Source organism: Methylocystis heyeri (genome assembly GCF_004802635.2).
Lineage (GTDB): Bacteria > Pseudomonadota > Alphaproteobacteria > Rhizobiales > Beijerinckiaceae > Methylocystis > Methylocystis heyeri.
This window is the reverse complement of sequence record NZ_CP046052.1, coordinates 3180842-3237265: the sequence shown is the minus strand read 5'-3', so window position 1 is coordinate 3237265 and position 56424 is coordinate 3180842. Positions and strand designations below refer to the sequence as shown.

The window sequence follows — 56424 nt, the reverse complement described above, 5'->3', positions numbered from 1 at the left end:
CCCTTGATTTCATAAGGCCTGTTTCTTGATCCTTTAGCGCTACGGAATTCACAGCGTCTCGGGTCTCGGTCGAGGTAGAGTCCATTCCGTTATCGCCTTTAGCCTTGGCCTATGCAGTTTTGTCGCGAAGCTGAATTATTTCATAGCCCCGGACCGCTCGCCTCCATTTGAGTCGCATCCCATAAGCTTGCCATCCCTCCAACGACAAGGCTAAAACCCCCGCCATGCCCGCAACCGCGCCTGCGGCCCTTTGCGTCAAGGGCCTTTCCAAATCCTATGACGGGAAAAGCGTCGTCGGGCCGCTCAGCTTTGCGCTCGCGCCCGGCTCGGTCACGGGCCTGCTCGGCGGCAACGGCGCGGGCAAGACCACCACCATCGGCATGATCATGGGGCTGATCGAGCCGACGACCGGAACCATTTGCGCGCTCGGCTGCGACATGGCGCGCGAGCGGGCCAAGGTGCTGGGCCGGATGAATTTCGAGAGCCCCTATGTGGATATGCCGCACAGGCTCACGGTGCGGCAGAATCTGAACGTCTTCGCCATGCTCTATGGCGTGCCCCGGCGCGACGAAAAAATCGCCCGCCTCGCAAAAGAATTCGCGCTCGAAGATTTCATCGACCGGCCCACCGGGCGCCTTTCCGCCGGCCAGAAGACCCGCGTCGCGCTCGCCAAGGCGCTGCTCAACGATCCCGCGCTGCTGCTGCTCGATGAGCCCACCGCCTCGCTCGATCCCGACACCGCCGATTGGGTGCGGGCGCGGATCGAGGATCATCGCCGCGCCCATAATTGCACCATATTGCTCGCCTCGCACAATATGAACGAGGTCGAGCGCCTGTGCGATCGGGTGATGATGCTGCGTCAGGGCGCGATCGTCGACGACGCTTCTCCCGCAGCATTGCTGGAACGTTACGGCCGCGCGACGCTCGAAGAGGTTTTTCTGGATGTGGCTCGGGGGCGCGCCACAGCGTCCAGCGGGGCGCAGGCATGAACGGATTCTCCTTCTCGCGCGTCGGCGCGATGATGCTGCGCTATACTTTTCTGCTGCGCTCCTCCTGGCCGCGGCTGATCGAAATGGTCTATTGGCCGACTGTGCAGATGCTGACCTGGGGCTTTCTCCAGAGCTACATTGCGCAGGCCAGCGGCGGCGCGAGCGTCTCCGGCAAATTCGCCGAAACGCTGATCGGCGCCGTGCTGCTATGGGATATTCTTTTGCGCGCGCAGCAGGGCTTCGCTTTCTCTTTTCTCGAAGAAATGTGGTCGCGCAATCTCGCCAATCTCTTGATGAGCCCGCTGACCACCGCCGAGTTTCTGGTGTCGCTGATGGGGATGAGTCTGGTGCGTCTCTTCATCGGCGTCGCGCCGGTGACGCTGCTGGCGATTCTGTTCTTCGGCTTTAATCTATGGTCGCTGGGCCTTGCTCTGGCGGGTTTTTTCGTGGTGCTTTCGCTGTTCGCCTGGAGCATGGGCCTCTTTGTGTGCGGCATGCTGCTGCGCTACGGCCTCGGCGCCGAGAACCTCGCCTGGTCGCTGATGTTCGCGGTGCAGCCGCTCGGCTGCGTCTATTATCCGGTCGCGGTTCTGCCGTCGTGGCTGCAATATGTCGCCTGGGCGCTGCCGCCGACTTACGTGTTCGAAGGTTTGCGCGCGGCGCTGATCGACCATGTCTTTCGCGTCGATCTGATGGCGATCGGATTTGGGATGGACATCGTCCTCTTCATCGGCGCAGTCTTCGCCTTTGTCCGCCTGCTCGCGGGCGCGCGCAGGGCGGGCAGCCTGCTGCAGACCGGGGAGTAGCAATGCCGCGCGCAGACCAGCTCCTCGCCGAGCGAGGATTCTTCGAAAGCCGCGCCAAGGCGCGCGAGGCCATCGAGGCGGGACTGGTTTCCGCCAACGGCCGCGTGGTCTCAAAACCAGCGGAGCAGATCGAGGAAACCGCCGAAATAATCGCCAGCGCGCCTTACCCGTGGGTGTCGCGCGGCGGCGTCAAGCTCGCTCATGCGCTCGAGCGTTTCGATGTCGATCCATCGGGCCGTTACTGCCTCGATATCGGCGCATCCACCGGGGGGTTCACCGACGTGCTTCTGTCTCGCGGCGCGCGCCGGGTCGTCGCCGTGGACGTTGGCCATGGCCAGCTGCATCCGCGCATCGCGGGCGATCCGCGGGTGACCTCTTTCGAGGGTCTCGACGCCCGTGCATTGAGGGCGGAACAGCTCGCCGAGCCGCCGAGCCTCGTCGTATGCGACGCCAGTTTCATCTCTCTCGTCCTGCTGCTGCCGAACATGCTCTCTCTTGCTGCGGCGGACGCCATCCTCGTGACGCTGGTGAAGCCGCAGTTCGAAGCCGGGCCGGGCGCGGTCAAGAAAGGCGTCGTGCGAGACGCCGGCGTTCACAGGCGCGTTTGCGACCGCATTGCGGCGGAAGTCGAGCGGCTCGGCTGGCGCGTCGTCGGCGTCTCCCCGTCGCCGATCGAGGGCGGCGACGGCAATCGCGAATTCCTGCTTTGCGCACGGCGGTCATGACAAAAGAAACAGTGGAATTGTTCATCGAGCGGCTGGGTCATCGCGGCGAGGGCGTGGCGCGGCTCGGCGAGCGGCTGGTCTTCGTTCCATTTGCGCTCGCGGGGGAAAAAATCCGCGCCGAGGTGGAGGGCGAACAGGGACGTCTGCTCGAAATCCTGGAGCCTTCCCCCCACCGCATCGAAGCCTCCTGTCCTTATTATGGCGTTTGCGGCGGCTGCGCCGTGCAGGCGCTCTCGAACGCCGCCTATGCGCAATGGAAGCGCGGATTGGTCGAGACGGCCCTGCGCAATGCGGGCGTTGCGGCGCAGGTCGCGCCGCTCGTCGACGCCCATGGTTCGGGAAGGCGGCGGGCGACGTTTCACGCGCGCGGGGCGCGCGTCGGATTCATGCAGGCGCGCTCCCATGAAATCGTGGAAATCGAGTCCTGCCCCTTGCTCGAGGCGGGGCTCGAGCCTGCGCTCGCAGCGGCGAAATCGATCGCAAAAAGCCTCGCGGCGAAGAACAAGCCGCTCGATATCGCTGCGACGCTGACGCTGGAGGGACTGGACATAGACATTCGCGGCTGCGGTGAGCTTTCCGAAAGCGAGACGACCTCGCTCGCCGGCGTCGCGGAAAGACACGATCTCGCGCGGCTCGCCAATCACGGCCGCATCGTGGCGCTGCGCCGCAAGCCCTATATCGCCGTCGGCAAGGCGCAGGTCTCGCCGCCTTCGGGAAGTTTCCTGCAGGCGACCGAGGCCGGCGAAGAGGAACTGGCGAGACTCGTCGCCGCTGCGGCGCAGGACTCGAAATGCGTCGCCGATCTTTTCTGCGGCGTCGGCGCCTTTGCGCTGCGATTGGCCGCGCAGCGTCGCGTATTCGCCTATGACAACGACGCGGGAGCCGTCGCAGCGCTGCTTGAGGCTGCGCGCGCGGTTCAGGGCCTGCGACTTGCTGACGCATATGCGCGCGATTTATTCCGCAAACCGCTTCAGGCCGGCGAACTCGCTTCTTTCGACGCCGTCGTTTTCGATCCGCCCCGGGCGGGGGCGCAGGCGCAGGCGCAGCAACTCGCCAAATCCGGGGTCGCCCGGATCGTCGCGGTTTCATGCAATCCCCAAAGCTTCGCGCGTGACGCGAAAACCCTCGTTTCCGGCGGTTATGCGCTCAGCGAGGTCATTCCGGTCGATCAGTTCCGTTTTTCGTCCCATGTCGAGCTGGTCGCGGCGTTTTCGCGCGAATTGCGCGCGCCGCGCAAACGCGCGCTGTTGTCGCGTTAGCCTGTCGCAATAAGTTTACAAATGCGGCTCTGCGCCGGCTTCAGGCGGCTTCGTCCAAGATTTGATTAATTTGCGAGTAAGTTTGCTGTGCCGACAATTGGCGTAATGCCTTGAGTCTAATGGCGACGGAACCTGCGCAATTTTTCTTGCCGCTTCAAAAAAACAGGCATAGCATTTGCGTCAGATATCCGTGTGGATGGGAGATTGTCGGTCTCCCCGGAATATGGAAGGAGATGTGGTCATGATGAGTGCGCTATTCGCTGCAGCATTATGCAGTATCGTCCTGGCCTGCGCCCCGGCCGCCAAGGCCGTTTACGTTTATGCCCGGCGCGATCAGAGATCGGGCCGCCGCCGTTATCGCTAAAGCGACGGGAGAGCGCAGGACAAGAGTGGTTTCGCCGGAAGTTTCCAATTGGACAGCGCGATGGACTTGCTTGCGCGCCTCGCGTCGGCGGTAGGCGAAAAAAACGTCCTCGCCGGACCGGATGAAATCGCAGCTTACGCGCAAGAGCCGCGCGGTCTGTTTCAGGGACGCGCTCTTGCGGTCGTCAAGCCTGCAAATGTCGCTCAAGTCTCGCAGGTTCTCGCTCTTTGCAACGAGAGCGGAACCGGCGTGGTTCCCCAGGGCGGCAACACGGGTCTGGTGGGCGGGCAAACGCCCGACGCCTCCGGCCTGCAGATCATACTCTCCCTGCTGAGGCTCGATCGCATTCGCGACGTAGATCCGCTTTGCGACGCCATGACGCTGGAGGCCGGCGTCACCTTGGCCAGGGCGCAGGAAGCGGCCGAATCGGTCGACAGATATTTTCCGCTTTCGCTGGCCTCGGAAGGCTCCTGCACGATCGGCGGCAATCTCGCGACCAACGCCGGCGGCGTGCATGTCGTTTCCTATGGATCGGCGCGGGCGCTGGCCTTGGGCGTCGAAGCGGTTCTGGCCGATGGCCGCATATTGTCCACTTTGTCGAAGCTCCGCAAAGACAATACAGGCTATGATCTCACTTCGCTGTTGATCGGGTCCGAGGGCACCCTCGGCGTCATCACCGCGGCGACGATGAAGCTGTTTCCGCGCCCGCGCGCGCGTATTTGCGTTTTTCTAGGCCTGTCGGAGCCGGCGCGGGCGCTGGCTTTGTTCGGTGAGTTCAAGTCCCGTCTCGGGCCGGAGCTGCAGGCTTTCGAACTCATGCCGCGCATCGGGCTCGACTTTGTGCTGCGCCACATCCCCGGCTCCCGCGATCCTTTGCCCGAGCAATATCCCTGGTATGCGCTGGCGGATTTCGCTTCGATGCAGGACGACGGGATCGAGGATCGCGTGATTGCGGCGCTCGCCGACACGGAGGCCGCCGGTCTTTCGGGCGCCGCCGCCATCGCCTCCAGCCTGGCGCAAGCGGAAGATTTCTGGCGGCTGCGCGAATCCATGTCCGAGGCGCAAAAATTTGAAGGCGGCTCGATCAAGCACGATGTCTCCGTGCCGATCGGAGATACCCCGGCCTTCATCGACGAGGCCAGTCGCGCCGTGACGGCTTTCATTCCCGGCGCGCGGCCCGTGCCTTTCGGCCACATGGGCGACGGCAATATTCATTTCAATGTTTCGCAGCCGCTCGGAATGGAGAAGAGCGACTTTCTGGCGCGCTGGGACGAGGTCAATGAAATCGTCCACGGGATCGTTGCGAAACTCGGAGGATCGGTTTCGGCAGAGCACGGCGTCGGCGTTTTGAAGCGAGACCTGTTGCGGCGCGTCAAAGCCCCCGTGGCGCTGGAAGCCATGCGGGCGATCAAGGCGAGCCTCGATCCCAAAGGCGTTCTCAATCCAGGCAAGTTGCTCTGATATGGCTTCCGCGAGATCGCTTCGCGATCCGCAGGACGAGTTTTGCGGCGAACGAATAAGAAATGCCGCTCCAATCAAACGGGTTTCGTATCAGGGCCACAGCATTTGATCGGCCCCAGTCGCCATCGCGAGCGAAAGCGGAGCGGGAAGCGATACAGCGCCGCGCCAGTTTCCCTGGATTGCCGCGTCGCTGCGCTCCTCGCAATGACAACGCCAAGGCATTCCGCCAGGAACAGTCACAGTGAGACAAGCCGATCGGCAAGAAATAGAGCCGGGTAGAACAAACAAGGCCCGGCGCAAGGCCGGGCCAGTCGTTTGGGGAGGGGGAAAACCGCGCGGCCTCAGGCCGGTTGCGCCGCGGCGCCGTCGACGCCGGGTTCGTTCTTTCCGGCGGCGGGAACCGTCGATCCGCGCGGAGGCTGGGGAGCGGCCGGCGGCTGGTCTTCGCGGACCGGCTGCTTGCCTTCGAGCAACCCCTTCAACTCGTCGCCGGAGAGGGTTTCGAATTCCAGCAGGCCATTGGCCAGAGTGTCGAGCTGATGCCGCCTTTCGGTGAGGATTTTTTTGGCGGCCTCATAGCCCTCCTGGACCAGCCTTCTGACCTCGGCGTCGATGGTTTGCTGGGTGGCCTCGGAGATGGTCTGCTGGCGCCCCAGCGAATAGCCGAGGAACTGCTCCTGCTGCGGATCGGCGTAGGCCACCGTCCCCAGCTTGTCGGAGAAGCCCAGCTGCGTCACCATCGCCCGCGCGATCCGCGTGCACTGCTGGATGTCGCTGGCGGCGCCCGAGGTCACCTTGTCGTGGCCGAACACCAGCTCCTCCGCCACCCGGCCGCCCATCGCCAGAGCCAGCATCGCCACCAGCTGCTCATAGGTCTGCGAGACCTGATCGCGCTCGGGCAAGCCCTGCACCATGCCCAGCGCGCGGCCGCGCGGGATGATGGTCGCCTTGTGGATTGGGATCGACCCCGGCATGGTCAGCTGCACCAGGGCGTGGCCGCCCTCGTGATAGGCGGTGAGGCGCTTTTCCTCGTCGGTCATCATCAGGGTGCGGCGCTCCGCTCCCATCAGGATCTTGTCGCGGGCGTCCTCGAACTCCAGCCTGGTGACGATCCGCTTGCTGCGCCGCGCCGCCAGCAGAGCCGCCTCGTTGACGAGGTTCATCAGATCGGCGCCGGAAAAGCCCGGGGTTCCCCGCGCCACCACCTTCAGATCGACGTCGGGAGCCAGCGGCACCTTGCGGGCATGGACCTTGAGGATCTTCTCGCGCCCGATGAAATCGGGGTTGGGAACCTGGATCTGGCGGTCGAAGCGGCCGGGACGCATCAGGGCCGGGTCGAGCACGTCGGGACGGTTGGTGGCCGCGATCAGGATGATGCCTTCATTGGCCTCGAAGCCGTCCATCTCGACCAGGAGCTGGTTGAGGGTCTGCTCGCGCTCGTCATTGCCGCCGCCGAGCCCGGCGCCGCGGTGACGGCCCACCGCGTCGATCTCGTCGACGAAGATGATGCAGGGCGCGTTCTTCTTGGCCTGCTCGAACATGTCGCGCACGCGCGAGGCCCCGACGCCGACGAACATCTCGACGAAATCGGAGCCCGAGATGGTGAAGAAGGGCACGTTGGCTTCGCCGGCGATGGCGCGCGCCAGCAGGGTCTTGCCGGTGCCGGGCGGTCCGACCAGCAGCACGCCGCGCGGAATGCGGCCGCCGAGGCGCTGGAATTTCTGCGGGTCGCGCAGGAATTCCACGATTTCCTCGAGGTCTTCCTTGGCCTCGTCGACGCCGGCGACGTCCTCGAAGGTCACGCGTCCCTGCGACTCGGTGAGCAGCTTCGCCTTGGATTTGCCGAAGCCCATCGCCCGGCCGCCCATCCCGCCCTGCATCTGGCGGGACATGTAGATCCAGACGCCGATGAAGAGAACGAGGGGAAGCGCGTTCAGCATCAGCGACATCCAGAAACTGTTCTGCTCCGCCGACGGCTTGGCGCTGATCTGGACCTTTTTCGCTTCGAGCCTGGAGATGATGTCCGCGTCCGGCGGTATATAGGTCGAGAAGCTGCGATTGTCGTTGAAATGACCGGTGACTTCATAACCCGAGATGGTCACGTCGTGGACGCGGCCCTCGTCGATCTGCACCAGCAATTCGCTGAAGGATATGTCCCGGATGGGAGTGCGCGGGCTGTGCTGCTGGAACATGACGAAGGCCGCCAGAGCCAGCGCGCCGATGACAACCCAGGGCGCATATTTTTTCCAATTTGCGTTCATGCTGCCTCTCCTCGAAGGCTACGCCGCTGAAGTCCTCCCCGCAAGCGACGTGCCATTGCTTCTTTATTTGGTTGAAGGACGTCATCCCTCAACTGGACCATTATGCCCCGGTCGAAAAATAAGGCACAGTGGCGAAGCCGCCAATTGACGCCCGTATTTCGCCAATCGGCGCAGGCTGGAACGCTGAACGCGCGGGCCGGAGTGAAGTGCTTGGGCCTTTGCGCTCTCCGGGCCCGTCGCCGGACCCGCTCTAGGGGCGGCTTTTTTTCGTATCGGACGCGCGGCGTTCCGATTATGGTGCGGCGGCCGATGCGCCTGTCTAATAGGCGCTCTCAATGTTCCGCCCAATATTTAGGCATGTATGGTTTCGTCGGCCAGGTCTCGACGAAGGGCCCTTGTCCACTCTCGGCCCGCTCCCGATAGGGCTCCAAAACTCCTTGAATCGACTTGAGCTTGGCCGCAAGGCTAGACATTCGTCGCCGCGCCGCGGCAGGGCGGCGCGTTCTGTTATGGTTGGTTCTTTTGGGAGAGTCTGGGATTATGGCGCCGGCGTGGCGTGCGGCGCAATATGGTTCCTTGTTGCGGCCTATGGCCAACCATGCGCTACTTTGTCGCAGGGAGAGGACGCAGAAGCCTCCCCGCCCAATCGGCGCGGCCAGTCCGTCTCGCCGGAGAGGGCATGGAGACGGAGGAACGGTCCGGCTCGAAAAGCGCGAACCGCCTCGGCGAAGAGAGGATATCCAAATGAACTCGATTACCGCCATCTTGTCGATTCTGGCCGCCGCCGCCGCCGTTACGCTGGCGATTACGGCCTTCGCGAACGCGTGAGAGATAGGACCGCCGGCGTTCGAGGCCTATAGGGCGCCGGCGATCTTGGAGCTTGTCGATGGCGCTCGTGGATTTTCAAGGCATGCGCCAAAGAGGTTAATGGAATTTGAAGTTTTGAGAGATGTCCGCTCCGCCTCCGGGGGGCTGGGGGGCCTGGACTGCGGCGAGAATTTTCTTCACGAGCTCCGCGTGGGCGGGGCTCGAAGTTTTTTCGATCACCACCTTGTCCACTTTTCCCTGCCCGTTGACATGGAAACTGGCGGCGACGTCCCCTTTGCCCACTGTGTTCTCGGCCGGGGTGCGTTTCGCGATCTCGGCGTAGAGCATCCCCAGAAACTTGCTCTGCGATAGAACGGCGGGGGCTGCGGCGTTCGGCGCTGAGGCGGGTTGGGGTTTCGCCTGGACGCCGCCGGACGGGGTTTCCGCTTTCGGCAGGGGCTTCGCCTGGACGGCGGGCGCCGCCGGCGTCGGCGCGGGGCTATTGGCCTGCTCCGCAATCGCGGCGGAGTTGACGACGGCGAATATGGCTAGAGCCGCGGCGCGCCTCATTGTCGCTCCCGATTCATGTTGAGTAAGGGCCGGCGTGTTCCGATCGGGCGGCATCGTCCGCTCGTCGGGAACTCGCGCAACGTTTAATACGGCTTCCGCGAGATCGCTTCCCGATCCGTGGAAGCGCCGCCGCAAAAATCACCGATCGGCATCGATTTTTGCGGCGAACGAATACGAAATGCCGCCCATTCGAGCGGATTTCGTATCATGCTTCGGGTTCTCAGCAGGGAATTCGCATCGGGAAAGTCTCCCGATCTTTTCGAAACTCCGCTCCCTGCGGCGCGCCGAGCGTGGCTGCCGAACGACCGCGGCCTCGCGCGTTCAGACGCGAAGCCGCGGAGAATGCGCTCAGTGGAAATGCACGCCCTGCGACGCGAAGAAGCCCCCGCCGGGAGGCGGCGGCGCATGGGTCGAGGCGATGGCTCCCCGAAGCACGGCGGCGTGCGCCGACGAGCTTCCCGAGCAGGAAACGCTCGACATGCCGCCGCCGGCAGTCACATGGAAAGAGCAGGAAGCGGAGCCCTCGCCGAGCGAGGTCGAGGAGGGCACACGGCGGCGAATCGCAGCCGCCAGCATCGCCCCATAGGCCGCGCGCGAAACGCTGGCGCTCTGGGCGCGACCGCCCGCCATGCCGATATGGTGGCGCTCCTGGGCTTCGCGTTTTTCGTGCGCGGGCGCGGCGGTCGGCTTACGCTCGACCACGCGCTTCTTGGGCTCCACCACTTCCTTCTTCGCCGGCAGGGGCGGCGCGTCGGGGGTCATGACCATCGGCGGGGGAAGGGCGAGATCGGGCTGCTCCATCTCCTCGGGGGGAGGCGTGTCGTCCTGGGCCTCCTGCTGCTGGGACTCGAACATGTCCCCTTCCGGGATCAGATCCATGCTGACCGAGTCGAGCGGCACATATCTTTCGACGGCGGCGGCCATCAGAAAAACGGCGACGCCGACATGGGCCGCGATGACGGCGGCCGTGGCGGCGGGCCCCAGCCATCGGGGCTTGACCGATGGCAGATCGGGTTTCGCCGGCGCCTCGGACGCGGCGTAGTCGGGGATTGCTGCGAGGTCCGTCATTGGGCCGCCCTCCCTGCAGCGGGAGCGGCAGGAGTCGGGGCGGCCGAGCCGGCCGGGGCGGGGGCAAGAGCCGCCGGAGCCGTGGCGGGCCTGCTGCGCGAGTTGGTCATGATGGCGATATGGGTGATGCCATTGGTCGCCAGCTTGTCCATCACGGCGACGACCTCGCCGTAGACCGCTTCGGTGTCGCCTCTCACATGCACGACGCGGGTGAGATCGCCGCCCATCGCGGCGCGAACGCCGTCGATCAGCGTTTCGGGCGTCACGGAGTCGGCGCCGAGCGACACCTTGCCCTCTTTGCCGACGGTGACGACGATCGGGTCCTTCTGGTTGAGAGGCTGGGCCGCCTTGGCCTGGGGAAGGTTGACCTTGACTCCTTTGGCGAGCAGCGGAGCCGTCACCATGAAGATGATCAGCAGCACCAGCATGACGTCGACCAGCGGCGTCACATTGATGTCGGCGAGCGGCTGATAAAGATCGTTGCCGTTGCCTTTCATGCGGGAGGGGAGAGCCATTATGCGGCCTCCCTTTTGTGCGAAGCGACCGGACGGCCCGTCACATGGGCGAGCGCGGCGTCCTCGATATAATGCGAGACCTGCTGGCCGAGCCGCGCGAAGGCCGCGCCGATGCGGTTGTAGCCCACCGATGCCGGAATTGCGGCTGCGAGCCCATAGGCCGTGGCGGCCAGCGCCTCGGCGATGCCGGGGGCGACCACCGCAAGGCTGGTGTCCTGCGACTGGGCGATGCCGGCGAAGCTGGTCATGATGCCCCAGACGGTGCCGAACAATCCGATGAAGGGCGCCACCGAAGAAATCACCGCGAGGTTCGGCAGGCCGCCTTCTTCCTGCGTGAGGAATTCGCGCGCCGTGCGCGACATCAGCTCGGCGATGCGCTCGCGTTTCTCGCCGATGGATTCTCCCGGCAGATCATAGGACGCCGCGGCGCTGCCCGCGGCCGCGACCGGCTCGAGCACGCCGACGTCGCCGCCGTTGCGGGCCGAGCGCGCCGCCTTGCCGATCTTGACGACCGAATAGGAGCCGAGCGCGATCAGCACCCAGGTGTAGACCGAGGCGACGACCAGCGTCAGCATTACGACTTTGCCGACAGGTCCTGCGTTGGCGAACATCGCCACGGGGGAAAGGGAGGTGTATTCCATGACAGCAACTCATCCTTGGGAGACCGTCCGCCGCAGCGGAGATAGGTTTTTATGGTTGTTTTTTCATACTGCGTCGCCCGACGACGCTGCGTCAACGTCGCCCTTTTCCCAAAAACGGGCCGGGCGAAGCGGTCGGACTATGACAAGGACAAGATTGCAGGCGGCGCGCGCGCCGCATTAACCGCATTGGAAATGGCGGTTTGGGGATCGCGAATGAATAGAGCGAAATAAACGACCGGGGATGAAGCGATCTTCGGAGGCCGAACCGCCGATCCGATCCGGTCCGGAAGCACGGCTGCGCCGGCATGAGCGGCGAGACAGCAGAACGGACAGTCGACCTTGCCGCTGTGGCCGCTCTTGTTATGGCCGGCGGCGGAATGATCGCCGGCCGACATCAAGGGGCAGGGCGCAGATTGGGCGACGACCGCATCGGCGGGCGTCTCGGCGTGCGCGCCCTGCATGGCCCCGGAGACGAAAAGGCTCAAAATCAGGGCGCAAACGGCCGTTACGGCGAAAATCGCTCGTAATCCAACGCGTTTTTCTGAGCCCTGTGACATAAATGTCTCTTAACGGATTTTTTAATCTATGACAATTGCCGCGCGCTTGGAATCAGGACCCGCCTCGCAGAATATGGCGCTCTAACGACAGCATTGGTTAATCGAGAGGCTGCAGCAGGTTCAGCGCGTATGTTCACCGGCTTGGTCACGAGATTTCTGTTCTGCGTCGGCCTGCTCATGCAGATCGGGGCGCCGCTTGCGGGCGCCGCCGCGGTCGAGCATGACGGCGCGTTCCAGACGCTCTGCCGAATTCTGCACGACGGCGAATACGCTTCGGCGGCGCTCGCCTCCGCCAACGATCCCCAAAAAGCGCCTCTCGGCCAGCACCGTCATCACGATTGTCCGCTGTGTCCGTTCGGAGCGAGCGGCGCATTCTCCCCGTCGGAGGGTTTTGCGGGTTGGGCGCGCATCGCGGTTTTCCTTCGCCTTGCGCCTCCGCCCGTCGCTTCGGCGATCTCCCGTCGCGCGTTGCGCATAGGCGCCGCGCCGCGCGCGCCTCCCGCCCTGGTCTGATTTTTCGTCCGCCAAGAAAAAAAGCGGCGTCAGGCCGCGTCAGACATGCGCCGCAGCATCGCGGCGCCAGGGAAGGTAGAATTCCATGTTCCGCAATCATCTTCTGCGCGGCGTTTCCGCCGGCGCGGTCGCCGTGCTGTGCTTTTCCTTCGCGGGTTCCGCCGCGGCCCAGCAAGCGCTGCCGACGATAGACATCGGCGCCGGCGCGCCGCCGGAAGGCAATTCCGCACCGGCGCCGCAAACGCGCGCCGTCGAGCCGAAACCCCAGCCGGTTTCGACCTGGTCGCCGACCCTCGCCGACGGGAGCCCGGCTTTCGTGAAGCGCTTCGACCTCCCCAACACGGTTTCCAGCGTGACGCGGCAGGACATCGAGGACAAGGTCAACATCATCGACACCGAGGACGCGCTCAAATACACGCCGAGCCTTTTCCTGCGTAAGCGCAACAACGGCGACAGCCAGGCGGTTCTGCAGACCCGGACCTGGGGCGTCAATTCCTCGGCCCGCAGTCTCGTCTACGCCGACGATCTCCTGCTCACGGCCCTCGTCGGCAACGACAACACCATCGGCGCGCCGCGCTGGGGTCTGGTCTCGCCGGAGGAAATCGAGCGCATCGATTACCTCTACGGCCCCTACGCGGCGGAATATTCCGGCAACGCCATGGGCGGCGTGGTGCAGATCACGACGCGCATGCCGGAGAAGCTGGAGGTCACGGCCAAGGAGACCACCGCCCTGCAGGACTTCTCGCTGTGGGGGACCGCAAACACCTTCCATACCAATGTCCAGAGCTTCACGATCGGCGACAAGGTCAACGATTTTTCATGGTTCGTGGCCGCCAACTGGAACCACACCACGACCCAGCCCCTGACCTATGTTCAGGCGGCGTCCGGAACCTTCCCGAGTTCGCCGGCCAATCTGTTCGGCTATCCGGGGGCCGAATTCATGACCACGAAGTTCGGCGTCCCGGCGACCGCGCTGGGCACCGCCGGCAATCTTCTCGCCGATTACGTCAACGCCAAAATCAAGCTCGCCTACGACGTCACGCCGACGGTCCGCGCCACCTATACGATCGGCCTCTACACCAACGACAGCAATTCGACGCCGGGCAATTGGCTGATCAACGGCGGCGGACCCTGGTTCGGGCTCAACGCCACGCCCTCGCCGCCCTGGATCGGAACCAGCGCGATGCAGAGCTTCGGCGCCGCCTACTACCGTTTCCAGGAAAAGATCCTGACCAATGCCGGCGCGGTGAAGTCCAACACGCATGGCCTGTTCGACTGGGAAGTCTCGGCGTCGAACTTCACCTATCTGCAGTCCGATCAGGTTTCGCCCTATAGCGCGGCCTGGCCCTGGGGCGGCTACACGCAAAACGGCAAGGATGCGGTCTACACCGGCACCTATTGGACCCTGTTCGACGCCAAGGGCATCTACCGCCCCTTCGGCGAGGGCGGAGCCCATGAGGCGAGCTTCGGCATTCACGGCGACCAGTATCACCTCAACAACCCGACCTGGCTGACGAGCAATTGGGCCTCGGGAAGTTCGTCCTCGCTCGGCGTGGTCTCGTCGATCGGCGACGGCACCACGAGGACCCAGGCGATCTGGGCGCAGGACGCCTGGAAATTCTATCCCAATTTCAAGGCGACGCTCGGCCTTCGCGGCGAGCACTGGGAGGCCTCGGACGGCTACAACCAGTCGCTCAACAGCCTTTCGACGACGGGTCTGGGCTCCACGGCGAAGTCCGCGACGCTGCTGCCGATCTACCAGCCGGTTCTGGTGCATACGCGCTGGTCGCCCAAGGGCTCGCTGCAATGGACGCCGGACGACGTCTGGACGGTGACCGCCAATGTCGGCATGGCCAACCGCTTCCCGACCGCCAAGGAGCTCTATAACCAGACCTCCCTCAACGGCGGCGCGCTGACCGCCAATCCGAACCCCTATCTGCGTCCCGAGGTCGCTTTGACCAAGGAACTCGTGTTCGAGCGCAAGGTCGGACCGGACGGCTCGGTGCGCCTCACTCTGTTCGATGAAGAAGTCAGAGACGCGATCATCTCGCAGAACCTTTACGTAGCCGCAGGTTCGACGGTCAACTTCGCTTCGAGCAACGTGAACGTCAACCGCATCCGCAACAGCGGGACGGAACTCGCCTGGAAGAAGGACAATGTCTTCTATCGGGGGCTGGAGCTCTCGGGCAGCTTCACTTATGTCAACTCGCGGGTCATCTCGGACAGCCTGTGGGCGCCGAGCGGAGGCAACAACCTCGACAACTGGGCGCTGTCGGTCGCGGGCAAGAACGTGCCCTATGTCCCGAAATTCCGCTGGGAGCAGTCCGCCACTTATCGGCCGGACGATCACTGGGCTTTCACGGTCTCGGCGCGCTGGCAGGATCGCATGTGGTCGACCCTGAGCAACAACGACACCGCGCATGGCGTCTATGGGTCGTTCGACCGCTTCTTCCAGGTCGACACCAAGATCCATTATAAATACAACGACCGCCTGTCGTTCGACTTCGGTATCGACAACCTCAACAACTACAAATACTTCCTGTTCCACCCCTTCCCGCAGCGGACCTTCGTCTTCTCCGGGAAATATGAGTTCGGAACCGGTGGCAAGAACGAGCCGGGCATCTTCTACACCGGCAACGAGGAATGGCTGCCGGCGCAATCGAGCTGGTTCCAGCCCGCGGACACCAAGTGGTTCTGAGCCGGTGAGAAGGTAGGAAAACGTGGCGGCGCGACGAGGGTCGCGCCGCCGTCTTTTGTTCTCGGCTTACTGCGCCGTGGGCAGCAGATTGTGGGTCGCCTCGATGCGGGCGACGCCGGCGCGGACCGCGGACTGCACTTTCTCGAAAGCGCGCACCTCGATCTGCCGGACGCGCTCGCGCGAGACGCCGAATTCCTCGGAGAGCTCTTCGAGAGTGAGCGGCTCGTCGATCAGCCGGCGCGCCTCGAAGATGCGGCGCTCCCTGGCGTTGAGCACGTCCAGCGCGCCGCGAAGGGCGATCTGGCGGTTGCTCGCCTCCTCCTGATTCACCAGTATATGTTCCTGATCGGCGCTGTCGTCGACCAGCCAATCCTGCCACTCGCCCTCGCCCTCTTCGCGCAGCGGCGCGTTCAGCGAGGCGTCGCCGCCCATGCGGCGGTTCATCTCGATCACGTCCTGCTGCGAGACGCCGAGGCGCGTCGCTATGGCCGCGACGTTATCGGGCTTGAGATCGCCTTCCTCGAAGGCGGAAATCTTGCTCTTGGCCTTGCGCAGGTTGAAGAACAGCTTCTTCTGGTTGGCGGTGGTCCCCATTTTCACCAGCGACCATGAGCGCAGGATATATTCTTGAATCGAGGCGCGGATCCACCACATCGCATAGGTGGCGAGGCGAAAGCCGCGCTCGGGTTCGAAGCGCTTGACCGCCTGCATCAGGCCGACATTGCCTTCCGAGACGATCTCGCCGATGGGGAGGCCGTAGCCGCGATAGCCCATTGCGATCTTGGCGACGAGCCTCAAATGGGAGGTGACGAGCTTCTGGGCCGCGAGGGGATCCTCATGCTCGCGCCAGCGTTTGGCGAGCATATATTCTTCCTGCGGCTCGAGCATGGGAAACTTGCGGATTTCGGCGAGATACCGCGCCAGACCGTTTTCGCTGGCGATGATGGGGAAGGCGTTCGCCATATTCCTACTCCTTCGGGCTCCCCACCTGGGCGAACCCCAAATCGACCGCGTCAAGCCAGTCGCGATCTGACAATATAGGCGGCGCCCAGCGTGGCTTAAAGATGGCTGTCCGCTTTCTTGCAGCTGAGCATCAGGTTAAGTTTTTGTAATGAAGCATTCGTTGCGGCCTTGCCGGTGATTGCGCAAGGCTAGCGCATCATGCGCCCCCGAAGGAGGCTGGACGAGGAAAAATTGCGCTGGATCTATAATGAGCGGCGAATTTTAGGGCGCAAAAACTCTTCAACTTATTCCGAGCCGCCGGGGAAAGAGGCAAACTCGCGTTCGGCCGGGGGCTTTTCTCGCGAAATCATTTTCAGGCGTGAAAAGCGCGCCGGCCGGTCGGATGCGGCGCGCTTTCCATAAAGCGAGATCAGAAGCCGTAGATCTTGGCGTAATCGGGATCGGAGGCGGCGACCTGCTTGGCGAGGTCGACGATGACCTTGGACTGCTTCCAGGTGGCGTCGTCCTGCATCCTGCCGTCGATCATCACCGCGCCGGTGCCGTCGGGCATCGCCTCCAGCACGCGCCGGGCGAAGGCGACCTCGGCCGCGTCGGGCGAAAACACCTTTTTCGCAAGGGCGATCTGGGTGGGGTGCAGCGACCACGCGCCGGCGCAGCCGAGCAGGAAGGCGTTGCGGAACTGGGCCTCGCAGGCGGCGGGGTCGGAGAAATCGCCGAAGGGACCGTAAAAGGCCTTGATGCCCGCGGAGGCGCAGGCGTCGACCATCTTGGCGATGGTGTAATGCCAAAGATCCTGCTGGTAGGTGGGGCGGGGGGCCGAAGCCTCGCCGGCGTCGGCGATGACCTTGTAATCGGGGTGGCCGCCGCCGACCCGCGTGGTCTTCATGGCGCGCGACGCCGCGAGATCGGCCGGTCCGAGGCTGATGCCGTGCATGCGCGGCGAGCAGCTCGCAATGGCGTCGACGTTTTTCACGCCCTCGGCGGTCTCGAGAATGGCGTGGATGAGAATGGGTTTCTTGACGCCGTTGCGGGCCTCGAGCTGCGCCAGCAGCTGGTCGAGATAGGCGACGTCCCAGGGGCCTTCGACCTTGGGCAGCATCACGACGTCCAGCTTGTCGCCGACGGCGCCCACGATCTCGATCATGTCGTCCAGCGCCCAGGGCGAATTGAGCGCGTTCATGCGGGTCCACAGGCCGGTGGAGCCGAAATCGGTCGATTTCGCCATTTCGATGAAGCCGGCGCGGGCCGCCTCCTTGGCGTCGGCGGGAATGGCGTCCTCGAGGTTGCCGAGCACGACGTCGACCTGCTTCGCCAGCTCCGGAACCTTGGCCCGGAATTTCTCCAGATGCGGCGGCACGAAATGAATCATGCGCTCGACCTTGACGGGAGCCTCGCGCAAGGGGGTCGGCGCGCCGATGGCCAGCGGCCGGTAGAACTGGTGAGGAAGCTTCATGAAAGATCCTGGGGCTTGTCTCGTCCGGTCGAATTGCCCGGGGCGTGGCGGCCCAGCTAGCGCGTTTGTCCCGTCGATGCAATGCCGGCGGCGTTCCTTTAACGGCGAAAGCGGGTTATGTTGGCGCCGTGATTCCTGAAGGCGAACGCGGGCGGCTCTCGCCCGGCCGCGTCGCCGCTGAAAACCACGCCGCCCCGCAACCGCCGCCAGCCACGACGAGAAGCTTCGCTCATGTCCCTTTCAAGCGATTATATGGTGGACCGCCGCCGCTTGCGGCGCAAGCTCGGTTACTGGCGCATCGCGGCCATAGCCGCGGCGCTCGCGGCCGCGCTCGCCGCCATGGGCAGGTTCTCCGGGATCGACACGATCGAAAAAGCCACGCCGCATATCGCGCGGCTCTCGATCGAGGGCATGATCACCGGCGACAGCGACACCTTGGATCTGATCAAGAAGATCGGCGAATCCAAAGCGAGCGCGCTGATATTGACGATCGACAGCCCCGGCGGGACGACGACCGGGGCCGAGAAACTCTATCTCGCCCTGCGCAAAGTCGGCGAGAAAAAGCCCATCGTCGCCGTGATCGGCACGCTGGGGGCGTCGGGCGGCTACATCGCCGCCCTCGGCGCCGACGAAATCGTGGTGCGGGGCAATTCGCTGGTCGGATCGATCGGCGTGTTGTTTCAGTTTCCCAATGTCGCCAAGACCCTGGATACGCTCGGCGTGAAGGTCGAGGAGATCAAGTCCAGCCCCCTGAAGGCCGCGCCCAACGGCTTCGAGCCCACCAGCGAGGCCGCCCGGGCGGCCATCGCGTCGCTGGTCAGCGACAGCTACGCCTGGTTCAAGGATCTCGTGAAGGCCCGGCGCCATCTGGACGACGCCGAACTCGCCAAGGTTTCGGACGGGCGCGTCTTCACGGGGCGCCAGAGCGTTCCGCTGAAGCTCGCCGACATGGTGGGCGGAGAGACCGAGGCGATCCAGTGGCTCGAAACCGAAAAAGGGGTCGCCAAGAAACTGCCGGTGAAGGACTGGAAGAAAAAACCGAGCCTTGAACGGACGGGGCTGCTGGGCCTCGCTTCGGCGGGCGCCCGGGCGCTCGGCCTCTCACCGCTCGCTGTGCTTTTCGATCAGGCGGATACGCAACATCCTCGTCTTGACGGGCTCCTGGCGATTTGGCAGGGTTCTGCAGCAAATTGAACATAGCGTCGCAGCGCAACCGGGCGTCGCAGCTGCGCGCTGCCTCAGGCGGGATAAAATTATGATCAAGTCCGAACTCATCCAGCGTATCGCCAGCCGCAACGAGCACCTCTATCAGCGTGACGTCGAGACCATCGTCGGCACGATTCTCGACGAGATCACTTCGGCGCTGGCGCGCGGCGACCGGGTCGAACTGCGCGGCTTCGGCGTCTTCTCGGTGAAGAAGCGCGACGCGCGCACCGGCCGCAACCCCCGCACCGGGGAACAGGTCTCCGTCCAGGAGAAAAGCGTGCCGTTCTTCAAGACCGGCAAGGAAATGCGCGAGCGCCTGAACGAGAACTACAAGGGCTGAAGCTTCGGCGCGGCCGCCCCTTAAGGCAGGAGATCGAGGAGAGTGATGAGGTCGCTGCTGCGTTTGCTCGTGTATGTCCCGCTCGGTCTGTTGATCCTGTTCTTCGCATTGGCGAACCGCGGCTCGGTGAAGATTTTCCTCGATCCGTTTCCGGGCGGCGAGGCCTCGGGCCTGTCCTTCGAGGCCCCGCTGTTCCTGGTCGTGCTGACCTCCGTCGCGGTGGGGGTGCTCGCCGGGGGCCTCGCATCCTGGCTGACTCACGCTCCGCTGCGTCGCCGGGCGCGGCAGGCGCGCGCCGAGGCCTCCAAGATCAAGAGCGAAATCGAGCAATTGCGCCAGCAGGCCCTGGCCAGTCTCCCCGGCGCGCAGGCGGATCTGAAGCGCAAGCGCTGAGATGATCGGGGCCTGGCTCTGGGCCCTAGTCCTGCATGAGCGTTTTTTCATCGCTTCCTACGGGGCAGGCGTTCCCGGCGTGAAGGGCTGACCCGGCCTGGGCGGGGCCAATTCGAATGGCCTCGCACTTCTTGATCGGGCGTCCCCGGCGGGCGTTCCTTTAAAAGAAGCGCCGCAGTTTCGAAAATTGCGCACAAGGCGGGCCATTTCCCAAGTCGCCGCTTGAAAAAGCGCCGCGGCCCCGATATGAGAGGCTCGTCTCGGGCGTCTTCGACGCCGGGCAACGCCGCAATAGCTCAGTCGGTAGAGCACCTCATTCGTAATGAGGGGGTCGGGGGTTCGAATCCCTCTTGCGGCACCACCTCCTTTGTTGAACCGAAAATAGAGCCGCCGGTCTGTTCCTGGAGCGTTTCCAGCAGAAGTGGATGCGCGACGCGATGGAACTCGTCGACCAGTCGCCATCGACGAGTTATGGAAATCGCTTTTGCATAACGCTTTTACCGGAAAGCTATAGCCATGAACGAGTCGGACGGGCGGCAAACGGAATTCCTGCTGTATCAAGCATAAGACGGCCGGACGCGCATCCAATGCCGTTTCGAGGGCGAGACGCTATGGCTCACGCAGGCGCAAATTGCCGAATTGTTTCAGGTCACGCCTCAGAATGTTACGCTGCATCTCAAAGCGATTTTCGCGGAAGGGAAAATCGAGGAGGCGGCAACTTGTAAGGAATACTTACAAGTTCGACCCGAAGGGATCCGGGAGGTTTCCCGTCGGCTTCGTCACTACAGCCTTCCCGCCGTCCTCGCGGTCGGCTATCTCGTGCGCAGCCATCACGGCACGCAGTTCCGCCAGTGGGCGACCCATGGCCATACGGCGGCGGAGATTGTCCACGGCCGAGCCGACGCCGGCAAGCCCCGCATGGGGCTGACCGTCACCCGTGCGGGCGGCGTCATTCGAAAGGGCGACGTCGCCATCGCCAAGAATTATCTCGCGCCAGACGAACTCGAAGCGCTCAACCGCATCGTTTCGGCCCATCTCGAATTTGCCGAATTGCAGGCCTTGAACCGTAAGCCGATGAAGATGCGGGATTGGATCGCGAAGCTCGACGATTTCTTGCGGCTTTCCGGCCGGGAATTGCTCGGCCACGCCGGAAAAATATCGGCCGAACAGGCGCGGGCGAAAGCCGAAACCGAATATGAAAAATATCGCAAGGCGATTGACGCGCAACCGCGCCCGGTGGACGCCGTTTTCGAGGCGGCGGCGAAGAAGCTGGCGGAACTCAAAAAGCAGAGCCCATCGAAGCGGCGAACGGCGCTGAAAAAAGCGCCGGCGAATGAACGAAGCGGAAATTCGGGCCGGCGGCAGGCGGCGCGGCGCATTATCCTCCTGCCCCGCAGTGCGCGCCCAAGGCCTTTGCCCTGATCGCAAAGCGCTTAATCCCTATGCAGGTCCAAGTCTGTCGACCGGCCTTTTTCGGTGACCGCTATTTTGGCCGTGCGCTCGCCCGTGCGCTTCAGCACAGCCGTTCCTGCTGGAAAGGCGAAGGACAGGGTTCGGCCATCCTCGGAAAATTTCGGGCTCTCGGCGTCGAAATAATCATTGCGCCAGTAAAAGCCGATCACCGTGGCGCCGACAATGATCACCTGCGCGGTCACGCCGTTTCGGGCCCCGCCCCATGTCCCGTCGAGACCTTGCTTTTCTGCGCCCCTGCCAGCAGAGACGTATAGAAACGCCGCTCCAAGACCCAGGCAGAAAGACCGGCGGCGCATTGGCCCTTTGTCGGTTCGCGCAGGCTTCACGATTAACCTCCTGGATCGGCGCATGGTAACCAAGCGTGTTTACGGTCTCTTTGCAACCCCGCGCCTGGATCGTGCGACGCCGCGCCTTGGGCCGGCGCGGCGTTCTTTAGGGCGCATTCGCGAGAAGCGTCATTTCTCCTCGCTGTATTCCTCGATCTCGAGCCACATGGCGTTGAGGATCGCGAAGGCGCAGGCGAGGCCGAGGCCCAGAATCCAGGAAAAATACCACATCGAAGCGCTCCTTGTCTCAATAGGCGTAGTCGTCGCCGCTCGTGACCGCGGCTTCCTTGACGACCCCGCGAAACACCCGAAACGCCCAGGCCGTGTAACTGAGGACGATCGGCAGGAAGACCAGCGCCACGAACAGCATCAGTTTCAGCGTCGCCGGGCTCGAAGAGGCGTCCCAAACCGTCAGGCTGTGGCTCGGATGGCTGGACGAGGGCAGCAGGAAGGGGAACAGGCTGAAACCCGCCGTCGCGATCACGCCGGCGATGGCGAGGCTGCTCGACAGGAGGGCCGTCCTGGCCGCCTGCGCCCGCAGCGCCAGGATCGCCGCCGCAGCCCCGAGATAGGCGAGGACCGGGGCGATGAGGCTGAGCGGCTGGCGGCCGTAATTGGCGAACCACGCGCCATGCGCGCGCGCGACGGTCTTGAGCAGCGGGTTGGAGGGGCCCGACATGTTTATGGCGCTGCGCACCGCATAGCCGTCGACGCCGAGCGCGATCCAGACTCCCGCGATCGAGAACAGCAGGACGAGGGCGATAGCGGCTCCGACCCCGAAGCGTCGGGCGCGCTCGGCGGGCGCGCCTTCGGTCTTTACGGCGAGGTAGCTCGCGCCCTGCATGACCAGCATGGCTATGCTGACGAGGCCGCACAGCAGCGAGAAGGGATTGAGCAGGCCGAGCAGGCCTCCCTCATAGACGAGCTGCAGGTTGCGGTCGAAATAAAACGGCGCGCCGAGCAGCAGATTGCCGAAGGCGACGCCGAACACCAGCGAGGGCAGGACGCCCGAGACGAAGAAGGCGTAGTCCCAACCCGTGCGCCAGAGCGCCGAGTGGAGTTTTGACCGGAAGGTCAAAGCCACCGGGCGGATGATGAAGCCGACGAGCACCAGCATCATCGCAAGGTAGAAGCCCGAGAAAGAGGCCGCGTAAAGCAAAGGCCAGGCGGCGAAGACGGCGCCGCCGCCGAGCACCAGCCAGATTTGATTGCCTTCCCACACCGGGCCGATCGCGTTCAGCGTTATGCGGCGCTCGCCGTCGCTACGCGCGACGAAAGGATGCAGCATGGCGACGCCGAGATCGAAACCGTCCATGATGGCGAAGCCGGTCAGAAGCACGCCCAGCAGCCCCCACCAGACGAGGCGCAAAGTTCCGTAATCGAGGGACATGGCCTTTTCTCCTCACTGCGCGGCGACGGGCGCCAGAGCCGGCGGCTCGACTTCCCCGGTTTTGGTTTCGGGACCGATGCGGACATATTTGACGATCAGCGAGACGTCGATGATCGCGAGAACGGAATAAAACAGCACGAAGCCGAGAAGGCTCGCCCAGACATTGCTGGCCGGAATGTTGGAGGCGCCGAGGAAAGTCGGCATGACGCCGTCGATGATCCACGGCTGGCGGCCGTATTCCGCGACGATCCATCCGAGCTCGGCCGCGATCCACGGCAGCGGCAGGCTGTACATCACGGTGTACAAAAACCACCGCGTGCTCTTCAAGCGTCGCCGGCTCGAGAGATAGAAGGCGAAGCCGAACAGCGCGATGAAATAGAATCCCAGCGCCACCATGATCCGGAACGACCAGAACAGCGTCGGCACGTCGGGGATGGTCGACAAGGCCGCCTCGTGAACCTCGTCGATGGTCGCGTTTTCGATGTCGGGACGGATGCGTTTCAGAAGAAAGGCGTATCCCAGATCCTTCATCGAGCCTTCCAGCTCGGGCGGAACGGCCGCCTCTCCGCCGGCGTGTTCCCCGATCCAGCGATAGGCCGGCAAGCCGTTGCGGACGCGCTGCTCGGCCCCCGCGACCAACGGCTTGATGCCCTCCACGGGCTTGTCGATCGACCTCGTGGCGATAAGGCCGAGAAGCCAGGGGATTTTCACCTCATATCTGGTGGTTTCGCTGGCGACGTCGGGCATGCCGAACAAGGTGAAGGAAGCGGGCGCGGGCTCGGTTTCCCACATGGCTTCGATCGCCGCGATTTTCATCTTCTGGTTTTCGCCGGCGGTATAGCCGCTCTCATCGCCGAGCACGACCACCGAAAGCGCCGAGGCGAGGCCGAAACTGGCGGCGACGACCACCGAGCGGCGCGCGATGTCCCTGTGCAATCCGCGCAGCAGATAGTAGGCGCCGATCGACATGACGAAGACCGCGCCGGTCACATAGCCGGCGCTGACCGTATGCACGAATTTGGATTGCGCCACGGGATTGAAGAGAACTTCGGCGAAGGAGGTGAGCTCCATGCGCATCGTCTGCGGATTGAAGTGCGATCCCACCGGATTCTGCATCCAGGCGTTGGCGACGAGAATCCACAGCGCCGAGAGATTGCTCCCGAGGGCGACCAGCCAGGTCACGACGAGATGCTGCACCTTGCTCAGACGCTTCCATCCAAAGAAGAAGAGACCGACGAAAGTCGCCTCCATGAAGAAGGCCATCAGGCCCTCGATGGCGAGCGGGGCGCCGAAGATGTCGCCGACGTAATGCGAGTAGTAGCTCCAGTTCGTGCCGAACTGAAACTCCATGGTGACGCCGGTCGCGACGCCCATCGCGAAGTTGATTCCGAACAGCGCGCCCCAGAATTTCACGGTGTCGCGCCACACCGTGCGTCCCGTCATCACATAGACGCTCTCCATGATGGCGAGGATCCAGGCGAGCCCGAGCGTCAGAGGCACGAACAGGAAGTGATAAAGCGCTGTCAGCGCGAACTGCAAACGCGACAGCGTTACTATGTCGAGTTCCGGCATTAGGGTCTCCTGCGAAATTTCACTGCCGCGCGGGCGTTTGCGCGTCGAGCAGAAAGGACGTCATCGTTTCGGGCGTAACCTTCGTCCGCCGCCCATGGTCGAAAAACAGGAAATACAGCACAGCGATCGCCGCCGCCTTGAAGGCGAGCGCCGCTGCGATTTCGCGTGCAAGGGATCGTCGGATCATTTGTCAGCCTCTTGATTTTGTTACGGCGCGACTCTGCGAACCGACCCGAACGCCTTGCGAAATGGGCGCGACGGCGCCGCTGCGTGCGCATCGCCGCCGCGTCGCGCTTGCGCGGGGAATTCACGGAGCGAATGGCATGCGCGACATTGCGCGCGCGCCGCTCGCCTGTCCGAGACATGGTCTCACTTGCTCTCGGCGAGAACGAGTAAAGCCTCGGAATTCAAAACCTCGATGACGCCGCGAGAGAGTTTCACCCAGCCCGAACGCTGGAAGGTCAGAAGCGCGCGACCGATGACCTCGCGCGCCGTGCCGAGATCGACGGCGAGCGCCTGCTGCGTGGTCTCGATGCGCCTGTCGCCGTTCATCATCGACAGAAGCCTTTGCGCCAGACGGACGTCGATCCGCGTGCAGAGGATTTGTTCGATTTTCGACATCAGCATCATCAGCCGCCGGCTATAGCCTTCGAAGACCAGAGCGCGAAACGACGACGATCTGTCCATGAGATCCTTGAAGACTCGCGCCGATAGAAGATAGGCGACGACTTCGGTTTCCGTGACCGCCTCGGCTTCGTAGACCTCGGAAGCGAGCAGGCCGGCGATGGTGAGGATGCAGGTCTCATTCTGCTGTACCCGGTAAAGGATGATCTCGCGGCCGCTTTCCGTAACCCGCTGGACACGAATCGAACCCGAGAGAACCAATGGGAACTGAGCGCTGCAATCGCCGGGCCGAAAGATGGTGCGTCCCTGTGGAATGATGACGCATACGGCGTTTCGTCGCAGCGTTGCCTTGGTCTCCTCGTCGAGGTTGCTCAACGAGGGAAGCGACTCGGTCCAGACCGGGCCGGATTCGCCGCTCATCTTCCGTCCGACGTGTCGAGGCCGAACCATTTGTCCTTGACCTCTTCGTAATGAATTTCGGGATCGTACAATGCTGCGTCGAGATTCAGATCGCCGGCGGTGAGCCGCCCGATCGCCGCCAGCGCGGCGTAGGACGCGACGACGCGATCATGCTGGGCGATGACGAGATTGACGCGGGCCGCCACCAGCGCCTGATGCGCGTTGAGGACGTCGAGCGTGGTTCGCTGACCCACCCGCGCCTCCTGACGCACGCCCCAGAGCGACTTCTCGGCGGCCTTCACGGCGGCCTGGCTGGAGACGATCGAGGTCTTCGCCGCCTCCAGCTGGGCGAAGGAGTCGGAGGCCATGGCGCGCACGTTCTCGCGGGCGAGATCGACGCCGAGGCGCGCCTCGCTCAACTGCTCCTTGGCCTGGCGTATCGAGGCGTATTCCGAGCCGCCCTGGTAGAGCGGGATGTTGAGGCTCCCGGTCGCCGCCGCAGCGAACTGCCGCGTTCCCGGCCAGCCGAGGAAGGAGTCCCATTGGGGAGAAACCTGAGCATTGAGGGAAACGGTCGGCGACAATGCGCTTTCCGCGACTTTCACCGCATGTTCCGCAGCATCGACCTGATGAAGAGCCGAGATCACGCTGGGATGCTGCGCAACGGCCATCGTCTCGGCCGATCCGGCGGAACGGGGGAGCAGCTTCTCCGCGCTCGCCGCGGGCTCGAGATGTCTGGGTTCGACGCCGACGATCCGGCGATAGGCCGACATGCTCATTTTCAGCATGGCCTGCGCGTTGTAGAAATCCGAGCGCCCTTGCTCCAGCGCGGCCTCCGATTGAGCCACGTCGGTCACGGTGACTTCGCCGACGCGGAAACGCTCGCGCGTCTGCCGCAACTGCTCCGTGAGCACGGCGATGTTGTTCTTGCGCAGAGCGGTTATCGCCGTGTCGCGCAGGACGTCCATATAGGCTTTCACGCCGCTTTGAAGGATCGTCTGCTCGTTGACGGAAAGGCCGGCGTGGGCGGAAAGAGCGCCGGATTCGGCCTGTCGCGCAGCGCTCGCGGTGCGCCCGCCGTCGAACAGCGTCTGCGAGACGTTCAGCGCGGCGCCGCGAGGATAGCCGATGAATTCGTCGGCGTAATAGGCGCGCTGCCCCAGATTGTTTCGCCCCGAAGGAATCTTCACGGTGGAGTATTGCGGTCCGGCGGAAGCAGTGACGCCGGCTTTCGGCCGCATACCGGAAAGCGCCTTGGTGGTTTCCTCGTCGCGCGCGCGAACCGAAGCGCGTCTCTGGTTGAGCTCGGGATTGTTCTGATAAGCGCGCGCCAGCGTCGAATAGAGGGTCTCGGCCGAACTCGCATGGGGCGCGGCGATCGGAGCCGCCCCGACGGCGAGTGCGAAGCATTTGGCCAATCTTCGCCGCAGTCGTCGCTTCCGGCCCGGCGCCGGTTCTCGCGCGAGTTTCGCAAGCCGCGGCGCAATGCTTCCCATCCTGCTCAGCTCCCCAGCGCAAATAGCCCTGACATGGCGACACGGGCGCAGGCGCCCGTGTCGTTTCAACTTCAGCGAAGGCTTACGCGTTCGCGCGTCCCCGTCAAGCGTGTTTGCCGCGCAGACGAACGATGCCGAACAATTTCATGATGAAGCGCTCGTAGAAGGGCTCCGCCTGTCCCTGACGCACTTTGCGCAGGAAGTAGATTTCGTAGGCCGCCTTGGCGAGATGCACCCAATATCCCTTTCCGGACCAGTTCACATTGCGCGGCGGGATTTGAGGCTGGGCGACGAAGGCGATGCCGCTGTCGCCGAAGTCCGCAAGGCAGACGGCGTTCCACGTGCCTTCGTGAGTCGGCTCCTTGCCGGCGACGAGATCGCGGATGTTATGGGCCGCCGCGGTGCACATCGATTCGATCATGTAGCCGGTCTTGGGCATCCCGACGGGCACGGGGGTCGCTTCGAACGGCGGCAGCGCCACGCAGACTCCAACCGCGAAGATATTGGGATATCTGGCGTTGCGCTGCTTGCGGTCGACGGTCACGAAACCGCGCGGGTTGGTCAGTCCCTCGATCCAGGCGCCATTGTCGTCCTTCAGGCAGTCGACGCCGCGAAAGGCGGGCAGCATCATCGTGAAGGAAGTGGGAATCTTATGCGTCTTCTTGACCGAGCCGTCCTCGTTGAGTTCCGTCGCCTCGATGGAGTCGGCGTTCACCCGGTCGATCTTGGCGTTGGTGACCCATTTGATGTCGCGATCGCGCATGATCGATTCGAGCATGCCTTTGGTGTCGCCCACGCCGCCGAGACCCAGATGGCCGATATAGGGCTCGGAAGTGACGAAGGTTATCGGCACGCGGTCGCGAATCTTGCGCTTGCGCAGGTCGGAGACGACCGTGAGCGCATATTCATAGGCCGGTCCGAAGCAGGAGGCGCCCTGAACCGCGCCGATCACGATCGGGCCGGGATTCTGGCAGAACTTCTCCCATTCCTCGCCTGCGGCGCCGGCGTGGTCGACGTGGCAGACAGATTTGGTGTGGCCGTTGGGACCGAGGCCCTCGATTTCGTCGAAGGCGAGATGGGGCCCGGTCGCGACGACGAGATAGTCATAGGAAAGCGAGGTCCCGTCGTTGAGATCGACCCGATTTTCGGAGGGGCGAACCCGCTTCGCGCCGGCCGAGGTGAAGCCGATCTTGCGCTTCCTGAAGATCTCGGGAAGACTGACCTTGATGTCGCCGGGCTTGCGCCACTTGACCGCGACCCATGGATTGGAGGGCACGAACTGGAAGTAATCCGTTTGCGACACCACCGTGATGTCGGCTTTTTTTCCCAGAAGATCCTTGAGCTCGAAAGCCAGCGGGACGCCGCCGATGCCGGCGCCCAGAACGACGATTTTGGTCATGAGCGTTTCTCTTCCATTTTAGTCACTCTTTTTGGTTCGGGGTCGCCGAAGCGCCCCGACGTTATTCGACCTCAGCGGCGCGGGCAGGTGCTCAGGCCGACGACGCTGTAGAGAGGACATACGCCCGCCAGCGCGGTGACGAGGGGAATCAACCCGAACCAACCCACCCAGTTCCAGCCGGTTTCGGGCATTCCCAATTTGAGCGCATAAGCGAGCAGCGCGAGGCCGATGACGACGCGCGCGGCGCGGTCGACGGCGCCTACGTTTCTGGTCATGTTCATTGTCATATCTCCCTCAGATGAGATCAGGCGTAGAGCGATGTGCGACCCGGCGTTAAAAAGCCGCGCCGGGCTTGCAGCCGAATTTCTTCAAGATCAGAGCGAGCGGGCAAAAGCCCGTGAAGGCCGCCTGCAACAAATTGGCGCCGACAAAGGCTGCGAGGAGCAGCCAGGCCGGGCCGAAAAACTGCGCGAGCGCGAGGCTGGCGAGGATCATGACCCCCGCGAAGGCCATGACAATGCGATCGATGCTCATCTCGTTTGTCCTTTCGATCCAACCGATCTCAGTCCGCAACGCGCCTTTTCGCCGGCCCGTGAAGCGGGAAGCGGCCTGCCGTCGGGCGAGCCTTGCGAACAGAACAATTCGTCGAGGAGATCGATCATTCGCACGACCTTTCCATTGGCCAGCGAATAGAAGATCGCCTGCGACACCCGCCTCGTCGTGACGAGCTTGTCCCTGCGCAGCCGCGAAAGATGCTGGGACAGCGACGACTGAGGCAGATCGAGCGTCTGGAGGAGTTCGCCTACCTGGCGCTCGCCCTTGCTCAGTTCGCACAAAATCATCAGCCGGTGCCGGTTGCTCAGCGCCTTCAGGAATGCCTCGGCTTGCGTGGCGTTGGCGGCGAACTCGTGTAATTTCATGCTTGCTAAATTACATATTACGAATATATATGTCAAACGGTTTTCGAGGGAGGGGCGATGCCACAGGGATTCAAAGTTCCGGTCGAGGTCTGCGCGAGGGTCATCCTCTTGGCGTTCGGCCTCGCAGGCGAGCTCGCTTTGGCCGGGGAAATACCGGTGCGGATGGAAACGGCGGACGACCTCAAGGCCGTGGTCGCAACGGTCGAGCCTGTGCATCTTCTGGCGCTCCGCGCTCGTATCGGCGGCACCGTATCATCCTTGAAGATCAAGGAAGGAGACAGAGTCTCATCCGGCGAGGAAATCGCGAAGGTCACCGACGAAAAGCTGTTCTTGCAGACGCAGGCGCTCGATCAGCGCATTCGCTCGCAGCAGGCTCAGCGGGACAAGGCCAAGGCCGATTTCGATCGCGCCAAGGATCTGCTGTCCCGCGGCGTCACCACCAAGGTTCTGTTCGATCAGGCCAAGACGGCGCTCGACGTCGCCGAGCGGACTCTGGCGGCTATGAAGAACGACCGCGGCGTGATCGAGCAGCAGGCGGTCGAAGGCGGCGTAATCGCCTCCGCGGACGGCCGCGTGCTCACGGTTCCGGCTGCTGTCGGGCGCGTGGTGATGCCCGGCGAAACCATCGCGACCGTGGCCGAGGATCGCTACATCCTCCGGCTGGAGTTGCCGGAGCGCCACGCCAAGTTTGTGCGCGCCGGCGACAAGGTGCAGATCGGCGGACGCGGCGTCGAAGAAGACGCCGGAGGGCAGCGCGCGAGCGGGCGCGTGCGCATCGTCTATCCCGAAATCAAGGGTGGCCGCGTGATAGCCGACGTCGAGGTCGAAGGGCTCGGAGATTATTTCGTCGGCGAACGGACGCGGGTTTACGTTCCAACCGGAAAGCGCAACACGATTTTCATTCCGCGCGAGGCGGTCTACCGGCGCGCTGGGGTCGATTTCGTGCGGCTCGCCAACAATGGCGAAGTGGCCGTCCAGACCGGCGAGCTTCGTGGAAAACAGATTGAAATTCTTTCGGGCCTCAAAGAAGGCGATGTGGCGGTGAGCCCATGAAGCTCGGCTTTTCCGGAGCGCTGACGCGCGCCTTCATCGGCTCGCCGCTCACCCCTTTGCTGCTGATCGCCTCGCTGCTCGTCGGGCTCATCGCCCTGCAGGCGCTGCCGCGCGAAGAAGAACCCCAAATCTCCGTGCCGCTGGTCGACATCGTGGTGCCGACCAATGGTTACAAGGCCGAGGATGCCATCGACCTCGTCACCCGTCCGCTCGAGGATCTCATCAAGAGCGTCAACGGCGTCGAGCATGTCTATTCGCAGACCCAGGACGACAATGTCGTTGTAACCGCGAGATTCTTCGTCGGCACGCCGCAGGACAACGCCGTGCTGCGGGTTCACGACAAGATCAGAGCCAATATAACCGGCCTGCCCAAGGGCATCCGCGAGCCGCTGATCGTCGGGCGCGGCATCGACGACGTCGCCATAGTGGTGCTCACGCTGTCGGCGAAGCCCGAGCGCGCCGCGGACTGGACGGATAACGGGCTCTATCAGGTCGCCGAGGAGCTCCAGCACGAACTGACCAAGGTCGACAATATCGGCCTTACCTATATCGTCGGCGGCAGCCCCAACCAGATCAGGGTCGAACCCAATCCCGAGCTGCTGTCGCTTTACGGCATCACTCTCAACCAGCTCATCGACAAGCTCACCAACGCCAACCGTTCTTTCCTGGTCGGCTCCTTCCGGGACAAGGACAGCTCGATTTCCGTCGTCGCGGGTCAAACCCTCCAGGGGGTTCCGGATATCGGCCTGTTGCTTCTGACCTCGCGCGACGGGCGGCCGGTCTATGTCAAGGATGTCGCGAAGGTGAGCGTGGGCGCGGCGCAGCCGGAGCATTTCGGCTGGACCATGACGCGCGGGCCGAAAGGGGAAATGGAAAAGCGTCCCGCGGTGAGCCTTGCGATCGCCAAGCGCAAGGGCGCCAACGCCGTCGTGATGGCCGAGGAGATTCTGCACCGCCTCGAGATCGTCAAAGGCCGGATCATTCCCGAGGATCTCGACGTCGCCGTGACGCGAAACTACGGAGAGACGGCGAGCGAAAAGGCGAACGAGCTCCTGTTTCACCTTGCTCTCGCGACCCTTTCCATCGTCGCTCTGATTGTCCTCCTGGTCGGCTGGCGCGAAGGCGTCGTCGTCTTCGTGATCATTCCGACGACGATCCTGCTCACCATGTTCGCATCTTACATGATGGGCTACACGATCAACCGCGTCAGCCTCTTCGCGCTCATCTTCTCGATCGGCATTCTCGTCGACGACGCCATCGTCGTCGTCGAGAACATCGTGCGCCATTGGCAGATGCGGGGCGACCGCGGCCTGGTCGAGACCGCGATCGAGGCCGTCGCCGAAGTGGGCAACCCGACCATCGTCGCGACCTTGACCATCGTTGCGGCCCTGCTGCCGATGCTCTTCGTGTCCGGCCTGATGGGGCCCTATATGAGCCCGATTCCGGCGAATGCGTCGCTGGCCATGGTGTTCTCATTCTTCGTCGCCATGACCATCACGCCCTGGCTGCTCATGAAGATCGCCCGCACGCGCTTCGAATCGGGCGAGGCCCATGGTCACGAGGAGCACGATCCCGGCGTGATGGGCCGCTTTTACGCGGGGATCGCCTCGCGCATGCTGCGTGGCCGGGAGGGGTCGAAACGCTTTCTGCTTTTCGTGGGCCTCGCGACGCTCGCAGCCTTGATGCTTTTCGCGACCAAGAGCGTGCGCGTGAAGCTGCTGCCTTTCGACAACAAATCCGAGCTCGCCGTGGTGGTCGATCTGCCGCGCGGGGCTTCGCTCGAGGCGACGGATCGCCTGCTCACGGCGGCGGCGGAGCGGCTCAAGGACCTGCCGGAGCTGACCTCGGTCCAGTCTTACGCCGGCACGGCGGCGCCGTTCAATTTCAATGGCCTCGTCCGCCATTATTACATGCGTTCGGCTCCCTATATGGGCGATCTCGCCGTCAATCTGCTGCCCAAGGACGAGCGCAAGCGGGCGAGCCACGCCATCGCGCTGGACATCCGCAAGAGGCTCGAGGGGATCGACAAGCCGGAGCATACCGCGATCAAGGTCGTCGAAGTGCCGCCCGGCCCGCCGGTGCTCTCGACGCTGCTCGCGGAGATCTACGGCCCGACGGCCGATGCGCGCCGCGCGCTCGCCGGCCGCGTGCGCAAGGCCTTCGAGTCGGTCGATTTCATCGTCGACGTCGACGACAGTTTCGGCGTGCGGGAGGAGCGTCTCCGCTATTCGATCGACCAGGAGGCGCTCGAATTTCACGGCGTCCAGGAACAGGCGGTCTACGACACGATCGGCGCCTTGGTCGGCGGCGTCAAGATCGGCTACTCCCAGAGGGGCGGCGGAGCCAAACCCGTCGATATCACGGTGGCGCTGCCGCGCTCCGCCATGGCGGTGAACGAGCGCATTCTCTCCACGCCGCTGCCCGCCGGCGGCACGGTTCGCCAGGGCGCCAATGTGGAGCTCGGAGACGTGGTCAAAATGACGCGCGAACTCGGCTCCTATCCGATCTTTCGCCGAGACGGCCGCTTCGCCGAGATGGTCACGGCGGAGCTCGCGGGACGTTTCGAAGCGCCGATCTACGGAATGTTCGCCGTGGAGGACGCGATCGACAGGCTGGATTGGGGCACGGAAGGCGCTCCGACCATCAAATATCACGGCCAGCCGCTCGACGACGCCAAGCCGACTCTGCTGTGGGACGGCGAATGGGAAGTCACTTACGTGACCTTCCGCGACATGGGCGCGGCCTTCATCGTGGCGCTGCTCGGCATCTATCTGCTTGTCGTGGCGCAATTCGGCTCGTTCAAGCTCCCGCTGGTCATCCTGGCGCCGGTGCCTCTGACGCTGCTCGGCATCATGGTCGGCCATTGGCTGTTCAACGCGGCTTTCACCGCCACCTCGATGATCGGCTTCATCGCGCTCGCCGGCATCGTCGTGCGCAACTCGATCCTGCTGGTCGATTTCATCCGGCATCTTCGGGAGAAAGGCTTGCCGCTGCGCGCGGCGCTGGTCGAGGCGGGCTCGGTGCGCTTCAAGCCGATCTTCCTCACCGCGGCGGCGGCGATGATCGGAGCCGCCTTCATTCTCACCGATCCGATCTTCCAGGGATTGGCGATTTCGCTCGTGTTCGGTCTCGCTTCGTCTACCGCCCTGACGCTGCTGGTGATTCCCGCCATCTATGTCGTGCTGCGCGACGACGAGCCGCACGATGAACCAAAGGAGAAAAAACAATGGTCCAGGCTCTTCAGGATTGGCCGGAGCTGACGAAGCTCCTCTCCGCCGACGTTCGCAATCTGCGGGTCGGCGCGCCCGACGTCATGAAGGCTTTCGGCGCGATGGCGATGTCGGCGAGCGCGACCGGGGCGCTCGACGCCAAGACCAAGGAGCTCATCGCGCTCGCGATCGGCGTCTCCACCCGCTGCGACGATTGCATCGCCTTCCACAGCAAGGCCGCAGTCGAGAAGGGCGCGACGCGCGAGGAAGTCCTGGAGACGCTCGGCATGGCGATCTACATGGGCGCGGGTCCCTCCGCGATGTACGCGAGCCATGCGCTCGCGGCCTTCGACCAGTTCGCCCAGGCTAAAGCTACGGCGGCTTGATAAGCCCGAACGGGACTGGGGCCTCTTCCTCCATCGGACAATGGGAAGGCCCTGAGTTTGCTAGAGCGTTTCCAGCCGAAGCGGAAGCCGGTTCGGGGTGGGACACGCGTTAAGGCAGAAGTTGAGCGCGCGTTGGAGCGGAAATCACAAAGCCGGAGCGCAATTTCGTAGCAAGCGCGTGTCGTGATGCGAATGCGCTCCAAACCAAGGAGAAACAAATGTCGCTGGGCAGCATTCTTTCGCAGATTTCCGGAGGCGCGGCGCCGACCATAGAGCATGACGATTTCGCGCGCGTCGTCGCAGACAAGAGCAGATCGATCGTCGACGTCCGCGAACCTCAGGAATACGCTGCGGGCCATGTCCCGGGAGCGATCAGCATGCCGCTTTCGAGCTTTTCGCCGGCGCAGCTTCCGAAGGGCAAGCCCATCGTTCTGATCTGCCAGGCGGGCGGTCGCTCCGCAAAAGCCTTGCGTCAGGCCATCGACGCCGGTTGCAAGGACATATGCCACTATGCGCCGGGCACGGGAGGGTGGCGGGCCCGCGGCGGAAGCGTGGCGTGAGCGCATGACGAAAGACAGGCGCGCAGGAGCAGTCCCGTGCGGAGGCAAACAAACAAAAACCCCGCCGCAGAACGGCGGGGTTCGCTCGCGTCGGCTTTTCGGAGCCGGCGCTCTCTCTCTTCGGGCGCACTTCTTTCCGTCGCCTCAGCGGAAGATGCGCGCCTTGCTTCGACTCAAGGCTGGGCGGCGCTGGTGAACTTGCTGTAGCCGATCCTCGTCCGCCAGTTGTTGCTGCCGCCGGCATACATGCCGGAGAAGGCCATGCCGGGCGTGACCGGCACATGTCCGTCGCCCGGAAGATAGGCGACGCCCGCCGGGGCGACGGCGTTGTAATCGCCCCACCGGCCCTGGCTGTAATAGGCCTGCCCGGTCGCAAGGAAGATGCCGTTGTCGGCGAAGGTCGCCGGCGTTTGCGAGGCGCGCTGCGAAATATAGGCGAGGCTGGGATAGTAGGCGGTGGTGCTGTAGGAGAATACGGTCGTTACATTGCCTTCGAGATCCGGCTGCTGGACCGGATAAAAGGCCGACTTCGTGCCGCCGTAGTTCAGAACCGTCTCGTTCAGCATTCTGGCCCCTGTGACCTGGGGGCAGAGATTGGTGTAAGAGCCGGTGCACCTCGAGTCATTGGCGTTCAGTGACGGCTGGACGCGATAGAGGATCGATTGCACTCCGCCCGCTCCGTTGGACGGGGCGATGGCGGCGTAAATCGAGCCCGAGAGATAGGTCGCCTCGCCCGAGATGCGAAGGTCGCCGGAATCGATGGTGTTGGCGCCGCCGGGCTGGGTTGCATTCGGCGGCTGCGAATAGTTGTTCCCCGTGCCCAATACGTAAGCCGACAGCTCCGGGCTCGGTCCTCCGGACACAAATCCGAAGGGATTTGAAATCGCCCAAACGGCGAGGCCGTTGCAGCCGGAGGAGCAGAAGAAGTTGCGCGATCCGATCAGATATTCGGCGCGCGGATTGTCATAGGGGCTCCAGACGTTGACCGGCTGGGTGGTGTCGGTGGGATGTCCGTCCCACTGCGTGTTGAAGATGTACCAGAAGCTAAAACCCTGGCCGTTGTACATCGCGGCTTTGGGCAATATCAGCCATTCCTCGTTGAGAAAATGGCCGGTGTCGTTGGAGAAGAGGTTGGACGCCAGATAAATGGCGCCGGGATAGGCCGTGCCCGAACCGATCGGATAGGTCGCCGCCCGGTCCTGGCCGACGCGGGGATAGTCGGGAAGCGCGCGGCTCGCGCTCGGAACCGACAATCTCCAAGTGTACCAGCCGCCGGTGGGATCGTCGCTCGCGCTGACGGCGATGTCGTAATTATTGCTGTTGCCGCTATCGCTGTCGAGCGCGGTGACAATGAAGCGGTGGTTGTAAAAATCATAGAGCGCGCGCGGGTCGCTCATAAAAGTGCCCGAAGGCAGGTTGAAGAAGTCATAGAGGTTCTTCGGGCCGAGCAGCCGGGAACCGCTTATGCTCCAGACCGACAGACATTGGTTCACGCCCTGAAGCACCGGGCTGGGGCCGTCGCCGACCGCCAGAGCCTGATCCGCCGGCGTCCAGCCGCTGCAGAGCTCGAACTCGGCGTCCCCTTCGAAGCTTATGCTGGCGCCTGGGGTATTGGGCGTGATCCCGTCGGACGGCGGCGTCGGCTCTCCGGACAGCGTCGTCGCCGCCGGATTTGCGCCCGGGAGCGCGGCCTGCGCTTTGATCGCCGCTAATTGGCTGGCGGAAAAAACCGTCTTCGGCCGCCACGCTTTCTTGACCGGGCCGGGGTTTGCGGCGGTGATGGTGGGCAGGTCCCGCAATATCACCTGCCGCGCGGCTCCGGCGGAGGCAGGTCCGCCGCGCACGCTCGAGACGTCGAGAGGCGCGCCGGTGATCGCCTCCTGCGATTGTGCGGTTCCGGTCCCGCAGACGGCCGCCAGGAGAGTGGCCGCCGTCACGCCAAAGATATTCTTTTCAAAGTTCTTTCGCATTTCTTCCTCCCAACGCGACCAGGCGCCGATCATCGACGCCGACCGACTTTGGATATCGAATCAACCGCTTATGACGCCGCGAGGCCGGCCCCGCCGGCCGGCGAAATCGCCTCGCTGTTCCTCATGCCGACGAACTACCACTAACGTATATTTAAGAATTATCCAGGCCTCAAACCCTGTCAAGGCTGCAATGGGACGAAAACGTATCGTATTAAGATGTAAATCTCATAACCGTATAAATATACTATGCAAACTGGAATCGCAAAAATCGAGGCAGTGCAGACTTTTACGTGACCATTGGATTCGCGTTTCGAGAGAAATATACCTGTCGGCGCAGATATTACCTGAATATGACTCATTTGAGGCGGTGCGGCGCGAGATCAAATCCGGATAATCAACCTGTTGATGTGGGGTTCGGAATTTCCGACTGTAAAATGCAGAGTTGCGATATTACTGACAGCAGTGGCTGTCTTTCGACCACCCGGAACCGCAACGCCGCCATATATAGCTGAACACCCACGTTGCGGCCAGAGTTCACGACCTTCCGTCAGACGCGGTATTGCTTGCCCGGTATCGCCAGAACCGGGCAGGGAGCTTCGCGCAACACCCTTTCCGTCGTGCTGCCTCTGACATCGTCGAACAGGCCTCGGTGGCCCGCCGTCGCCATGACGATCAGATCCGGAGGGCTCTGGTCGGCGATTTCCAGGATCGTCTCGAGCACCGGTCCGCTCAGCAGTTCGACATGGGGCAGGAGATTGCCGAAGGTCGGCAGGGTTTCGCCGACATGAACGACCCGGAATTCAGCAGTGGGCTCGAGCAGCCGCACCAGATTGGAGGCGACGCCCCAGGCGTGCATGGGACCAACCTCGGCCGCGACCGGCATCAGCACGCGTCGGAGCCTTATGGCGCCGGTGGCTTTATCGACGAATCCGTCGTCGCCTTCGCGCAGGAACAACGCCGGCGCATGCGCCAGTCTCGCGCTGGCCTCCGCGAGCGAGCCGATGAACATGCGTTCCAGCCAGCTCAAGGCGTGGGTCATCAGCACCAGAAGGTCGCAATTATGCTGCTCGGCGTAGCCGCCCACGGCCTGGGCGACGTCGCTGGCTTCGGTCTTGGCGTTGATCAGCCTCACGCCGAGCTTCGACTCGATTTCCGCAGGGGCGGCGCCGGGCTCGAGCATTTTCCACCGGGCCAGGGCCTCCGACGGGTTCGGGAAGCCTTCCGCGTCCGCCGGACCAGAGCGGTCGTCGACATGAAAGAGATGCAAAGCCGAACGCGTCGCAACCGCAAGGCGAAGCGCGTGAACGAAGGCCGTATTGTTGCTTTGCGAGAAATCGGTCGGGTGCAGGATGCTGGTGACCGCCGGCTGCTCCATCATAGCCCCCTCGAACCGTCCGCAAGCCGTAACCCCAAGCGGCCCTGCGCGATCAAGGCCCGCTCCAGCTTTTAATGTTAGTGCGCTACAGTCCGCCCGACCAGCAGGGGAGGCGATTTTGTCGCAGCTTCGGCTTCGCGCGCGCCGGCTTGTGGGCCGATTTCGGCGCCTCCAAATTCGGGCGCAGCCCTCTGCGCGTTCGGTTTAAACACAGTCGAACGCGCTCCAAATCTCATTGACGGAGCATGTTCCTTTCCAAAAACCGCTTCGCACTTTTTGGGAACATGCTCCATATCCGCAAAACAGAGGCGAAATCATATGGAGACCGTAAAGGCCGGGCTGAGCCCGCTTTCAGGGCGCGACGCCGGCGAGAGCGTCCCGCAGCACCAGGGCGATATGTCTCGCCTTACGCCCGCTGCCGTGTTCGATCTGGTGGCGGCAGGAAAACCCGTTGGCGATCAGCGGCGCGTCTTCCGCCGCGGCGCGCACCGCGGGCAGCAGCGCGAGCTCGGCCATCTGCATCGAGGCTTCGAAATGTTCGGCCTCCAGGCCGAAGCTCCCGGCCATGCCGCAACAGCTCGTTTCCACGACTTCATAGGCAAAGCCCGGAATCCAGCTCAAAACCTTGCGCGTCGCCTTCATCGCGCCGAAGGCCTTTTGGTGGCAATGGCCATGCACCAGCGCCTTCGGCAGGTTTGAGGGTTTCAGATCGAGCCGCAGGCCGTTGTTCTGATGCTCGCGGGAGAGAAACTCTTCGAAGAGGTAGAGCTGCTTGCCGAGGTCTCCGATCTCCGGGCCGAGGCCGAGGCTGTAGAGCTCGTCGCGCAAGGACAGCAGGCAGGAAGGCTCCAGTCCGACGATCGGCGTCTTGGCGGCGATCTCGCCTCGGAACGCTTCCAGCACCCGTTTGGCTTCGCCCCGCGCTTTTTCCACCATGCCGGTGGTGAGATAAGTGCGCCCGCAGCAGAGCGGACGATCGGGTTCCGCATCCGTCGGGGCCGGACGGGCGATGCGCACGCGGTAGCCGGCGCGCTCCAGAACCTCCAGGGCGGCTTCCGCGATGTGAGGGTCGAAATGATGACAAAAGGTGTCGACGAAAAGGATGACCTCGCCCCGCGCGGCCGCGGCCTCACTCATCGGCGCGTTGTGCGAAAAAGCCTGCGGCGCGGGCTCGGGGATCACGCGGCGGGCGCTTATGCCGAGGGTTTTTTCCGCGAGCCGGGCTATCGGCCAGAGGCGGTTGCGCAGGCGGATGGCGAGGCGCAGCAGCGGGCGATGACGCCCCGCCCACTCCGGCACGCCGCCGAAGAGCCGGGTGCGCAGCGGCACGCCCTTCACCTCGTGGCGCTGGGCGAGATATTCGGTTTTGATCAGCGTCATGTCGACGGCGCTGGGGCATTCCTTCTTGCAGGCCTTGCAGGAGACGCAGAGATCCATCGCTTCGTCGAGGCGGGGATCGGCGAAGGCGCTCTTGGAGTGTTTTCGAGCGAAGCTGATCCCGGTTCGCGTGAAGAAAACACGTTCAAACAGGAAGCTTCGGCGTCTTTCCGGTTCCGTCCGAACCGCAGAGGCGTCGCCGTCGCCGTCGTTGAGCGCCGCCTTGAAGGCGGCGACGCGCGCCTCGGTGGAGTGTTTGCGGTCGCCGGTGATGCGGTAGCTCGGGCACATGACGCCCTTTGCGGTCTTCTGGCAGTCGCGGCTGTGCATGCAAACCGCCACGGCCTTGGCGTAATTGCCCCCCGTCGCGGGAATGCCGGAATAGGCGTCGCCGATGCCGTAGGTGTCGTAGGCCGACCAATCCAGAAAAGTTTTCATGACGCGTCCAGTCCCCGCCGGCGGAAAGCAATATGGGGGCCAGACTGGCGGGGGAGGCTGTCGGCAGCGCGGCCGGCCGAAAATCCGCCATGAGGTCGATAATCGACAAAAAGCTGAATTGGCGCTCTTGCCATTCATGCTGGTTACGGCTAAACGAACTACGCGCCGGCGCGCTGGACCCCTTCGGGGTCAAAAACGCCGCCCGCGCATGCGCCCGTAGCTCAGCTGGATAGAGCACCAGACTACGAATCTGGGGGTCAGAGGTTCGAATCCTTTCGGGCGCGCCATTAAAATCAACAACGTATGCAGGCTGGACCGTTCTAAATCTCGATTAAGAACGGCAAAAGTGTAGGGTCGGTTCGCCGAGTCAAAACGCGCATTCGGTGAACTGAAAAGTGCGCGAGCTCCGAAGCCATCGGTTCCCAGTCTTGCCAAGGTTGGGTTCGAGGGTTCGAATCCCTTCGCCCGCTCCAGAAAAAACACTGAAAGTCAGAGCATTATGAAAAGGTCGCCGAAAAGCGGCCTTCCCGCTTTTGAGGCGTGGTGTCCACTGGTCCCTCCGTGGCGAAAGCCGTCAGCGGCTTCCGCTGTGGGGGCCTGGGCTCTTCTGCTTCGCCTATGCCGATCCCGCTAGTCCCTCACGTTGGTCGCGTGATTCACCGGCGCCACAGGAGCGCATTACAGATCGCGGCAACGTTCTGGTCGGCGGAACTGGCACGGGGAATCGCGCGTTCCTTCTTTGGCACTCGGATCGTCATGCTTTCGCACGGTGCGCGCCGCGGCACGGCGGATGCTGTCGCGAAATGGGGCTGTGCCTTTGCAGGGCTCATCGCCTCGCTCATCATGCTGGGAATGTGCGGCTTGCGGCTTCAATTCCTCTAGCGCCGAAGCGTTTCATCGCGCGCCTTGCGAACTGGTCCGGCTGCCAAAGTATGCCGTTGTGGTCTGAACGTGTTTTGCTGCTCAAGGGCAGGGCAATGAATAACTATTGACTGCCTGAGAAGCGATTTTGGGCAGTCACTGCATCGAATGCCGCCAGGAATGTCGTAACCGCAGCCTCGAGCCTAGCTTGATCGACGCCGTCTCTTGCCTGCACGGAAAGGCCGTGAAGCAAGGTCGCGCAACAGTCCCCAAGAGCTGTTGAATCGACCTCGCGTCCGATTTCACCGGCTGTTTTGGCCTTTTCCAAACGCTCGATGATGGACTGGGTTCGCGCTTTACGATGGTCAGACAGCCACTGCCCCAAGCCTGCGTTTTCCGGCGAGCAATTTGTTGCCGCCGAAACTACCATGCAACCCCTGCGAGCTGGCGTGTAAAGAGCGATCGCCGCGCGGAACATTTCCTCGAGTGTGGATCGGATGTCTTTGGCGCCGGAAAGCGCCTGGTCGGCGAAGCTGCCTTCATTCGTTTCGTAGAGTGCGACTGCCTCGCGAAACAGCGCCTCCTTCGAACCAAAAGCCGCGTAAATCCGCGCGGAGGCGATGCCCATTACGTCTACCAGGTCCGCCCGAGCCGAAAGGCCCATGAGCCGGATCGCATTTCCGGGCTTGCGATTGCGAGGTGATGAATGGGCGACATAGGGTTTATTGGATTGGGCGCCGAATAACAGACTAAAAATTAGGGGACAGTCAAATTAACTGGGGTATTGGTCTGCCGATGGGCGCATCCGAATCGAGACGCCCTCATATCCTCGGGCCCAAAAGAGGTCGCGCGCCCCCAGCTAATTTAACGGTCCCAGGTCAACGTGACACCTGCGCCCGAGGCGCCGGCCAAACCGAGATTAATAACACGCCAGCGGTAAACCTCGAATGCGTCGAAGGCGACATATTCCGGTTGTCGCGTGAGAGGTTCGACACAGCGGCCTGCTCGATCTTTTTGCCGCTTCGCCATCGCAACTCAACTGCATCGCCTCGGAGCGGCCGTCGAAGTGGGGGTCCGTGACGCAACCATCCTGAATTGGTGAGCATTAGCCATCACCGCGCTCTGTCCGAGCTTAGACGTATCCCCAAATTGATCGTCACCGATGTCCGTCTTTTAGTTCGCCGACGAGACGAGGCGCGTCGTAGACATGGGCAAGCGCCTCGAAAATCGCAGCGGCGGCGACATGCGCCGCTCTCTGCGATACAGTTGCTCCATATGCGAAATCGACCGCCGTCGCGCCCTCGACCGCTCCGGGGCCGAAGACGATGCCGATCAGACGGCCTTTTGTGTCGACTGTTGCGCTTCCGGAGTTCCCCGCGACGACGTCCGCGGTACTCACAAAATCCAACATGGTCCCTTTTTCGACACGCTCCGCGGCGCGGGCCCATCGCAAAGGCGTCGCGCTTCGTTCCGATACATCCGCCTTTGGCTGATCGAAGAATGCTCCGATCATCGTGGCGTAAGGAACCGTTCCTCCAGATCCACGCCAACCCTGAACTGTCCCGAAAGCGATGCGCGCGGTCCTGGTTGCGTCTGGATAGAGCGCGCCGCCGAGCGCCATCGCGGTCGCTCGCCTCATGCGCTCTTCTTCCCGTTCGAATAGAGCGTCGTCCACGACGTCCGCATCGTTGAGATCACGTCTTTTGTGCTCCAGGGAGCGCAGCATTTCGAGATAAGCGTCCGGCGTCGCGTCAAAAGATTCATTGCTCATATTGTACAGCGCGCGGCGAAACCCGACGTCGTCAAGATGCGTGCCTGAGGCGAGACTCGCCGCGCGCTGCTGCGAGCTTTCGCCGTCGAGCGCGATCTGGACAAATGGATCGTCTGCCCCGAGCGATTCCACTAAGGTATCGAAAAACGCTTGAAGACGAAGCTCCTCAACCCTTGGGTCTGGTTTCGTTGCGTTGAAGAGCCAGTTTTCGAGGTCGCCGCGATCTTTCGCACGATAGCCTCGACTCCTTTCGGCATCAGTCAAATCCCGTTGGTTACGGGATTTTAGCAAGACTTCGCCGAAGGCGTGGAGGCTACTCGCATAATCGAGCCCAAACGGCAAAACGACGTCTTCGCGCGGCCATGGGGAGGAGGCGGTCGGGAACAGCAATTCATTGCGAAAAGCACGCCGGGCTCGTCTAGGCGCAATGCGGGCGATGTTTCGATAAGCCTCGATCGAATTGTCGTCTCCGTGTGCGGCTAGCGAGCCCGTCAGTTCGAGCTCCTTCTCGCGACGTTTCGCGAGAAAGGTGTCGTCGCGCAGCGCCGCAAGGCGGCCTTCGGTGATTCGACGCACGAACGCGACGTTGACGAGCGCAGGCGCCGCTGCCCGGGCGCTGTCGGCATCGTGCGCCGCGAAAGCTGCAAGTCGAAGCTGCAACTTGGTAAAAGCTTCCAGCCACAGCGGCAGTTCTATGTCGCGTTGCGCCTCCAGCGCGGCGACGGTGAGCCGTCGGTTGGAGCGCGTCGGGACGCCGAGGACGAAGGCCAATTCGCCTTCCGTGGGCGCGCGCGCCGACATTTGCAGGTGCTGGTCAGGACGAGCGGGGACGCCGTTTTCGTAGGCCCGAACCAGCGCTACGTCGAAAGCTGGCGCGGGGTGGTCTTCCATGCGCTGCGCCGCCGCCGCCTCAGGAGCGAAGACGAGGCGTACATCCGAGTAGCGACGGTGGGTATACAGCATGTAACGCGCGCCTGCGTCCAGCGAGACGACTTCGGCCTCTGTTCCCGGAGTCGTGGATCCGGCCCGCTCTAATTCAGCTATGGTTTCCTTACGAATGCGCTCGGCGTCGGCGTCCGTCGCCGTCGCCGGAATTCGTTCGTTGACGAGCGTGGTCACATCCATGCTCGAAAGGACGGCGTCCAGGGAGACGCCGGGCAATTTCGTCTCCTCTTCCAGGCTTTGCGCGACGAAGCCGTCTCGTTGAATATTGCCGCCCGCCGTCTCGGCTTTGGCGAGAATGCTTAGAGGGATCACATGGCGGTTCGTTAGGACGAGTCCGTCGGCGCTGACGAAGGAACCGGACCCGCCGACATAGGCATCGTATCGCTTTGAGTTGAATCGAACCGTGGCCTTCTCCATATGGTCGAGCCACTCCGGTGTCAGTTGGACACGGTATTTCTCGACGATATGTTGCAACGGTGCTTGCGAATAGAGCCAGAAGCCCTCATCCGCGCGTAGAGGAGCGGCGCATAGCGTCAAGGCGACCGATGCCCCTAATACGCTCCCGCACCGACGCTGCCGATTAATCGCGAAGGGTACATCGAGCTGTCGATCCGCCATAAATCTATTTCCTCGCCACATCCGTTTCGCGCGCGCCGAGCAAGACTCGGCTTCGAGATTTGTGCCGCCAGCGAATAAAACCGGTGACGTAAAGCGTCAGAGGGACGAGGCCGAAGATCGCCATGAAGGCTCGTCCGGCGTCGCCGAACGCCTCGCCCGAATGAAGCGGATATTGCCAGTCGAGGAATCGCTCTCCCGCGGAAAATTCCCGTGGATCCTGGCGCGCGAAAATCTTCCCACTGTATTGATCGATCACAAGCATCCGGCTCGTACTGGCTTGATTGATCTCTCCTTCGAGATGCTTGCCGATCACATAGACGCCTTGCGGTCCACGCGGCAGCAATAGCGTCTGCAACCATCCGTCGGGGAAAGCGCCGTCAGCTATCGCGACGGCGGCCGATGCCGTAAGCGGTGCGCGCCCGTTCGCTGGTTCTGACTCGAAATCTGTCCTGAGTTGTCGCACGGGCGAGAAAAAGGAGACGAGCGCTCGCCAAGGCGGCTTGAAATTCATATACATGCCCGAGAAGATAGAGACTAATAGAACGACTCCGAAGCAGACCCCCAAGGCTTTGTGAATGTCGTAAACGACCCGCTCTGGCTTCGCTCCGAGCTTTATTCTGATCGCCTTGCCCCACGAGCCGTTGCGCGGCAGCCAGAGGCAAAGGCCGATGATCGTCGAAATCAGAAGGACCAGACCGACGCCCGCGATCGTCAACCGTCCAAAGGGCTCCCATAGCAACGCGCAATGGAGGCTCATCATCATATAGACGAATGGCATGGTCAGCGGACGCAGGGACCAGCCGCCGAAACGCTCGCCTTTGACCAACGCCGTGTAGGGATCGACAAATACGCTGTGACCCGCGATCGAGCCCATGTCGAGCTTCGACGCGTCTTTCGTGCGCTTGGCTTCCTGCAATTGGTCCTTGCTCGGCAAGCCAGTCATGTATGCGATCTCTACGGCGCCGGCGCGATGACGTGGTAGCCGCACGAACACCGGCGTATCGGTGCGCACCTTAACCGAATCAGGGAATTGAGCTCGCGCCGCGGCAAGAATTTCGTCGATGGATTTATAGGAAGCGTCCTCGCGGGGCGGCGACACCCGCATCAAATTTGGGTTGAGCAATTCGTCTATGTCTTGCCAAAAGGCGAGCAAGCTGCCGCTCAGCCCGGCGACGACGAAATAGACGCCGACGATCAGGCCTATCCAGCGATGAGTCCACGTCCAAAATTTTCGGGCGGCGCGGCGTCCGAGAGGCTCTGTTGTCGCAACGGCCAGCGCCGCCACGGTATGTTCCGGAAAAGTCGTCGGCATCTTTCGTCTCCTCCAAGAGATCGAGCGCTTCATTATGACAAGAACCTTGACCTCCTCGTCACGCTTAAAACTCGGCTTTCAGAGATGCTTTGAGCATGCGCGGATTGCCGAACAAACGTGGTTGCGCGTCGAATGGAACCGTTGGAAAATGCTGAACCTCGGCGTCCGTGTAATATTTGCGATCAAACAGATTGGCGACGTTCAGTTGGGCGGTGAGCTTGGACGTTCCGACCGAAAACTCATAAGCGGCGAGCAGGTCGACGACGCCGTAGCTCGGAACTTGGTACGTATGAAAGTTTATGCCGGAGAAATTCCAGGCCGGTTGTGTTCCGTGAAAAGTATATCCCCCGCCGAACTTCAATCCGCGCAAGGGCTCTAGCTGAAATTCATATGTCGAAAACAGCCTCGCCGTGTTTCTCGGCACGCCTTCGAAACGCGAGCCGACCGGGTGCGCCGGATCGAGGATCGGGTTGGTCTTTGTGTAGATGACATCGGTGTTCGCATAGGCGATGATCGCTTTCCAACCAGGAAGGATCTCGCCTTGGAGGTCGAATTCCGGGCCTTGGCTTCGCGCCGCGCCGACAGTCGTGTAAAATTGCGTGCCGATGGCCTGAACCGGGATGTTCGTCTTGACCAAATGGTAATAGGCGCCGGTCGCGCGCACGCGGCCGTCGAAGAGCTCTAGCTTGACGCCACCCTCCCACTGATTGGCGCTGCTCGGAGCAATCAGAGTTCCGTCGCTCGAGATCTTGCCGAGATTGGGGCTGAAACCCTCCGTATAGTTTCCATAGAAACTTACCCATTCCCGCGGACGCCAAAGCAAGCCGACGCGAGGCGTCACGACTTGATCGAGTTCGCCATAGCGTTTGACCAGGAAGTCGAGCGTGCAGGTCGCCGTGGCGAAACAATTGCCGTCGGTGAACTGATTCCTTTGATTGAGATATTGGTATCTCAGCCCGCCCAGAACCTCGAAGCCATACGGCAGCTTGATTTGGTCCTGAGCGTAAAGACCCAAGTTGTCCGCTTGGCCCGCGAACGCGTACAATGGCGCAGCAGGCCCAAAGGGCGTGCCCGGGTGGAACGGCGCCCAAAGGCTTGTTAACGAACCGCCCGTGAAATTTGGAAGATTGATACCCAGAAAAGGAACGGTTATCATGGATAAATTGAAGGTCGTACTCAGATCTCCCCGGTAGTTATATCGATAATAATCGCCCCCAAGCAACAACGTATGCTTAAGAGGGCCCGTGTCAAAGTTCCCGACGACATCGACAGTTGTTGAATAAATATCTGTTTTTAAGGAATATGGCTCTGAAAACCGATCGACTAAATTTCCAACGGTTGATGGTGTTAGAAAAGAAGATGTAAATGGAGGAAACGGCGGCGTAGGAAGCGAGAATGTATTTTGCTGCGCGATGAAGAACGGCTCAATTTGCGCCGCAGCCGTCTTATCTCTGTTCATCATTACCTGTTGCTTTATCGACCAATCTTTATTGAAGTCGTGCGACCAGCTGAGGCCAGAAAAGAGTGTTTCTTCGTTGAAAGGAGATCTCTCACCGTAGTTGATTGAACGCTCGGTGTGCAATGGCGCACCATAGACCAGAGGCGTAAATCCATAAACCTGGTCAATGTTTGAATTCTGATATTCCAATTCTAGCTTAAGTTTCGTCGATTGATCGATATTCCACTGTAGTACAGGCGCAAAAAATAGGTTCCGCGTGTATCCAAGGTCTACAAAAGAGCCGTCATTTTCGTATGAGGCGTCCAATCTATATAGAAGAGACTTATCCTGGTTCAGTGGGCCTGTAGCGCTGGCCGTGGTGCGGTAGGCCGCGTATGAGCCGAATTGTTGCTGAAGCGAATAGTGCGGCGTCTCCGAGGGCTGCTTTGTCGTGACATTTACCAGGCCGCCCGGCTCCACCGCGCCATAAAGGATCGCCGCGGGCCCTTTGAGGACCTCTACGCTCTGCACATTGGCGAATTGCTGGTCGAGCAGGGCATTGTTGTTCCCGAAGCCATCGATCCGAAATCCATTGCGAAAATGTGTGTCGGTCCTGAAGCCGCGAAGAAAGACGACTCCATAGGCGCCGCCGTTTGAAAAAGCTCCGCCTCCGCCGACGCTGACGCCGCTCACATTGGTCAACGCCTCGTCGAGGGTCGTGACTTGCTGGTCCTGCAAGACCTGTTGCGAGACGACCTGAATGTTCAAGGGCGTCTCCATGATCGGCGTATCGGTCTTGGTGCCGACGGATGCGTCTGGGGCCAGATAGGCCTCGGGGTCGACCGGGGAGGCGGCCGTCGATTGCGTCACAGAGCTGTTCGCGGGCGGAACAGATCCCCTAGCTCCGGTCTGAGGCCGGCTTGCCCCGACGTCGATGGGGGGGAGCGATTGCTGCGCGAGCGCTTTGGAGCCAAAGGCGAAAGCGAGAGCGCATGCGGAAGCGCCGCGCAAGATTACAGAGCGGTTCATGGTGTTCTCCGAGAGCGGCGCATCGCCGCTATTTGCCGGGTCGGGAAAAGAGACGCGGCCGCATCGCGGCGCGTTCAGGTCGCGGCGCGAGACGGAGAACCTCGGGAGGACCAAGAACTGCTCCAGCCGACGAGCCTTTGCGGCAAGGTGGACTGAGCGAAGCTGTAAACGATTTTCGCGAACGCTGGAGGGGGAACGACGAGCCCTTGGCGTGTGAGCTGGAATGTCGCCTGCGGAACGACGTCATCCGTCCTTCCGAGACAAATGACGCAGTCCAAACAGACATGACGGAAGGGCGCTGGCGTGTTCTCGCCGTCTGCCCGCGAGCCGAGACACGCTTGGGCATAGCTTGAAATCGACGCGCGCTCGACCTGGTTCGAAAGGCGGTCGACCCCCGTCGCGCTGACAACAAAGCCGATGACGAGAACCAATGCCAGCGCGACGTCCCTGGCGAGGAGCGCCCGGGTCGCGTGGTCCATCAATTCTCGTCGATAGATCGTCATTCAGCCTTGTCCGCTCGCGGTCCGCGCTCGCCACGCGCCGTCTCGTTCATTCGCGTCCCCGTTGATAGAAGTCGAAAATGCCATGAAAATTCCATCCGAACTGAGTTCATGAATTTGTTGCGCGTGTGACATTTTTGCCACAATCTAGACGCTTGGGCGCGCGGTCAGGCGGAACCCGCGACCCAATATGAGCGCGCGTAATCTGAGGAGGCCAAAATGAGAATTCTCGTCGTCGAAGACGAGGTGGACGTGGCTCGTGCAATATCCAGATTGTTGGGCCGTTCCGGCTTTGCGATCGACCACGTGGTCTCGATCGACGAGGCATGCGCAGTAGCTCGCGTCCACACCTATGACCTCGTCCTTCTCGATAGAAGATTGCCCGATGGCGATGGCTTGGGGCTTTTGCCGCGACTTAGATGCGAGCAGCCCGGCGTTCGCGTCGTAATTCTTACCGCTTGCGGCGCGAAGGATGCGGTCGTCGAAGGGTTGGACGCGGGAGCCGACGATTATCTCACCAAGCCCTTCGACTCGGATGAACTCATGGCGAGAATTCGCGCGAGCCTTCGGCGTTCCGGCGGAAGCCATGCTCCACCTATAAAAGTGGGCGAGATCTCCTACGATCCCAATCTACGCGACGTCGTAATCAACGGCGAGTCGATCCTGATCCACGGGCGCGAATTGACGCTGCTCGAGGTGCTTTTACGAAATTGTGGGCGCATGGCGCCGCGTGAAGCGATCATGGAAGAAATTTATGGCTTTGCCGATAATGTTCAAGAAAGCGCCTTGAACTCTCTCGTGATGCGGTTGCGACGGCGTTTGGACGACCGCAAGGCAGGGGTGAAAATTCACATGGCGCGAGGCGTCGGTTACATGCTCACCAAGGCCGACAAATGAGACGACATCGCTCCCTTTCCTTTCGTTTGTTCGTCTATCTCTTCCTCGTGCAGCTCGTCCTCAGCGCCATGCTGCCGATCTTCACGATTATCGCTGCGACGTCCGGCCTAAGTCCTTCCACGAACCAGAGCCTGAACGGATGGGGCGAAGGACAAGCGCAGGAGATCGTCGTCAATGCGCTTCGGCGCGACGTCGACAATAGGCTCCGATTCGAGCGCGGCGTTACGCTTCGCGATTATCTTCGCGATTCCCCTTCGTTCCTCTATGCCGGATGGGATGCATCGAGCGGAGAAGTCGCAGAGGGCTCGTCGCAAATCCTACTGGAGGCCATTCGTTCCAAGTGGGACGGTGACGTAACTGCGATACGATTTCATTTGTCGGGGAGGTTCGACCCTGATCTCGTGGGCATCTTGAGACCGGTCCAAACCCGCGTCGGTAAAGTCGTCATGGTGGTCTATGGCTACACGTTCCATCTCAGTGATCTCGTGTATTTGGTGAGTATGATGTTCAGTCCCTTCGCTCTGGCGACCTTTTCCCCATTCGTTCTTCCCGCCGCGCTCACAGCGTTTTTTCTCGTTCGCCAGGGTCTCGCGCCGTTGCGCGCCGCTGCGGCAAAGGCGGCAAACATTGATGCGAAGTCGCTATCTTCTATCCCAGATGAGGATGTGCCCGAAGAGGTCATTCCGTTCGTCACAGCAGTTAACGATGCGCTGGCTCGCGTCCATCACAGCGTAGCGGCGCAGCGGAGATTTCTGGCCAATGCCGCCCACGAGTTGAGAACCCCGATAACCGTTCTTTGTTCCCGTATCGACAATCCGGACGAGGCGACCTTTCTTCAAGAGCTTAGGCGTGACGCTCGTCGAATTCGAACCGTTGTCGAGCAGCTGCTGAGCGCCGCGCAAATGTCGCAAGGCAAAACCGCAGCCTTCGAGTTGGCGGATCTCAGGGAGCTCGCCTTGACGACGATCCTGGACTACATGCCGCTGGCTGTAGCGAACGGCCGCAACCTTGAGCTTGATCGTCCAGACGAGCCGGTGATGGTCAAATGCGACCGCTACGCGCTGGAGCGCGTGATTGTCAATCTCGTCGAGAACGCGTGCCGAGCCGAGCCCGAGGACGGCACGGTTCAAGTGATAGTTTCTAGGGACGCGACGATAGAGGTCGTCGACCACGGCGTTGGAATCGCTCCAGAGGATCGCGAGCGCATCTTCGAGCCGTTTTGGCGGAAGAGCAATTGCGCTCCCGGAACTGGACTAGGCCTGGCGATTTCGAAGGAGATCGTGGAAAGTCACGGCGGCCGAATATCGATCCGTGAGACGTGCGGAAGCGGGGCGACTTTTGAGGTTTCGCTTCCACGAGCTTGCTGATTCATCAAGCCGCTGTCGGGAGCCAATTGGCGGGGTCTGCGTCACTTTACGTGCAGATCGGCGTTTCGAGCGGAAGCATTCGAGCTCGCAGCAGCTCAATGCCTGCGCGACCATACATGGGCCGCTTTAACGTTTTGAGACGATTGATTTGGCCCTCGGCCTGCCCGCTGCTCCAATGTTTCTATGATGGCGTTCCTGACGGCGTCTATATCTCGGCTCAACGTTCGCCCAAATTGCTGCATCAGGCGCACCCCGGAATGCTTCGCGTCATGAAGCCAGTCATTGAGCTTATCAGGTTTTTACCGCGCAGAATGCTTCGGAAGCGCATCGCGAGTTTGCGCAGGATGACGAAGCTGGGCGAGGCGCGCTTCAAAACGATGACCTTGGCGTTCTCGGTGGGCGTTAATCGTCGTGTCGGCTTCATGCAGAGAGCGGCCGCGACGAGGGAGTGGCACGCGAGGCATATGTATAGAAACTTGACGCTGCCGTATAATATCCGCACACCGCTGCAAAACGGGGACGCACAGTAAATAGACACACGTATATAATAAAGACGCGACCTCGTGCCACGGCGATATAGTCTACTACTATTTGCTTAACCGGCAGAGAAAGACCTATTTTAAAGATGACCCAGCGCACCATTCGGATTCCCAATGATGGCCCTCCCAACTACTCCATGTCGCTACCGTCGGCCTCGCAGACTCCTCAGTCTTGCCGTTCTCGCATCCTTCCGGTTCGTCCGTTGGGCGCATTCGGTCGAGATAGGCGGTCTCGCAAGCGTTCTGTCCCTGTTGACGCTACGGGCAACCGCCCACGACGCCCGAGGCTGTAGGTTGATCGGCGAACAGATTGCGATCGCCAGCCCATATGCAGCGCATTGTTCTGGCTTCGGGAACCAGGGGCGCGCGTTGCCCGTCGTCGAAGGATAAGGAGAAGCTCGATGGTCCGCGCAGTAACTCTCGTGGCGAAATGCAGCGAATGGCTGCAAACCCGTCCAGCAATCACAGGGTTTCGCGGGACGGCCATCGCCTGCGCGGCTGGCGTCGCCTTGCTCGGTACGACAGCTTTCCATACCGAACCTGCGCCCCGCGCACTCTTCCAAGCCGCCTTTCGCTTAACCTCGCATGATGGCGAAGTGATAGACACACGCGACTTGCTGGGGCGGCCCTACGCAGTGTTTTTCGGCTTCACGCACTGTCCGGGCATGTGCGCAACGACACTCTCGGAATTGTCCGAACTCTTGCGCATGCTGGGCTCGCGAGGCGACAGACTGAAGGTCTACTTCGTCACGCTCGACGCCCAACGCGACAACCCGAAAATCCTGTCAGAGTATCTACATCCCTTCGGACCGGCATTCGTCGGATTGACCGGATCGCAGGCGGAAGTCGAGGCGACGGCGAGGTCGTTCCAAGTCTACTTTCGCAAGATTAAACTGGACGACGGAGATTACGCATTCGATCACTCGCCGCTGGTCTATCTCGTCGACATGCGTGGGCATACGGTAGGGCTCTTGTCGCTCGTCGAGCAGCGTGACGCGGCCGTGGCCAAGTTGGAAGCCTTGCTCGATGTTTCCTCGGCAGCCGGGGCCTCTCAAGACGCCTGGCGAGCACCGACGTCTCGAGCGCCGGATAGCGACGCCCATGAAAACTGACGCTTCGATGAAGCCTAGTAGCAATGGATATCGCATCCCTGGGTCGTAGTTTCGAGGAAGCTCGACGCGGCTGGACGACGACGATCGTCTCGCGCATCGCCTGCACATGAGATGATAGCTGCATGCTTGCGTGAAGCGGCGCCGCCAGCCGCGATGGGCAAGTCGCAAGCGTACCGAAGCAGATGTTTCGCTGTGCAACCGCTCAAGGAAGAGAGAGTCGAGATGTGCGTTCAACGCGCATCTTTAATCAGCGCAACGACGAACCGCCTTGCTCCCGACGAACCAAAAATCATGCGACACCATGCCGCGCGCTGGATCGACCGAACGCCTTGACCGCACTCTGGGCCACTTCTATCATTCAAACGGGGTATTTTGGGGTGTCTCGCTTGAAAGCGAAGGCTCTTAGAACATCGCGTGTGAGGCGGCCGACCTTGGGGTTGGCCGCGGCGCTGCTCTTTAGCCTACAAGCGATATTTCTCAGCTTTTCGGTTGGCGCCCTCGCGGATGATGGATGGATGTTCAGCGTTGTCTGCGTGTCGAACGCGGCGACGTCCAACGATGCATCCCAACCTCTTTCACCGCCGACTCATCATTCTGGCGCGTGCTGTGTTCTTCACAACGCTGTTTTCACAGGGGCGGAGATTTCGCGCATTTTGAGCTTCGTGCTCGCGGAAGACCGTTCGGAAGCGCCCCTTTGTTTCATCGCCGAACGCCGCTCACACGACAGCCCGGAAATCCGGCCAATTTCTCCGCGCGCGCCCCCCGAGCGCTCCGTCTGACTCCCGCAAAATTTGTAACATGCCGAAGGCGGCGTTCGCAGGAACAGCCGACGGCGGGATCAACACCTCGGACAAGCCCCGATAACAAATTCGGGCGCGCTCAGGGAGCGTATCATGAACCTCACTCTCATCTTTCGTATCGTCGCCGTCGCGGTGATCGGTGGGCTCACAGCCTACATAGCCTTTGGGCCGGGCGCTGAGCACGGTCTACGCATTCTCGCCCTTTTGCTCGGATGGGCGAGTTACAGCCGTTTTGGCGGCAAGTTGAGTGGGTTTGGCCAATCCGTTCTTCACAATCTGGTGGGCGCGGCTTTCGCGTTAGCAGCGATCGCGTTAGCCGTCCAACACGCCACATTGGGCCGGGTCTTCGATTTCGCAATCTGGTCCGCGATTTCCGTCGCCTTGTCTTTGGCCCTATTGTTCTTTGCCAGCCGATCGCCTCGGATCAGCGACTTCGGCGCACTCCTCATCGGCTATGCGGCGATCGCAGGGACCGCGGGGATCGGATCTTTAGGCGCCTTCCTGACACCCTCGCTCGCTAATCCGGCTCTTGGCATTCTGTTGTCGCTGCTGATCGGTGCGCTCCTGGCGTGCGGGGTAGACTACCTCGCCGGTGGGTTGGAACAGGTGGCGATGCGGCGCGCAGCGGCGGGCGCCAGAGGCGCTGACGCCTAAACCTGTCTGCTCTCGAAATTTCGCGATTATTTGGCGAACGCTGCGACGAACTAATCCAGGCCTCTTGAACGCGAGCGCTCGACCGCGCTCTGCGTCAAGGCTGCGTAAATTCGCGTGGCGCTCCCTTTCTCCTCTGTCATCGCCGGGCTCGCCCGCGCGACACATCGGAATTTTTCCAATGCGGAACACAATGACGAGGCAGAGCGAGCCACTCTGCGCGCCGACGGCGACACCCGCCGTGAACTTGGCGGATGATGCCGGGCTTTATGGCCTGGATCGACCAGGCACAGCCTGGGATTGGATGAAGCAGTCCGGCCAACCGCCCTCGGGCGCCGATTGGGTTCGACCAAGGGTGGCGGAAGCCTGGGCGCGCTGTATCGATGAACATCACTTGCCTCCAGGTCTCGATCTCGCTCCGCGGAACAATCCGGCGACCGCCTCTCCCAAGGACTTCGAGCTATGGAGGCGTGGCTGGTGCGGCGCCTTCGCCGCGACCCTTTCGGCGATGGTCTATGATTTCCGGTCCTATCTCGACGAAAGCAGCGTGACTTTGCTGCTGTCGGATACCGCCGGCCGGTTAATCTATATTCTCGACGCAGGATTGGACGTGCGGCCGGGTGGCGTGCGCATGGTTCGGATTGGCGCCGATTGGAGCGAAGCCGAGATCGGTAATACGGGAATCGGCACGGCTGGCCTGTTGAAAGCGCCGGCGGCGTTCAACGGCAAGGAACATTTCGCTCGCGCATTTCACCCTTACGCCACGGCCGGCTGTCCGATCCTCGCCCCCGACGGCGGCCTCAAAGCGCTCGTCGGGATCGTCACCGATCGTCGAGACGCCGCGAGCCTCATCCTCGGTTTCCTGAAACTCGCCTGCCAACTGCTCGAAGAAAAACTCTTCGACTACTTTTTTTCGTCCGGCCAATTGTTGCGTCTGCGCAACGGCGATGTCGCCGAAAATAGTTCTGGCCGCGCCGGCCTGGTGGAGGGGCGAATCGCAGTTTCAGAAGACGGGATTGTAAAAGGGGCCAATCAATCCGCCCTCGAATTGGTTGGAGGGCTAACCCGCGAACAGATTCTCGGCCGTTCGCTTTCGAGCCTTATTCAGGTCGAGATCGCGGCCCTGACGGAGTCGAAAGGAGAGGTCCACGTTCTTTCCGAGACGGGACGACCATTGCGCGTCGAAAGTCGACGCCTTGGGCCTGAAACCGCACGATCGTCCTATTTGTCGCCCCGTAAGCCGGGGAGCCGGCCTCTCACCAATGAGAAAGCTACGGCTCCTCGCTCTGCCGAGTGGAGAGATTCGATTTTGGATACGGCCTTACAGAAGGCCGTAAATCTCCAAGTGCAAAAAATTCCTCTGCTGATTACCGGCGAGTCTGGCGTTGGCAAAGATTATCTCGTTCGCCGTCTCCACGCCTGCGGATCGCGGAGCGATCGACCGCTCGTTGCAATAAATTGTGCGGCCATTCCGCGCGAACTGATCGAGAGCGAGTTGTTTGGCTACGAAGGCGGCAGTTTCACTGGCGCACGCTCGAAAGGAAGAAACGGTAAATTTGTCGACGCTGACAAAGGCATCATCTTCCTCGATGAAATCGGCGATATGCCGCTCGATCTCCAGGCGACGCTTTTGCGGGTGCTGGAATCCTCAGAAGTTGTTCCGATCGGCGGGAACAGGCCGCTTTCCGTTGATGTGCAAGTGGTCGCCGCCACCAATTGCAGCCTGCAACAAATGGTGCAAAAGGGGTCGTTCCGGCGCGATTTGTACTATCGGCTGAACGGGGTTCAGTTGTGGCTGCCTCCGTTGCGCGAAAGGCCCGATCGGCTGCAGCTGATCGCCCAGCTGCTACGTCAGGAGCATCAGTCGCTCGGCCTCACCGCAGAAAAGAAACCCAGCGACGAGGTCTGGCGGCTGTTCTTCAAACATCCGTGGCCGGGAAACATTCGCGAAGTGCGCAACGTGCTGCGTTCGCTGATCGCCGTTACACGGGGTCACGTGATTGAGGTGGCCGACCTTCCGCGGGATTTTCTCGAAGAAATGAGCCTTGTTTCAAAGCCCCTCGCCGCGTCTCGCTTCGAGACGGAGGATGCGTTGAGGCATGAGGTCGCGGATGACGATCCTCATCGCATTGAGCCGGGTGGTCTCGCCGACTGGGAAGCGCGCGCCGTTCGTACGGCTTTGACCACGAGCGAAGGCAACGTCGCCAAAGCCGCCCGCGCGCTCGGCATCACTCGCGCAACGCTCTACCACAAGATGGCGCGTTATGGCTTACGAAGCGACAAACGCATCATCTCCAAAATTTGACGCCCGGGAGGTCGCCGATGAGACCGGAGGAAAAAGACTTCATCGAGGAGGTGGCGCGTCGTCTAGATGCGACGTTGCTGTTGCTTGAAGAAGAGGAAGCCCGTCTCATGGGGCAGCTCGGCGAAGAACGCTGCGGGGAACTGCGCGCATTCTGGCTGAGCGCCCTCGAAGAGATCGACATGGAGGAAGTGCGGCGAAGCCTCGATTCCGACGATCGTTCGCTAATCCGCGTCTGGAACCGCTTGCAGACAAACCGTTCGCGCCGCGCCGTCGCCGGCCGAAGCGCGATGATCCTGAACGCAGGCCGCGAGGATCTCGAAATCATTCCAACGAAACCGCGCGGAAAACTCTGACGCAGACACAAACCAAGGAAATGGGGCATGGCGAGAGACATTCATTTTGGCGACACGGTCCGGAAGGGCCTCCTCGACGGGGTCGATACGCTGGCCGATGCGGTCGCCGTGACGCTCGGCCCGCTCGGGCGAAACGTCATCATCGAGCATCGCGCTGATGGCCTGCCGCCCGTGGCGACCAAGGACGGCGCGACTGTCGCGCAGGCGGTCGAGCCGCCTGCCGCGATGGGCAAGGCTGGCGTTGCGCTGATGCGGCACATGGCGACCACGGTCGCCAAGGAGGCTGGCGACGGCTCCACGACCTCCGTGATTCTGGCCCGACGCCTGGCGCGCGAAACTCGTAAGGCGCTCGCCGCGGGGATGAACCCGC

At 62.1% G+C, this 56424-nt stretch carries 50 protein-coding genes and 2 tRNA genes (1 of these 52 running past the window's edge); 24 read left to right on the top strand and 28 right to left on the bottom strand.

Features of this window, described 5'->3' with window-relative positions:
• Window positions 1-224 precede the first annotated feature (224 nt).
• The 5 genes from H2LOC_RS14695 (at window position 225) to H2LOC_RS14675 (ending at window position 5604) form a co-directional block, all read left to right on the top strand.
• Window positions 225-989 carry an ABC transporter ATP-binding protein gene (locus H2LOC_RS14695; protein WP_136497731.1) on the top strand — a complete coding sequence of 255 codons (765 nt, stop codon included), beginning with the start codon at window positions 225-227 and terminating at the stop codon, window positions 987-989.
• Window positions 986-1795: an ABC transporter permease gene (locus H2LOC_RS14690; RefSeq protein ID WP_136497730.1), complete on the top strand. Its 810-nt coding sequence runs from the start codon at window positions 986-988 to the stop codon at window positions 1793-1795. The genes H2LOC_RS14695 and H2LOC_RS14690 overlap by 4 nt, the downstream gene beginning before the upstream one ends.
• Before the next feature lie 2 nt (window positions 1796-1797).
• Window positions 1798-2520 carry a TlyA family RNA methyltransferase gene (locus tag H2LOC_RS14685; protein ID WP_136497729.1) on the top strand — a complete coding sequence of 241 codons (723 nt, stop codon included), beginning with the start codon at window positions 1798-1800 and terminating at the stop codon, window positions 2518-2520.
• Window positions 2517-3779, top strand: coding sequence for a class I SAM-dependent RNA methyltransferase (locus H2LOC_RS14680; protein ID WP_136497728.1), 1263 nt, complete (start codon window positions 2517-2519; stop codon window positions 3777-3779). The genes H2LOC_RS14685 and H2LOC_RS14680 overlap by 4 nt, the downstream gene beginning before the upstream one ends.
• A 424-nt stretch (window positions 3780-4203) precedes the next feature.
• Window positions 4204-5604, top strand: coding sequence for an FAD-binding oxidoreductase (locus H2LOC_RS14675; protein WP_136497727.1), 1401 nt, complete (start codon window positions 4204-4206; stop codon window positions 5602-5604).
• A gap of 341 nt (window positions 5605-5945) precedes the next feature.
• Here H2LOC_RS14675 and ftsH read toward each other — a convergent pair whose 3' ends face one another.
• From ftsH to H2LOC_RS14645, 6 genes are all read right to left on the bottom strand, one after another.
• Entirely contained in the window at window positions 5946-7865 is a 1920-nt protein-coding gene (gene ftsH / locus H2LOC_RS14670) for an ATP-dependent zinc metalloprotease FtsH (RefSeq protein ID WP_136497726.1), read from the bottom strand.
• A gap of 924 nt (window positions 7866-8789) precedes the next feature.
• Complete coding sequence (locus H2LOC_RS14665; RefSeq protein ID WP_154331677.1) at window positions 8790-9242, bottom strand: energy transducer TonB; 453 nt, start codon at window positions 9240-9242, stop codon at window positions 8790-8792.
• Between the two features lie 348 nt (window positions 9243-9590).
• Entirely contained in the window at window positions 9591-10310 is a 720-nt protein-coding gene (locus H2LOC_RS14660) for a hypothetical protein (protein ID WP_246206843.1), read from the bottom strand.
• Window positions 10307-10825, bottom strand: a complete 519-nt coding sequence (locus tag H2LOC_RS14655) for an ExbD/TolR family protein (protein WP_136497725.1) — start codon at window positions 10823-10825, stop codon at window positions 10307-10309. Before H2LOC_RS14655 ends, H2LOC_RS14660 begins: the two co-directional genes overlap by 4 nt.
• Window positions 10825-11466 carry a MotA/TolQ/ExbB proton channel family protein gene (locus H2LOC_RS14650; RefSeq protein ID WP_136497724.1) on the bottom strand — a complete coding sequence of 214 codons (642 nt, stop codon included), beginning with the start codon at window positions 11464-11466 and terminating at the stop codon, window positions 10825-10827. Before H2LOC_RS14650 ends, H2LOC_RS14655 begins: the two co-directional genes overlap by 1 nt.
• 137 nt (window positions 11467-11603) lie before the next feature.
• Window positions 11604-12023: a DUF2946 family protein gene (locus H2LOC_RS14645; protein WP_136497723.1), complete on the bottom strand. Its 420-nt coding sequence runs from the start codon at window positions 12021-12023 to the stop codon at window positions 11604-11606.
• Between the two features lie 129 nt (window positions 12024-12152).
• On the opposite strand from H2LOC_RS14645, the gene H2LOC_RS14640 reads away from it, so the two are divergent.
• Together H2LOC_RS14640 and H2LOC_RS14635 are read left to right on the top strand one after the other, a co-directional pair.
• On the top strand, window positions 12153-12536 hold the full coding sequence (locus H2LOC_RS14640) for a DUF2946 domain-containing protein (protein ID WP_136497722.1): 384 nt from the start codon (window positions 12153-12155) through the stop codon (window positions 12534-12536).
• 85 nt (window positions 12537-12621) lie between these two features.
• The gene (locus H2LOC_RS14635; RefSeq protein ID WP_136497721.1) at window positions 12622-15234 is read left to right on the top strand and encodes a TonB-dependent receptor domain-containing protein; all 2613 of its coding nucleotides are present in this window, start codon (window positions 12622-12624) and stop codon (window positions 15232-15234) included.
• Between the two features lie 66 nt (window positions 15235-15300).
• Here the strand turns inward: H2LOC_RS14635 and rpoH are convergent, their stop codons facing one another.
• Complete coding sequence (gene rpoH, locus H2LOC_RS14630) at window positions 15301-16197, bottom strand: RNA polymerase sigma factor RpoH (protein WP_136497720.1); 897 nt, start codon at window positions 16195-16197, stop codon at window positions 15301-15303.
• Window positions 16198-16606: 409 nt separating this feature from the next.
• Entirely contained in the window at window positions 16607-17650 is a 1044-nt protein-coding gene (locus tag H2LOC_RS14625) for an HpcH/HpaI aldolase/citrate lyase family protein (RefSeq protein ID WP_136497719.1), read from the bottom strand.
• A 231-nt stretch (window positions 17651-17881) separates the two neighbouring features.
• Here H2LOC_RS14625 and sppA point away from each other — a divergent pair, with 231 nt between their 5' ends.
• The 5 genes from sppA to rhuM all read left to right on the top strand — a co-directional run bounded on the left by sppA (window position 17882) and on the right by rhuM (window position 21011).
• A complete protein-coding gene (gene sppA, locus H2LOC_RS14620; RefSeq protein ID WP_136497718.1) occupies window positions 17882-18844 on the top strand; it encodes a signal peptide peptidase SppA in 963 nt (320 codons plus the stop codon).
• Window positions 18801-19196, top strand: a complete 396-nt coding sequence (gene ihfB / locus H2LOC_RS14615) for an integration host factor subunit beta (protein ID WP_484502526.1) — start codon at window positions 18801-18803, stop codon at window positions 19194-19196. Before sppA ends, ihfB begins: the two co-directional genes overlap by 44 nt.
• A gap of 45 nt (window positions 19197-19241) precedes the next feature.
• On the top strand, window positions 19242-19589 hold the full coding sequence (locus H2LOC_RS14610; protein ID WP_136497716.1) for a lipopolysaccharide assembly protein LapA domain-containing protein: 348 nt from the start codon (window positions 19242-19244) through the stop codon (window positions 19587-19589).
• Between the two features lie 285 nt (window positions 19590-19874).
• Window positions 19875-19950 (top strand) — tRNA-Thr (locus H2LOC_RS14605).
• A gap of 278 nt (window positions 19951-20228) precedes the next feature.
• Complete coding sequence (gene rhuM, locus H2LOC_RS14600) at window positions 20229-21011, top strand: RhuM family protein (protein WP_202620471.1); 783 nt, start codon at window positions 20229-20231, stop codon at window positions 21009-21011.
• Between the two features lie 11 nt (window positions 21012-21022).
• Here the strand turns inward: rhuM and H2LOC_RS14595 are convergent, their stop codons facing one another.
• The 11 genes from H2LOC_RS14595 to H2LOC_RS14545 all read right to left on the bottom strand — a co-directional run bounded on the left by H2LOC_RS14595 (window position 21023) and on the right by H2LOC_RS14545 (window position 29188).
• A complete protein-coding gene (locus tag H2LOC_RS14595) occupies window positions 21023-21244 on the bottom strand; it encodes a hypothetical protein (protein WP_154331676.1) in 222 nt (73 codons plus the stop codon).
• Window positions 21245-21517: 273 nt separating this feature from the next.
• A complete protein-coding gene (gene cydX, locus H2LOC_RS14590; protein WP_136497714.1) occupies window positions 21518-21619 on the bottom strand; it encodes a cytochrome bd-I oxidase subunit CydX in 102 nt (33 codons plus the stop codon).
• Window positions 21620-21635: 16 nt separating this feature from the next.
• Window positions 21636-22778 (bottom strand): cytochrome d ubiquinol oxidase subunit II, encoded by a 1143-nt coding sequence (gene cydB / locus H2LOC_RS14585; protein ID WP_136497713.1) that lies wholly within the window; start codon window positions 22776-22778, stop codon window positions 21636-21638.
• A 12-nt stretch (window positions 22779-22790) separates the two neighbouring features.
• Entirely contained in the window at window positions 22791-24350 is a 1560-nt protein-coding gene (locus tag H2LOC_RS14580; RefSeq protein ID WP_136497712.1) for a cytochrome ubiquinol oxidase subunit I, read from the bottom strand.
• A 19-nt stretch (window positions 24351-24369) separates the two neighbouring features.
• Window positions 24370-24537, bottom strand: coding sequence for a cytochrome oxidase putative small subunit CydP (gene cydP, locus H2LOC_RS14575; protein ID WP_136497711.1), 168 nt, complete (start codon window positions 24535-24537; stop codon window positions 24370-24372).
• 182 nt (window positions 24538-24719) lie between these two features.
• Complete coding sequence (locus H2LOC_RS14570; RefSeq protein WP_136497710.1) at window positions 24720-25394, bottom strand: Crp/Fnr family transcriptional regulator; 675 nt, start codon at window positions 25392-25394, stop codon at window positions 24720-24722.
• Window positions 25391-26869, bottom strand: a complete 1479-nt coding sequence (locus H2LOC_RS14565; RefSeq protein WP_136497709.1) for a TolC family outer membrane protein — start codon at window positions 26867-26869, stop codon at window positions 25391-25393. The genes H2LOC_RS14570 and H2LOC_RS14565 overlap by 4 nt, the downstream gene beginning before the upstream one ends.
• A 103-nt stretch (window positions 26870-26972) precedes the next feature.
• A complete protein-coding gene (locus H2LOC_RS14560) occupies window positions 26973-28268 on the bottom strand; it encodes an NAD(P)/FAD-dependent oxidoreductase (RefSeq protein ID WP_136497708.1) in 1296 nt (431 codons plus the stop codon).
• A gap of 71 nt (window positions 28269-28339) precedes the next feature.
• Entirely contained in the window at window positions 28340-28549 is a 210-nt protein-coding gene (locus tag H2LOC_RS14555; RefSeq protein ID WP_425487305.1) for a YgaP family membrane protein, read from the bottom strand.
• A gap of 52 nt (window positions 28550-28601) precedes the next feature.
• Window positions 28602-28802 (bottom strand): YgaP family membrane protein, encoded by a 201-nt coding sequence (locus H2LOC_RS14550; protein WP_136497707.1) that lies wholly within the window; start codon window positions 28800-28802, stop codon window positions 28602-28604.
• Entirely contained in the window at window positions 28799-29188 is a 390-nt protein-coding gene (locus H2LOC_RS14545) for an ArsR/SmtB family transcription factor (protein ID WP_136497706.1), read from the bottom strand. The genes H2LOC_RS14550 and H2LOC_RS14545 overlap by 4 nt, the downstream gene beginning before the upstream one ends.
• A 57-nt stretch (window positions 29189-29245) precedes the next feature.
• Here H2LOC_RS14545 and H2LOC_RS14540 point away from each other — a divergent pair, with 57 nt between their 5' ends.
• The 4 genes from H2LOC_RS14540 to H2LOC_RS14525 all read left to right on the top strand — a co-directional run bounded on the left by H2LOC_RS14540 (window position 29246) and on the right by H2LOC_RS14525 (window position 34396).
• Window positions 29246-30241 carry an efflux RND transporter periplasmic adaptor subunit gene (locus H2LOC_RS14540; RefSeq protein ID WP_136497705.1) on the top strand — a complete coding sequence of 332 codons (996 nt, stop codon included), beginning with the start codon at window positions 29246-29248 and terminating at the stop codon, window positions 30239-30241.
• Entirely contained in the window at window positions 30238-33501 is a 3264-nt protein-coding gene (locus tag H2LOC_RS14535) for an efflux RND transporter permease subunit (RefSeq protein ID WP_154331675.1), read from the top strand. The genes H2LOC_RS14540 and H2LOC_RS14535 overlap by 4 nt, the downstream gene beginning before the upstream one ends.
• Window positions 33468-33836: a carboxymuconolactone decarboxylase family protein gene (locus H2LOC_RS14530; protein WP_136497704.1), complete on the top strand. Its 369-nt coding sequence runs from the start codon at window positions 33468-33470 to the stop codon at window positions 33834-33836. The genes H2LOC_RS14535 and H2LOC_RS14530 overlap by 34 nt, the downstream gene beginning before the upstream one ends.
• A gap of 218 nt (window positions 33837-34054) precedes the next feature.
• Window positions 34055-34396 (top strand): rhodanese-like domain-containing protein, encoded by a 342-nt coding sequence (locus H2LOC_RS14525; protein ID WP_136497703.1) that lies wholly within the window; start codon window positions 34055-34057, stop codon window positions 34394-34396.
• Between the two features lie 173 nt (window positions 34397-34569).
• On the opposite strand, the gene H2LOC_RS14520 is transcribed toward H2LOC_RS14525, so the two are convergent.
• The 3 genes from H2LOC_RS14520 to H2LOC_RS14510 form a co-directional block, all read right to left on the bottom strand.
• Window positions 34570-36366 carry a hypothetical protein gene (locus tag H2LOC_RS14520; protein ID WP_136497702.1) on the bottom strand — a complete coding sequence of 599 codons (1797 nt, stop codon included), beginning with the start codon at window positions 36364-36366 and terminating at the stop codon, window positions 34570-34572.
• A gap of 547 nt (window positions 36367-36913) precedes the next feature.
• Window positions 36914-37744, bottom strand: coding sequence for a universal stress protein (locus H2LOC_RS14515; protein ID WP_136497701.1), 831 nt, complete (start codon window positions 37742-37744; stop codon window positions 36914-36916).
• A 348-nt stretch (window positions 37745-38092) separates the two neighbouring features.
• Entirely contained in the window at window positions 38093-39556 is a 1464-nt protein-coding gene (locus H2LOC_RS14510) for a (Fe-S)-binding protein (RefSeq protein WP_136497700.1), read from the bottom strand.
• A 210-nt stretch (window positions 39557-39766) separates the two neighbouring features.
• On the opposite strand from H2LOC_RS14510, the gene H2LOC_RS14505 reads away from it, so the two are divergent.
• A tRNA-Arg gene (locus H2LOC_RS14505) sits at window positions 39767-39843 on the top strand.
• Between the two features lie 698 nt (window positions 39844-40541).
• On the opposite strand, the gene H2LOC_RS14500 is transcribed toward H2LOC_RS14505, so the two are convergent.
• The 5 genes from H2LOC_RS14500 to H2LOC_RS14480 form a co-directional block, all read right to left on the bottom strand.
• A complete protein-coding gene (locus H2LOC_RS14500) occupies window positions 40542-41045 on the bottom strand; it encodes a TetR/AcrR family transcriptional regulator (protein ID WP_246206842.1) in 504 nt (167 codons plus the stop codon).
• Between the two features lie 528 nt (window positions 41046-41573).
• Window positions 41574-43751, bottom strand: a complete 2178-nt coding sequence (locus H2LOC_RS14495; RefSeq protein ID WP_162009779.1) for a S46 family peptidase — start codon at window positions 43749-43751, stop codon at window positions 41574-41576.
• Between the two features lie 4 nt (window positions 43752-43755).
• Window positions 43756-45063, bottom strand: a complete 1308-nt coding sequence (locus H2LOC_RS14490; RefSeq protein ID WP_162009778.1) for a PepSY-associated TM helix domain-containing protein — start codon at window positions 45061-45063, stop codon at window positions 43756-43758.
• Between the two features lie 64 nt (window positions 45064-45127).
• Window positions 45128-47530: a TonB-dependent siderophore receptor gene (locus tag H2LOC_RS14485; protein WP_136497696.1), complete on the bottom strand. Its 2403-nt coding sequence runs from the start codon at window positions 47528-47530 to the stop codon at window positions 45128-45130.
• Between the two features lie 74 nt (window positions 47531-47604).
• Window positions 47605-48033, bottom strand: coding sequence for a hypothetical protein (locus H2LOC_RS14480; protein ID WP_136497695.1), 429 nt, complete (start codon window positions 48031-48033; stop codon window positions 47605-47607).
• Between the two features lie 216 nt (window positions 48034-48249).
• Between H2LOC_RS14480 and H2LOC_RS14475 the strand changes: the two genes are divergently transcribed.
• Together H2LOC_RS14475 and H2LOC_RS14470 are read left to right on the top strand one after the other, a co-directional pair.
• Window positions 48250-48927: a response regulator transcription factor gene (locus H2LOC_RS14475; protein WP_136497694.1), complete on the top strand. Its 678-nt coding sequence runs from the start codon at window positions 48250-48252 to the stop codon at window positions 48925-48927.
• Window positions 48924-50294 (top strand): sensor histidine kinase, encoded by a 1371-nt coding sequence (locus H2LOC_RS14470; protein WP_136497693.1) that lies wholly within the window; start codon window positions 48924-48926, stop codon window positions 50292-50294. Before H2LOC_RS14475 ends, H2LOC_RS14470 begins: the two co-directional genes overlap by 4 nt.
• A 241-nt stretch (window positions 50295-50535) precedes the next feature.
• On the opposite strand, the gene H2LOC_RS14465 is transcribed toward H2LOC_RS14470, so the two are convergent.
• Entirely contained in the window at window positions 50536-50718 is a 183-nt protein-coding gene (locus H2LOC_RS14465; RefSeq protein ID WP_136497692.1) for a hypothetical protein, read from the bottom strand.
• Window positions 50719-51234: 516 nt separating this feature from the next.
• On the opposite strand from H2LOC_RS14465, the gene H2LOC_RS14460 reads away from it, so the two are divergent.
• From H2LOC_RS14460 to H2LOC_RS14440, 5 genes are all read left to right on the top strand, one after another.
• Complete coding sequence (locus H2LOC_RS14460; protein ID WP_136497691.1) at window positions 51235-51945, top strand: SCO family protein; 711 nt, start codon at window positions 51235-51237, stop codon at window positions 51943-51945.
• A gap of 893 nt (window positions 51946-52838) precedes the next feature.
• Entirely contained in the window at window positions 52839-53399 is a 561-nt protein-coding gene (locus H2LOC_RS14455) for a DUF1097 family protein (protein ID WP_136497689.1), read from the top strand.
• A 190-nt stretch (window positions 53400-53589) separates the two neighbouring features.
• Window positions 53590-55701, top strand: coding sequence for a sigma-54-dependent Fis family transcriptional regulator (locus tag H2LOC_RS14450; RefSeq protein WP_246206841.1), 2112 nt, complete (start codon window positions 53590-53592; stop codon window positions 55699-55701).
• A gap of 17 nt (window positions 55702-55718) precedes the next feature.
• Complete coding sequence (locus H2LOC_RS14445; RefSeq protein WP_136497687.1) at window positions 55719-56054, top strand: hypothetical protein; 336 nt, start codon at window positions 55719-55721, stop codon at window positions 56052-56054.
• Between the two features lie 27 nt (window positions 56055-56081).
• Window positions 56082-56424, top strand: partial view of an Hsp60 family chaperonin gene (locus H2LOC_RS14440; RefSeq protein ID WP_136497686.1) — the beginning only. 1334 nt of this gene lie beyond the right edge of the window; only the first 343 of its 1677 coding nucleotides appear in the window; the start codon lies at window positions 56082-56084; the stop codon falls past the right edge of the window.

What these genes read in the sequence shown, in the direction of transcription:
- H2LOC_RS14640 (WP_136497722.1), top strand. Translation starts at nt 12,153, where the DNA reads ATGTTCACCGGCTTGGTCACGAGATTTCTGTTCTGCGTCGGCCTGCTC.
- H2LOC_RS14530 (WP_136497704.1), top strand. Translation starts at nt 33,468, where the DNA reads ATGGTCCAGGCTCTTCAGGATTGGCCGGAGCTGACGAAGCTCCTCTCC.
- H2LOC_RS14540 (WP_136497705.1), top strand. Translation starts at nt 29,246, where the DNA reads ATGCCACAGGGATTCAAAGTTCCGGTCGAGGTCTGCGCGAGGGTCATC.
- H2LOC_RS14695 (WP_136497731.1), top strand. Translation starts at nt 225, where the DNA reads ATGCCCGCAACCGCGCCTGCGGCCCTTTGCGTCAAGGGCCTTTCCAAA.
- H2LOC_RS14685 (WP_136497729.1), top strand. Translation starts at nt 1,798, where the DNA reads ATGCCGCGCGCAGACCAGCTCCTCGCCGAGCGAGGATTCTTCGAAAGC.
- H2LOC_RS14565 (WP_136497709.1), bottom strand. Translation starts at nt 26,869, where the DNA reads ATGGGAAGCATTGCGCCGCGGCTTGCGAAACTCGCGCGAGAACCGGCG.
- H2LOC_RS14550 (WP_136497707.1), bottom strand. Translation starts at nt 28,802, where the DNA reads ATGAGCATCGATCGCATTGTCATGGCCTTCGCGGGGGTCATGATCCTC.
- H2LOC_RS14490 (WP_162009778.1), bottom strand. Translation starts at nt 45,063, where the DNA reads ATGCCGACGACTTTTCCGGAACATACCGTGGCGGCGCTGGCCGTTGCG.
- H2LOC_RS14655 (WP_136497725.1), bottom strand. Translation starts at nt 10,825, where the DNA reads ATGGCTCTCCCCTCCCGCATGAAAGGCAACGGCAACGATCTTTATCAG.
- sppA (WP_136497718.1), top strand. Translation starts at nt 17,882, where the DNA reads ATGTCCCTTTCAAGCGATTATATGGTGGACCGCCGCCGCTTGCGGCGC.
- H2LOC_RS14545 (WP_136497706.1), bottom strand. Translation starts at nt 29,188, where the DNA reads ATGAAATTACACGAGTTCGCCGCCAACGCCACGCAAGCCGAGGCATTC.
- rpoH (WP_136497720.1), bottom strand. Translation starts at nt 16,197, where the DNA reads ATGGCGAACGCCTTCCCCATCATCGCCAGCGAAAACGGTCTGGCGCGG.
- H2LOC_RS14485 (WP_136497696.1), bottom strand. Translation starts at nt 47,530, where the DNA reads ATGAACCGCTCTGTAATCTTGCGCGGCGCTTCCGCATGCGCTCTCGCT.
- H2LOC_RS14495 (WP_162009779.1), bottom strand. Translation starts at nt 43,751, where the DNA reads ATGGCGGATCGACAGCTCGATGTACCCTTCGCGATTAATCGGCAGCGT.
- H2LOC_RS14650 (WP_136497724.1), bottom strand. Translation starts at nt 11,466, where the DNA reads ATGGAATACACCTCCCTTTCCCCCGTGGCGATGTTCGCCAACGCAGGA.
- H2LOC_RS14660 (WP_246206843.1), bottom strand. Translation starts at nt 10,310, where the DNA reads ATGACGGACCTCGCAGCAATCCCCGACTACGCCGCGTCCGAGGCGCCG.
- H2LOC_RS14535 (WP_154331675.1), top strand. Translation starts at nt 30,238, where the DNA reads ATGAAGCTCGGCTTTTCCGGAGCGCTGACGCGCGCCTTCATCGGCTCG.
- cydX (WP_136497714.1), bottom strand. Translation starts at nt 21,619, where the DNA reads ATGTGGTATTTTTCCTGGATTCTGGGCCTCGGCCTCGCCTGCGCCTTC.
- H2LOC_RS14570 (WP_136497710.1), bottom strand. Translation starts at nt 25,394, where the DNA reads ATGAGCGGCGAATCCGGCCCGGTCTGGACCGAGTCGCTTCCCTCGTTG.
- H2LOC_RS14480 (WP_136497695.1), bottom strand. Translation starts at nt 48,033, where the DNA reads ATGACGATCTATCGACGAGAATTGATGGACCACGCGACCCGGGCGCTC.
- H2LOC_RS14690 (WP_136497730.1), top strand. Translation starts at nt 986, where the DNA reads ATGAACGGATTCTCCTTCTCGCGCGTCGGCGCGATGATGCTGCGCTAT.
- H2LOC_RS14645 (WP_136497723.1), bottom strand. Translation starts at nt 12,023, where the DNA reads ATGTCACAGGGCTCAGAAAAACGCGTTGGATTACGAGCGATTTTCGCC.
- H2LOC_RS14475 (WP_136497694.1), top strand. Translation starts at nt 48,250, where the DNA reads ATGAGAATTCTCGTCGTCGAAGACGAGGTGGACGTGGCTCGTGCAATA.
- H2LOC_RS14510 (WP_136497700.1), bottom strand. Translation starts at nt 39,556, where the DNA reads ATGAAAACTTTTCTGGATTGGTCGGCCTACGACACCTACGGCATCGGC.
- H2LOC_RS14560 (WP_136497708.1), bottom strand. Translation starts at nt 28,268, where the DNA reads ATGACCAAAATCGTCGTTCTGGGCGCCGGCATCGGCGGCGTCCCGCTG.
- H2LOC_RS14520 (WP_136497702.1), bottom strand. Translation starts at nt 36,366, where the DNA reads ATGCGAAAGAACTTTGAAAAGAATATCTTTGGCGTGACGGCGGCCACT.
- H2LOC_RS14465 (WP_136497692.1), bottom strand. Translation starts at nt 50,718, where the DNA reads ATGAAGCCGACACGACGATTAACGCCCACCGAGAACGCCAAGGTCATC.
- H2LOC_RS14665 (WP_154331677.1), bottom strand. Translation starts at nt 9,242, where the DNA reads ATGAGGCGCGCCGCGGCTCTAGCCATATTCGCCGTCGTCAACTCCGCC.
- H2LOC_RS14625 (WP_136497719.1), bottom strand. Translation starts at nt 17,650, where the DNA reads ATGAAGCTTCCTCACCAGTTCTACCGGCCGCTGGCCATCGGCGCGCCG.
- ftsH (WP_136497726.1), bottom strand. Translation starts at nt 7,865, where the DNA reads ATGAACGCAAATTGGAAAAAATATGCGCCCTGGGTTGTCATCGGCGCG.
- H2LOC_RS14515 (WP_136497701.1), bottom strand. Translation starts at nt 37,744, where the DNA reads ATGATGGAGCAGCCGGCGGTCACCAGCATCCTGCACCCGACCGATTTC.
- H2LOC_RS14450 (WP_246206841.1), top strand. Translation starts at nt 53,590, where the DNA reads ATGACGAGGCAGAGCGAGCCACTCTGCGCGCCGACGGCGACACCCGCC.
- H2LOC_RS14580 (WP_136497712.1), bottom strand. Translation starts at nt 24,350, where the DNA reads ATGCCGGAACTCGACATAGTAACGCTGTCGCGTTTGCAGTTCGCGCTG.
- cydB (WP_136497713.1), bottom strand. Translation starts at nt 22,778, where the DNA reads ATGTCCCTCGATTACGGAACTTTGCGCCTCGTCTGGTGGGGGCTGCTG.
- H2LOC_RS14455 (WP_136497689.1), top strand. Translation starts at nt 52,839, where the DNA reads ATGAACCTCACTCTCATCTTTCGTATCGTCGCCGTCGCGGTGATCGGT.
- H2LOC_RS14525 (WP_136497703.1), top strand. Translation starts at nt 34,055, where the DNA reads ATGTCGCTGGGCAGCATTCTTTCGCAGATTTCCGGAGGCGCGGCGCCG.
- H2LOC_RS14675 (WP_136497727.1), top strand. Translation starts at nt 4,204, where the DNA reads ATGGACTTGCTTGCGCGCCTCGCGTCGGCGGTAGGCGAAAAAAACGTC.
- H2LOC_RS14470 (WP_136497693.1), top strand. Translation starts at nt 48,924, where the DNA reads ATGAGACGACATCGCTCCCTTTCCTTTCGTTTGTTCGTCTATCTCTTC.
- H2LOC_RS14610 (WP_136497716.1), top strand. Translation starts at nt 19,242, where the DNA reads ATGAGGTCGCTGCTGCGTTTGCTCGTGTATGTCCCGCTCGGTCTGTTG.
- H2LOC_RS14445 (WP_136497687.1), top strand. Translation starts at nt 55,719, where the DNA reads ATGAGACCGGAGGAAAAAGACTTCATCGAGGAGGTGGCGCGTCGTCTA.
- H2LOC_RS14500 (WP_246206842.1), bottom strand. Translation starts at nt 41,045, where the DNA reads ATGGGCATCGCCTCCGCGCGGATTTACGCGGCTTTTGGTTCGAAGGAG.
- cydP (WP_136497711.1), bottom strand. Translation starts at nt 24,537, where the DNA reads ATGATCCGACGATCCCTTGCACGCGAAATCGCAGCGGCGCTCGCCTTC.
- H2LOC_RS14635 (WP_136497721.1), top strand. Translation starts at nt 12,622, where the DNA reads ATGTTCCGCAATCATCTTCTGCGCGGCGTTTCCGCCGGCGCGGTCGCC.
- H2LOC_RS14555 (WP_425487305.1), bottom strand. Translation starts at nt 28,549, where the DNA reads ATGAACATGACCAGAAACGTAGGCGCCGTCGACCGCGCCGCGCGCGTC.
- H2LOC_RS14460 (WP_136497691.1), top strand. Translation starts at nt 51,235, where the DNA reads ATGGTCCGCGCAGTAACTCTCGTGGCGAAATGCAGCGAATGGCTGCAA.
- H2LOC_RS14680 (WP_136497728.1), top strand. Translation starts at nt 2,517, where the DNA reads ATGACAAAAGAAACAGTGGAATTGTTCATCGAGCGGCTGGGTCATCGC.